At 73.4% G+C, this 49,710-nt stretch carries 39 protein-coding genes; 10 read left to right on the top strand and 29 right to left on the bottom strand.

The genetic code is table 11. From position 1 onward, the window contains the following. Positions 1-202: 202 nt before the first annotated feature. Positions 203-1,798, top strand: coding sequence for a class I SAM-dependent methyltransferase (locus ACOJTC_RS14885; RefSeq protein ID WP_420117318.1), 1,596 nt, complete (start codon positions 203-205; stop codon positions 1,796-1,798). Positions 1,799-1,868: 70 nt separating this feature from the next. On the opposite strand, the gene ACOJTC_RS14880 is transcribed toward ACOJTC_RS14885, so the two are convergent. From ACOJTC_RS14880 to ACOJTC_RS14795, 18 genes are all read right to left on the bottom strand, one after another. Further along, complete coding sequence (locus ACOJTC_RS14880; protein ID WP_420117317.1) at positions 1,869-2,777, bottom strand: hypothetical protein; 909 nt, start codon at positions 2,775-2,777, stop codon at positions 1,869-1,871. A gap of 282 nt (positions 2,778-3,059) precedes the next feature. Beyond that, the gene (locus ACOJTC_RS14875; protein WP_420117316.1) at positions 3,060-3,953 is read right to left on the bottom strand and encodes an HpcH/HpaI aldolase/citrate lyase family protein; all 894 of its coding nucleotides are present in this window, start codon (positions 3,951-3,953) and stop codon (positions 3,060-3,062) included. Between the two features lie 8 nt (positions 3,954-3,961). Then, positions 3,962-5,425, bottom strand: coding sequence for a dihydroorotase (locus tag ACOJTC_RS14870; protein ID WP_420117315.1), 1,464 nt, complete (start codon positions 5,423-5,425; stop codon positions 3,962-3,964). After that, positions 5,422-6,888 carry an MmgE/PrpD family protein gene (locus ACOJTC_RS14865; RefSeq protein WP_420117314.1) on the bottom strand — a complete coding sequence of 489 codons (1,467 nt, stop codon included), beginning with the start codon at positions 6,886-6,888 and terminating at the stop codon, positions 5,422-5,424. Before ACOJTC_RS14865 ends, ACOJTC_RS14870 begins: the two co-directional genes overlap by 4 nt. After that, on the bottom strand, positions 6,881-7,720 hold the full coding sequence (locus ACOJTC_RS14860; RefSeq protein ID WP_420117313.1) for a cyclase family protein: 840 nt from the start codon (positions 7,718-7,720) through the stop codon (positions 6,881-6,883). The genes ACOJTC_RS14865 and ACOJTC_RS14860 overlap by 8 nt, the downstream gene beginning before the upstream one ends. A 35-nt stretch (positions 7,721-7,755) precedes the next feature. Then, on the bottom strand, positions 7,756-9,021 hold the full coding sequence (locus ACOJTC_RS14855) for a CaiB/BaiF CoA transferase family protein (RefSeq protein ID WP_420117312.1): 1,266 nt from the start codon (positions 9,019-9,021) through the stop codon (positions 7,756-7,758). Further along, positions 9,018-9,845, bottom strand: coding sequence for an IclR family transcriptional regulator (locus ACOJTC_RS14850; protein WP_357017171.1), 828 nt, complete (start codon positions 9,843-9,845; stop codon positions 9,018-9,020). The genes ACOJTC_RS14855 and ACOJTC_RS14850 overlap by 4 nt, the downstream gene beginning before the upstream one ends. 46 nt (positions 9,846-9,891) lie before the next feature. Continuing rightward, positions 9,892-10,881, bottom strand: a complete 990-nt coding sequence (locus tag ACOJTC_RS14845) for an EamA family transporter (RefSeq protein ID WP_420117311.1) — start codon at positions 10,879-10,881, stop codon at positions 9,892-9,894. A gap of 63 nt (positions 10,882-10,944) precedes the next feature. Continuing rightward, entirely contained in the window at positions 10,945-11,763 is an 819-nt protein-coding gene (locus tag ACOJTC_RS14840; protein WP_420117310.1) for an alpha/beta fold hydrolase, read from the bottom strand. Further along, positions 11,760-13,124, bottom strand: a complete 1,365-nt coding sequence (locus ACOJTC_RS14835; protein ID WP_420117309.1) for a M20/M25/M40 family metallo-hydrolase — start codon at positions 13,122-13,124, stop codon at positions 11,760-11,762. Before ACOJTC_RS14835 ends, ACOJTC_RS14840 begins: the two co-directional genes overlap by 4 nt. A gap of 50 nt (positions 13,125-13,174) precedes the next feature. Further along, complete coding sequence (locus tag ACOJTC_RS14830; RefSeq protein ID WP_420117308.1) at positions 13,175-13,927, bottom strand: SDR family NAD(P)-dependent oxidoreductase; 753 nt, start codon at positions 13,925-13,927, stop codon at positions 13,175-13,177. After that, positions 13,924-14,775 (bottom strand): ABC transporter permease, encoded by an 852-nt coding sequence (locus ACOJTC_RS14825; protein WP_420117307.1) that lies wholly within the window; start codon positions 14,773-14,775, stop codon positions 13,924-13,926. Before ACOJTC_RS14825 ends, ACOJTC_RS14830 begins: the two co-directional genes overlap by 4 nt. Before the next feature lie 12 nt (positions 14,776-14,787). After that, entirely contained in the window at positions 14,788-15,612 is an 825-nt protein-coding gene (locus ACOJTC_RS14820; RefSeq protein WP_420117306.1) for an ABC transporter ATP-binding protein, read from the bottom strand. A gap of 27 nt (positions 15,613-15,639) precedes the next feature. Continuing rightward, positions 15,640-16,752: an ABC transporter substrate-binding protein gene (locus ACOJTC_RS14815; RefSeq protein WP_420117305.1), complete on the bottom strand. Its 1,113-nt coding sequence runs from the start codon at positions 16,750-16,752 to the stop codon at positions 15,640-15,642. 139 nt (positions 16,753-16,891) lie between these two features. After that, positions 16,892-17,323: a nuclear transport factor 2 family protein gene (locus tag ACOJTC_RS14810; RefSeq protein WP_420117304.1), complete on the bottom strand. Its 432-nt coding sequence runs from the start codon at positions 17,321-17,323 to the stop codon at positions 16,892-16,894. Further along, the gene (locus ACOJTC_RS14805; protein WP_420117303.1) at positions 17,323-17,634 is read right to left on the bottom strand and encodes a hypothetical protein; all 312 of its coding nucleotides are present in this window, start codon (positions 17,632-17,634) and stop codon (positions 17,323-17,325) included. Before ACOJTC_RS14805 ends, ACOJTC_RS14810 begins: the two co-directional genes overlap by 1 nt. Beyond that, complete coding sequence (locus ACOJTC_RS14800) at positions 17,634-18,710, bottom strand: class I SAM-dependent methyltransferase (protein WP_420117302.1); 1,077 nt, start codon at positions 18,708-18,710, stop codon at positions 17,634-17,636. Before ACOJTC_RS14800 ends, ACOJTC_RS14805 begins: the two co-directional genes overlap by 1 nt. A gap of 95 nt (positions 18,711-18,805) precedes the next feature. After that, a complete protein-coding gene (locus ACOJTC_RS14795; protein WP_420117301.1) occupies positions 18,806-20,821 on the bottom strand; it encodes an FAD-dependent oxidoreductase in 2,016 nt (671 codons plus the stop codon). A gap of 422 nt (positions 20,822-21,243) precedes the next feature. On the opposite strand from ACOJTC_RS14795, the gene ACOJTC_RS14790 reads away from it, so the two are divergent. Both ACOJTC_RS14790 and ACOJTC_RS14785 read left to right on the top strand, forming a co-directional pair. Beyond that, on the top strand, positions 21,244-22,713 hold the full coding sequence (locus tag ACOJTC_RS14790; protein ID WP_420117300.1) for an RICIN domain-containing protein: 1,470 nt from the start codon (positions 21,244-21,246) through the stop codon (positions 22,711-22,713). 164 nt (positions 22,714-22,877) lie between these two features. Then, on the top strand, positions 22,878-24,008 hold the full coding sequence (locus ACOJTC_RS14785) for a helix-turn-helix domain-containing protein (RefSeq protein WP_420117299.1): 1,131 nt from the start codon (positions 22,878-22,880) through the stop codon (positions 24,006-24,008). Positions 24,009-24,011: 3 nt separating this feature from the next. Here the strand turns inward: ACOJTC_RS14785 and ACOJTC_RS14780 are convergent, their stop codons facing one another. Beyond that, a complete protein-coding gene (locus tag ACOJTC_RS14780) occupies positions 24,012-26,249 on the bottom strand; it encodes an ATP-binding protein (protein ID WP_420117298.1) in 2,238 nt (745 codons plus the stop codon). A 69-nt stretch (positions 26,250-26,318) separates the two neighbouring features. Beyond that, a complete protein-coding gene (locus tag ACOJTC_RS14775; RefSeq protein ID WP_420117297.1) occupies positions 26,319-26,846 on the bottom strand; it encodes an RICIN domain-containing protein in 528 nt (175 codons plus the stop codon). Positions 26,847-27,284: 438 nt separating this feature from the next. Between ACOJTC_RS14775 and ACOJTC_RS14770 the strand changes: the two genes are divergently transcribed. Continuing rightward, positions 27,285-28,298: a LacI family DNA-binding transcriptional regulator gene (locus ACOJTC_RS14770; RefSeq protein WP_420117296.1), complete on the top strand. Its 1,014-nt coding sequence runs from the start codon at positions 27,285-27,287 to the stop codon at positions 28,296-28,298. A gap of 13 nt (positions 28,299-28,311) precedes the next feature. On the opposite strand, the gene ACOJTC_RS14765 is transcribed toward ACOJTC_RS14770, so the two are convergent. Beyond that, positions 28,312-30,030 carry an amylo-alpha-1,6-glucosidase gene (locus ACOJTC_RS14765; protein WP_420117295.1) on the bottom strand — a complete coding sequence of 573 codons (1,719 nt, stop codon included), beginning with the start codon at positions 30,028-30,030 and terminating at the stop codon, positions 28,312-28,314. Between the two features lie 326 nt (positions 30,031-30,356). Here ACOJTC_RS14765 and ACOJTC_RS14760 point away from each other — a divergent pair, with 326 nt between their 5' ends. Together ACOJTC_RS14760 and ACOJTC_RS14755 are read left to right on the top strand one after the other, a co-directional pair. Beyond that, positions 30,357-32,189 carry an RICIN domain-containing protein gene (locus ACOJTC_RS14760; RefSeq protein WP_420117294.1) on the top strand — a complete coding sequence of 611 codons (1,833 nt, stop codon included), beginning with the start codon at positions 30,357-30,359 and terminating at the stop codon, positions 32,187-32,189. 159 nt (positions 32,190-32,348) lie between these two features. After that, complete coding sequence (locus tag ACOJTC_RS14755) at positions 32,349-33,941, top strand: arabinofuranosidase catalytic domain-containing protein (RefSeq protein WP_420117293.1); 1,593 nt, start codon at positions 32,349-32,351, stop codon at positions 33,939-33,941. Positions 33,942-34,022: 81 nt separating this feature from the next. On the opposite strand, the gene ACOJTC_RS14750 is transcribed toward ACOJTC_RS14755, so the two are convergent. The 5 genes from ACOJTC_RS14750 to ACOJTC_RS14730 all read right to left on the bottom strand — a co-directional run bounded on the left by ACOJTC_RS14750 (position 34,023) and on the right by ACOJTC_RS14730 (position 42,984). Beyond that, positions 34,023-36,239 (bottom strand): ATP-dependent RecD-like DNA helicase, encoded by a 2,217-nt coding sequence (locus ACOJTC_RS14750; protein ID WP_420117292.1) that lies wholly within the window; start codon positions 36,237-36,239, stop codon positions 34,023-34,025. 111 nt (positions 36,240-36,350) lie between these two features. Beyond that, positions 36,351-39,713, bottom strand: coding sequence for a M12 family metallo-peptidase (locus tag ACOJTC_RS14745; protein WP_420117291.1), 3,363 nt, complete (start codon positions 39,711-39,713; stop codon positions 36,351-36,353). 241 nt (positions 39,714-39,954) lie between these two features. Beyond that, on the bottom strand, positions 39,955-40,551 hold the full coding sequence (locus ACOJTC_RS14740) for a GNAT family N-acetyltransferase (protein WP_420117290.1): 597 nt from the start codon (positions 40,549-40,551) through the stop codon (positions 39,955-39,957). 32 nt (positions 40,552-40,583) lie between these two features. After that, positions 40,584-41,687: a winged helix DNA-binding domain-containing protein gene (locus ACOJTC_RS14735; protein WP_420117289.1), complete on the bottom strand. Its 1,104-nt coding sequence runs from the start codon at positions 41,685-41,687 to the stop codon at positions 40,584-40,586. Positions 41,688-41,757: 70 nt separating this feature from the next. After that, the gene (locus ACOJTC_RS14730; protein WP_420117288.1) at positions 41,758-42,984 is read right to left on the bottom strand and encodes a sensor histidine kinase; all 1,227 of its coding nucleotides are present in this window, start codon (positions 42,982-42,984) and stop codon (positions 41,758-41,760) included. Positions 42,985-43,152: 168 nt separating this feature from the next. On the opposite strand from ACOJTC_RS14730, the gene ACOJTC_RS14725 reads away from it, so the two are divergent. Beyond that, on the top strand, positions 43,153-43,371 hold the full coding sequence (locus tag ACOJTC_RS14725) for a hypothetical protein (RefSeq protein ID WP_204924325.1): 219 nt from the start codon (positions 43,153-43,155) through the stop codon (positions 43,369-43,371). Between the two features lie 60 nt (positions 43,372-43,431). Here the strand turns inward: ACOJTC_RS14725 and ACOJTC_RS14720 are convergent, their stop codons facing one another. From ACOJTC_RS14720 to ACOJTC_RS14710, 3 genes are all read right to left on the bottom strand, one after another. Then, complete coding sequence (locus ACOJTC_RS14720) at positions 43,432-44,445, bottom strand: MerR family transcriptional regulator (RefSeq protein WP_420117287.1); 1,014 nt, start codon at positions 44,443-44,445, stop codon at positions 43,432-43,434. Between the two features lie 4 nt (positions 44,446-44,449). Further along, complete coding sequence (locus ACOJTC_RS14715; protein WP_420117286.1) at positions 44,450-45,112, bottom strand: HEAT repeat domain-containing protein; 663 nt, start codon at positions 45,110-45,112, stop codon at positions 44,450-44,452. An 86-nt stretch (positions 45,113-45,198) separates the two neighbouring features. Next, positions 45,199-45,939: a YqjF family protein gene (locus tag ACOJTC_RS14710; protein ID WP_420117285.1), complete on the bottom strand. Its 741-nt coding sequence runs from the start codon at positions 45,937-45,939 to the stop codon at positions 45,199-45,201. A gap of 354 nt (positions 45,940-46,293) precedes the next feature. Here ACOJTC_RS14710 and ACOJTC_RS14705 point away from each other — a divergent pair, with 354 nt between their 5' ends. Genes ACOJTC_RS14705 through ACOJTC_RS14695 form a run of 3 tightly spaced genes read left to right on the top strand, consistent with a single transcriptional unit; the run spans position 46,294 to position 49,550 of the window. Next, positions 46,294-48,309: a phage tail sheath family protein gene (locus tag ACOJTC_RS14705; protein WP_420117284.1), complete on the top strand. Its 2,016-nt coding sequence runs from the start codon at positions 46,294-46,296 to the stop codon at positions 48,307-48,309. Positions 48,310-48,321: 12 nt separating this feature from the next. Continuing rightward, positions 48,322-48,840 carry a phage tail protein gene (locus tag ACOJTC_RS14700; protein WP_420117283.1) on the top strand — a complete coding sequence of 173 codons (519 nt, stop codon included), beginning with the start codon at positions 48,322-48,324 and terminating at the stop codon, positions 48,838-48,840. Beyond that, the gene (locus ACOJTC_RS14695; protein WP_420117282.1) at positions 48,837-49,550 is read left to right on the top strand and encodes a hypothetical protein; all 714 of its coding nucleotides are present in this window, start codon (positions 48,837-48,839) and stop codon (positions 49,548-49,550) included. Before ACOJTC_RS14700 ends, ACOJTC_RS14695 begins: the two co-directional genes overlap by 4 nt. Positions 49,551-49,710: the final 160 nt, after the last annotated feature.

Raw genomic sequence — 49,710 nt, 5'->3', positions numbered from 1 at the left:
GGGCGGGGGGGGGGGGGGGGGGGGGGGGGTTTTTCCCCCGCGGGGGGGGGGGGGGCCCCCCCCCCCGGCCCCCCCCCCCACGCCCGGTCCGGGCACCGCGCCTCCCGGCACCCCCACGCCGCACCGGCAGCACGTGCGCCGCCGCGACTGCCACCCCACCCCCGCGCGGAGCCGGCCATCCGGCGTCGGCTAGGAACGGTGCATGCCCCGCTACCTGCTGTTTCCCGGCCGACATCACCTGCTGACCCGGTTCCAGGCCGACTATCTGCACCGGCTCGCCACCGGCGGTCACCACGACGCTGCCGACGGCGACCACGCCGGTGCCGACGCCGGGCCGGCCGGCACCGGCGGCCGGGTCACCGACGACGAGGCCACCGTGGTCTGGGCGGTCACCTCGGCCAACCACGAGAACACCCGCCGCAACCCGGTCCCCTACCACCGGCGGGAGGCGGCGATCGAACGGTTCAGCGTGCTGGCCGGGCTGCGGTCGGTGGTGGTGCCGGTCTTCGACACCGCCGAGACCGACCGGTTCGCCGAGGTGACCCTCAAGAACGTGGCGGCCACCGCCGGCCTGGAGCTGACCCCGGAGAACACCGTGGTCGCCTGCTCGACGCCGCAGGTCGCCGCCATGTACGCCCGGTTGGGGTTCCCGCTCGCCGGGGTGGAGGCCGACGTCGACCCCACCCCCGCCCGGCCCTGGGACGTGCTGTTGCGGCTGGCCGCCGACGACCCGTCGTGGCGGGAGCTGGCCCACCCCGCCACCCTCGACGTCTACGCCCGCTACCGGCTCGACGACCTGGTCCGTTCGGTCGTCAACGATCCGGTGGTCGGGGACGAGGGCGGGCTGACCGCCACCCGCGACTACCGGACGTACGCCGAGGCGTTCGCCGACGCGGCGCAGCGCAAGTGGGCGGCGGTGCGCGAGCACGTGCGGCCCGGCCGGATCGTCGACGTCGGCTGCGGCGCGGGCGCGGTGCTGGAGCTGGCCGACCGGGAGCCGACGCTGCGGGAGAGCGACCTGATCGGGGTCGAGGTGGCCCGCCACCTGTACGAGGAGTGCGTGCACAAGAAGGCACAGGGCTTCTTCGCCAACCCGAACGTCTTCTTCTACCGCCGCAACGTGCTCGGCGGGGCGGTGTTCGCGCCCCGCTCGGTGGACACCACGATGACCTTCGCGCTGACCCACGAGATCTGGTCGTACGGCGATCGGATGGCGTCGCTGCGCCGGTTCGTGCAGGCCATCTACGACCACACGGTGCCCGGCGGGGTGTGGATCAACAGCGACGTCTGCGGGCCGGACGGCCGGGACCGGACGGTACGGCTGCGGCTGTCGACCACCGACGGGGCGAACCCGGCCCGGCCCCGTGCGGATCTGGCGTCACTGCCGGCCGACCAGGTGGCCGCGCATCTCGCCGGGCTGTCCACGCGGGCCCGGCTGGACCAGTTCGCCGTCGACTACCGGTTCCCGTTCGGATTCCGCCCGGTCGACGACGGCACCGGCGCGGTGGTCGAGCTGCCGCTCGGCGCGGCGATGGACTTCCTCACCCGCAAGGACTACACCGACAACTGGCTGTCCGAGACGCAGGAGGAGTTCTGCGGGCTGGAGTGGGCCGACTGGAAGGCCCTGCTGGCCGACGTGGGCTTCGAGGTCGACCCGGCCAGCGGCCCGTACCGCAACGACTGGATCGTCACCCACCGGCTCGCGCCGACCGCGGCGCTGTCGACGGTGGACGGGGCGACGCTGGACTGGCCGGTGACGCACGTGCTGCTGGTCGCCCGCCGGCCGGTCAACACCTGACCCGGCGGGAGGACGGAAGGCCGGGGACGGGAGGGATCCGCCCGCCCCCGGCACCGCCGTCAGGAGCCGGTCAGGACAGGAACTTGTCCAGCGCCGCCTCGATGGTGCCGCTGTCCGGGGCCGCGTACGCCTTCATCGTCGTCTTGTTGTACGAGATGAAGCTCGGGCACCGGGTCGCCGGGGCGTTGACGACCCCGCCGTCGCCGATCTTCTCCGCGGTCTTCGCGGCGTAGAAGGTCAGCTGGTAGCGCGAGGAGATGTACGAGACGCTGACGTTCTTGCCGTCGCTGGCCTTGTAGTCGCACTTCTTGGGCGCGCCCTCGCTGCCCGGGACCATCGACATGCAGCCGACCACCGACACGCTGGTGAAGTCCGCCGACTTGGCGTAGTACCGCTTGTCGGAGCCGACGATCTTCGACGACCAGAACGACGGCCGCTCCGGGTTGTTCGAGAAGACGTACGCCTTGGCGGTGGCCGGGCCGCTGTAGGTGGCCGCGTTGAGGATCGGGCTGCCGTCGCAGACCGACGACAGGTCGCTGGAGTAGCGGGCCGTCACGGCGTTGTTGTTGTTGTTCGGCTGCTCCGTGGGCGGGTCGGACGCCTGCGGAGTGGACGAGGGTTCCGTGCCGGAGCCCTGGTTGGCGGTCGCGCTCGGCGTCGGGGTCGGGTCGGGCTCGTCGTCGTTGCCGACCAGGGCGAGCCCGATGCCGGCGCCGCAGAGCGCGAGGATGAGGACCACCGCGCCGATGATGAGGCCGATGACCAGGCCCCGGTTCGACTTCTGCGGCGGCACGGGAACACCGAACTGCGGGGCCTGGCCGAACTGCGGGGCCTGACCGTACTGCGGGGCCTGGCCGTACTGCGGGGCCTGGCCAGGCTGGCCGTACGCCGGGTAGCCGGCGGGCGGTGCCGGCGGCCCGCTCCACGGGGTGACGTTCGGATCCGGCTGTTCTCCGTACGGAGGGTGACTGTTGCTCATCTGAAGCCCTTATCGCTGTCGACGGTACCCAGGCACTGGATCATCGGTCAGGGTAGTGAGCGGCACAAACCGAGGCGCTGGTTGTCGGGTGACAACCAACGTCGGTCGACCACACGGGGTGAGGCGGAGTGACGCTGTGTATCTGTCACTGTTCCGTCGGCAGGAACGTCAGCACCAAAACGAGAGCTCCGGACGCCGAATGTGGGGCACGGAAAAGGGATTCGGCCCGGAACGTGCCTTCCGTGCCCGCCACTGCGAGAACGGTTCACAATGTGACGTAGATCATTGCCGCACATCCCGATGATCGGCAACCGTCGGCGGCCCGGCCGGCTCCTCCCCCCGGCGCAGCACCTCCGCGGCGGTCCGGACCACGGCCCGGTCCAGCAGCCGGCCGGCTGCGTCCGTGGCCACCCCCGACCCGTCCCGACCAGCCCGTTCCCACGCGTCGAGCACCGCTCTGGCCGCGGCAACCTCAGCCGCCGTCGGGGTGAACATCGCGTTGATCGTCGCGAGCTGACCCGGGTGGACGGCGCTGCGGGCCCGGAACCCCTGCCGCAGCAGGATGCCGGTGGTGCGTTCCAGCAGCTGCGGATCACGCAGCGCCGTCTCCACCGGGCCGACCGGCGCGACGATCCCCACCGCCGCCGAGGCCACCACCACCTGCGACCGGATCGGCGCGAACTCGGCCCGGTCCGGCCCCGGTTGCAGGCCCAGTTCCCCGGCCAGGTCCGCCTCGCCGAGCCCCAGCCGCAGCACCCGGGGCGCGGCCGCGACCTGCGCGACGGTCAGCACGCCACGGGCGGTCTCGACCAGGGCCACCACACCGAAGGTGCGCTCGGCCAGCCCGAGTCGACGTTCCGCCGCGCCGAGCGCCCGGTCCACCTCGTGCAGCAGCTCCGGCTCCGCTTTGGGCACCCACACGCCGGCCGCCGCCGCCGACAGCACCGCCACGTCCGCCTCGACCTGGTCGCTGTTGATCCGGACCCACCGCTGCCCGGGGTCGGTCACGTCGGCGAGCGCGTCGGCCACCGTGCGGCGGGCCTGTTCCTTGTGGGCAGGGGTGACGGCGTCCTCCAGGTCCAGCACGAGGGCGTCCGCCCCCCGACCCGGGGCCTTGCCGATGAGGTCCGCCCGGTCACCCGGGACGTACAGGTAGCTACGCGCGACAGGCTGCACCACGCCTCCTACCGCGCGGTCCGGGCCACGTAGCGGCCCTGCGGGTCACCGGTTACCTTGCCGTCGACCAGGACGTGCGCGCCCCGCACGAAGGTGTCGGTGACCCGGGCGGTCAGGTCGAACCCCTCGAACGGGGTGTACTCCTGGGTGGACTCGGAGTCCTCGGCGCGGACCGTCCAGGCGCTGTCCGGATCGACCAGGCACAGGTCGGCGTCGTACCCCTCGGCGATCGCGCCCTTGCCGGCCAGGCCGAACCGTCGGGCCGGGTTCCACGAGGTCAGCGCCGCCACCCGGGACAGCGGCAGGCCGCGCCGCCGGCCCTCGGTCACCAGACCCGGCAGCAGGTACTCGGCCCCACCGAAGCCCGACTTGGCCAGGAAGATGTCGTCGCGCGGCTGGCCGAACTTGACCTCGTCCTTGCAGCAGGCGTGGTCGCTGACCACCCAGTCGACCCGACCGGCGAGCAGGTGTGCCCAGAGCGCCTCGACGTCCTCGCGGGGACGCAGCGGCGGGTTCACCTTGCCGCCGAGGCCGTGCGCGGTGGTGATGTCGGCCAGCAGGTGCCCGATGGTGACCTCCCGGCGGAAGTCGATGTGCGGGAACGCCTCGGCCATCCGCAACGCGGCGTCGAGCGCCTTGGCCGAGGACAGGTGCAGCAGGTTGACGTTCGGCAGCCCGGTCTCGTGGGCCAGGTACGAGGCGATCGAGACCGCCAGCCCCTCGGAGTGCGGCGGCCGGGAGGCGTGGTACGCCTCCAGCCCGGTCAGCCGGCCCTCCTGCTCCACCTGCCGGGTGTAGGCGCTCATGATCTCGGCGGTCTCGCAGTGCAACGACAGCGAGATCTGCGCCGCCAGGTCGGGGAAGCGTTCCCGGGCGGCCTGCACGCCGCGCATCACGAACTCGAAGTGCGCGTAGTCGTACCGCTCGTCGTCGGGGATCATCAGGAAGGAGTTCTGGTCGGCCGAGCGACCGTGCAGGCCGTGCCCGCCGTAGAACATGAAGATCTTGAAGGAGGTCACCCCGAACCGCTCGACCAACTCCGGGATCTCCCCGATGTGCTCGCGCATCATCGGGGCGAGATGGAAGCCGTAGTCGATGTGCGACCGGCCCTCGCAGGCGGCCAGCACCTCCGGGAAGAAGTCCGCGTACCGGCCACCACGGTTGAGGTAGTACTGCCCGGTGCGCATGTACGTCAGCGCCGTGGTGACGCCACCCTGGGCCGATGCCCGGCTCTCCGAGGCGGTGTCCTCCCCCAGCGGATTGTAGATGCCCCAGTGCTGGTGGGCGTCGACGACACCGGGAAAGGCCAGCCGGCCCTGCCCGTCGAGCACGGTGGCGGCCTCCCGCGCCTCGATCCCCGGGGCGACCCGGCTGATCCGGCCGTCGGTGATCGCCACGTCCACCGGCTCGGCGTCGGGCCGGTCGTGCCGGACCACCCGGACGTCGCGCAGCACCAGGTCGTAGGTGCTCATGCTCTCACGCCTCGGGGTGTGTCGTGGGTGGCCACCGCGGTGGCCGCTGCCGGTCCGGCCGCCGCGAGCAGCCCGGTCAGCCGCCGGACGTCCGGGGCCCGGTCCAACCGGCCGATCTCCTGTTCGACCGCCGCGGCGACCTCCTCGGGCAGCCGGCCGGCGACGTTGTGCCGGAACTTCACCGCCAGCTCCGCGCGGGTCAGGGGGCGTTGCGGCCCGCCCCGGTTGGTCAGCACCTCCTCGGTCCACTCCCGCCCGTCGCGGGTGACCACCCGCAGGACGGCCGGGAACTGGTACGGGAAGATCCGGTCGCAGCGCGCGTCGGGCACCACCTCCACCCGGTCCATCACCGCCCGGCGGGACTCCTCGACCGCGAGGGCGTCGGTGAAGTCGTCCGGGCCGACGCCCAGCACGCCACCGCCGTGCAGCCCCGCAGCCACCGCGTACGGGCCGCTGAACTGCGCCTCGTAGCCGGTGGCGGGACGACGCTTGCGGTCGATGGGCTGACCGATCGTGCGGATCACCGGGGTGGGCACCCCGAGGGTCACCTGCGCCACGTCCTGCGGGGTCACCCCCCGCGCCCGCAGGGCCAGGGCGGCGTCGATGGCCGCGTGGGTGAAGTGGTTCGCCGGGTACGGCTTGAAGAAGATGTCCGGCACCGCCCAGTCGACGCCCAACCCACGGACGATCTCCGCCGGGTCGTACTCGCCGCGCAGGAACGCCTCGAAGAAGCCGAAGCGCCCCTCCAGCACCGTCGGTGGGCCGGTGATTCCGTGCCGGGCCAGGCTGGCGGCGGTGACCGCCGAGTGGGCGGCCCACCCGCAGTGGATCCGCTTGACCGTGCCGCCGGTGCGGTTGGCCTCGATCAGGCCGGCGGCCATCGAGGCGGCCACCCCGAGCGCGTCGAGGGTCCGGTCGCCGTCCAGCCCGAACAGCCGGGCGGCGGCCACCGCGCCACCGAGGGTGCCGCAGATCGAGGTGGCGTGCTGACCGTGTTCGAAGAAGACCGAGTTGCCGGCGTCCCGGTCGTAACCGGCCATCCCGAGCCGGACGCAGACCTCCAGGCCGACGGCGATGGCGGCGACCGTCTCCGCGCCGGAGGCGCCGGTGAGTTCGGCGGCGGCCAGCGCGGCGGGCACCACCGACGCGCTCGGGTGCAGCACCGACGGCAGGTGGGTGTCGTCGTAGTCGAGGGAGTGCGCCAGCACCCCGTTGGCGAAGGCGGCCAGCGGGGCCGGCACCGGGGTGGGCAGTCCGATCGCCGTCGCCCGGCCCAGGCCGCCCTGCTCCCGGACGTACTCCAGGGCGGCCCGGCTGGTCGGCAGGTCGACCGCGGCCACGCAGAGGCCGACGACGTCGAGCACCCGGTTGCGGACGCTGTCGACCACCTCGGCGGGGAGGGCGGCGGCGGGGGTTCCGGCGGCGAAGACGGCTAGCTGCCGCCCGAGGGTCGACTCAGGCACGGCCGACCACCGCCAGCGGCCGGACCGGGGAGCCGGTGGCGCCGTAGAGGGCGAGCGGGGCCATCATGAAGGTGAACTCGTGGACCCCGTCGCGGGCGATCTCCTCCAGCGCCATCGTCTCGATCAGATAGATGCCGTGCTCGACCAGCAGCACCCGGTGCGCCGGCAGTGCGCTGTGCCCCTGGCCGGGGCGCAGGCACTCGAAGGCGATGGTGTCCGCGCCGGCGGCGTGCACCCCCGCGGCGGCCAGCCACTGCGCGCCCGCCGTGCTGATGCCCGGTACGCCCGACTCCCGGCCGACGTACCGGCCGGGGTCCTCGTCGTCGAAGTGCCGACCCCAGCCGCTGCGGATCAGCACCACGTCGCCCGCCTGCACCGGGGTTCCCTGGCGGCGTACGGCGGCGTCGAGGTCGGCCGGGGTGATCTCGTAGCCGGGCGGGCAGTCCGGCAGGTCGAGCGCGGCGGGGACGTCGAGCAGGACACCCCGGCGCACCATCGGCGCGACCGTGTGCACACCCAGCTCGGTGAACCGCCCACCGGCCTGGGCGGCGGCGGCGTCCGCGCCGCCGTGCAGCCGGCCGTCGTGGGAGACGTGGGCCAGCGCGTCGACGTGGGTGCCGACGTGGGTCCCCATCACCAGCAGGTCGTTGGCGGCGGACCCACCGTCGGCGCGGACCATGTCACCGTGCCGGCGGGGCATGCTGAGCCAGAACGGCGGATGGTTCGGCGACTGCGGCATGCCGATCGAGAGCTGCCGGCCGAGGTCGTAGATCGCTACGCCGGCGCGGACGGCGTCGAGCAGCCGGTCGGCGTGTCGGGCGGTGGTCGTCACGGTTCCTCACGTTTCAGCGGGTTACGGCCACACCGTCAGGCGACGATGTGGCGGGCTCGGAGGTCGGCGAGTTCGGCCGGATCGCAGCCGCACTCGTCGACCAGCAGGGAGTCGGTGTCCGCGCCGAGGGCGCGGCCGGTGAAGCGGACCCGTCCCGGGGTGCCGGACATCCGCCACATCACGTTGTGCATCCGCATCGGCCCGAGGTCGGGATCGTCCACGGTGGTCAGCATCTCGGTGGCTCGAACGTGCGGGTCCTCGACGATGTCCCGGGCGTCGTAGACCGGGGCGACGGCGGCGCCGGCCTCGGTGAACGCCCGGGTGACCTGGGCGCGGGTCCGCGCAGCGATCCACCCGCCGACGTGGGCGTCGAGTTCGTCGGCGTGCCCGGCCCGGCCGGCCCCGGTGCGGAACCACGGTTCGTCGATCACCTCGGGGTGCCCGACCAGCCGCAGCACCCGTTCGGCGATCGCCTGGGCGCTCGTCGACACGGCCACCCACGCGCCGTCACTGGTGCGGTACGTGTTGCGGGGCGCGTTGTTGACCGACCGGTTGCCGTTGCGCTGCTCGACGATCCCGAGCTGGTCGTAGACGGTGGGGCCGGGGCCGACGGCGGTCATGATGGGCTCCAGCAGGCTCATGTCGATCACCTGCCCCGCGCCGCCGGTGCGGTCCCGGTGCCACAGCGCCATCATCACCGCCGAGGAGGCGGCGATCCCGCAGATGCTGTCGGCCAGCCCGAATGCCGGCAGCGAGGGTGGGCCGTCGGCGGCGCCGGTGAGGTGGGCGAAACCGCTCATCGCCTCGGCGAGGGTGCCGAAACCGGCCCGCCCGGCGTACGGGCCGATCTGCCCGAACCCGGTGATCCGGGCGATCACCAGGCCCGGGTTGACCCGGTGCAGCTCCTGCGGGCCGACCCCCCAGCGTTCCAACGTGCCGGGGCGGAAGTTCTCCACCAGCACGTCCGCCCGGGCGGCCAGCCGCAGCAGCAGGGCGGCACCCTCCGGGGCGGACAGGCTCAACCCGACGGTGCGCTTGTTGCGGGAGATCTCCTTCCACCACAGCGGATGGCCGTCGCGGGACTTGCCGTGCCCGCGCATGCTGTCACCGGCGGTCGGATGCTCGATCTTGATCACCTCGGCACCGAAGTCACCGAGGATCTGGCAGCACAGCGGACCGGCCAGGATCGTCGACACGTCCAGCACCCGCAGGCCGGTCAGCGGCCCGTCACCGGGTGGGGCCGCACCGGGCCGGTCGGCGGCGGACCGGGTCGGGTCGGGTCGGTCGTCGGTCGTCGTCATGACGTCCCCTCTCCCCCGCCGGAGCGCGGCATCGGCGGCCGGAAGCCGAGTTCGGCGGAGATCTCACCGGCGGCGGCGGCCACGAGCGCACCGTGCGCGGCGCAGACCTGCGGGGTGAACCGGTCCTGCGGCCCGCACAGCGAGATGGAGCCGAAGACCTGACCGGTGCCGTACCGGACGGCGGCGGCGACACTGCCGGCCCCGTTCTGCCGCTCGCCCAGGCTCACCGCGTACCCCTGCCGGCGGATCCGGGCGAGTTCGGCCCGCAGCAGGTCCGGGTCGGTGATCGTCGACGGGGTGACCCGGTCCAGCGGCTGCCCGAGGTACTCGTCCAACTCGACCGCCGGCAGCGCGGCCAGGATCGCCTTCGACGACGACCCCGAGTGCAGCGGGTGGCTGGTGCCGAGGGAGACCGACATGCGCACCTCGTGCGGGGAGAGCACCTGGTCGATGTAGACCCTGATCCAGCCCTGCCGCACCGACAGGGTGGCGGTCTCCCCGGTGCCCCGGACCAGCCGGACCAGGTACCGCCGGGCGATCTCCGGCACGTCCAGCGCCCGCAGCGCCGCCAGGCCCACCGCGAGCGCCCCGGTGCCCAGCCGGTAGCGCTTCGTCTCCTCGTTGAAGCTGAGGAAGTCGTCGGCCACCAGCTCCTTGAGGATGCGGTACGCGACCGCCTTCGGCAGCCCCAGCTCCCGGGCGATGGTCGACACGCCGAGGGTCTCCGGCGCCCGGCCGGCGATGATGTTGATGACGTCGAGCGCCCGCCCGAGACCGGAGCGGACCGGTCTGTCGTCCCGGGCGATGACGGGGGTGGTGGTCATGTCAGTCCTCACTGTCGACGTACGCGGGGTGGGCAGGGACCGCCGCTCACGGTGGCGTCACGGGGGTGCCCGGCGGCAATCCTCGCAACTGTCGATGTCGTTCCACCGCCACCACGAGCGCCACCGAGGCGAGCACGACGACGCCGGCGAGCGCCTGCCGGCCGGTCAGCCGCTCGTCGAGCACCACCATGCCGAGCAGGACCGCGATCACCGGGTTCACGTAGGCGTACGTGGCGACCAGTTGCAGCGGGGCACGGCGCAGCAGCCAGGTGTAGACGGTGAAACCGACGACGGTGCAGACCAGCATCAGGTACAGCCAGGCCAGCCAGGACCGGGTGGTCACCTCGGCGGGGCGCAGGTCGTGCCACTCGCCGGCGAACAGGCCGGCGACCGCCACGCAGGCGCCGCCGACCAGCATCTGCCACCCGGTGCCGACCAGGTGGTCGGCCGGCACGGCCAGCCGCTGGGTCAGCGTGGAGCCGAGCGCCCACACCACGGTCGACGCCACGATCGTCGCCATACCCGCCAGGTGCAACCCCTGGCCGGGGGCGGCGACCAGCAGCAACGCCAGCCCGGCCAGTCCACCCAGGACCCCGGCCACCGCCGCCGGCCGGGGGCGTTGACCGGAGCCGAGCCGGATCAGCAGCACCCACAGCGGCATGGCGGCGACCAGCAGGGAGGACAGTCCGGAGGCGACGTACTGCTGACCGACGGCAAGCAGGGCACTGCCCGCGCCGACCATCAGGACTCCCCCGGCGGCGACCCCCGGCCACTGGGCCCGGGGCAGCCGCAGCCGGCCCGGCCCACGCCGGACCGCCACCACCGTGCACACCAGCACCCCGGCGGCCAGGAACCGGCCGGCGGTGGACACCATTGGCGACAGGCTCTCCAGGGTGATCCGGTTGCCGAGGTAGGTGGAGCCCCACAGCAGGTAGACCGCGCCCAGACCGGCAGCCGTGGCGGCGGGCTCACCCGGACGGCCGGGTGCCGCCGGTGGCCGGGCGGCCACGACGGTCGCCCGGTCAGCGCCGGCCATCGGCCCGGACCCCCGTCCGTGGGTCGGCCCACGGGGTGTAGGTGCACACGGGCCGCCGGCCGGTCACGGGGTCGCCACCTCGACGTCGAGCTGCCCGGCGACCGCGTCGGCGAACGCCTCGGGCTGCTCGTCGGCGACGAAGTCGGTGCCACCGGGGATCGTGACCAGCGGCGCGTGCGGCAGGGCGGCGCGCACCACCGGGGTCATCCGGTCGACCAGGTCGTCGGCCCCGTGCAGGAGCACGGTGGGCACCGCCGCCAGGGCGGCGGTGTCGAGGGTGTGGTCGAAGACCGCCCGGTAGGCGGTGGCGTAGTCCGGCCCGGTCATCAGGTACTCGGCGACCTGCCGGTCCGCCTCGTCGGGCGTGAGCCGGGGATAGAGGCCGTACACCCGGTCCCAGATCACCCGCAGGTGCGACCCGTCCCGGTGCGGCTGGTAGCCGGGGGCGTAGGTCGCCTTCTTCTCGGCCCGCTCGGCCGGATCGTAGAGCGGCAGGCCCTGCAGGATCAGCCGACCGACCCGGTGCGGGGCCCGCAACGCCGCCTCGGCACCGATGGTCGCCCCGGTGTGCTGTCCGAGCAGGTGCACCCGGTCCAGCCCGAGGGAGTCGGCGGTCTGCCACAGCGCGGTGGCGTACTCGGGGATCGACCACGGGTGCGGTGGCGGGTCGGACATCCCGAAGCCGGGGGTGTCCACCGCGACGACGTGCAGGCCACGGGCGGCCAGTGGGGCCAGGGCCGCGTCGTAGGTGGCCGACGACAGCGGCGACTGGTGCACGATCAGCAGGGTCGGCCGGGCGGGCGGGCCGGCCTCGCGGTAGTGGACCTGACCCCAGGGCAGGTCGACGTAGCCCCGACGGGCGGTGCCACGGACCCGGCTCACCGGGTCACCGCCAGGGCGGCCATGACCTCGACGACGTGCTTGATGCCGGCCCGGTAGTCGTCGAGCCGGATGTTCTCGTTTGGCCCGTCCACCCCGGAGTCGGCCCGGGACACGCCGACGCCGACGATGGGCCGACCGGCCAGGGTGCCCTGGTTGCCGATCCACTGGGTGTACGGCTCGATCACCGGTTCGGTCCGGTAGACCCGCCGGGCCGCGTCGGCCACCAGGGCGACGAACGGGTCCCGGTGGTCGGTCATGTTCGGCCGGCTGGTCGCCATCACCTCGACGTCCAGATCCCCGAAACCGGTCGCCTCCAGGTGGTCGCAGACCGCGGCCAGCACCCGCTGCGGGTCCTGACCGGGGACCAGCCGGATCTCCACCTTCGCCGTGGCGGTCGACGGGATGCCCAGGGTGACGTCGTCACGCATGTCACCGCCGGAGATCCCGGCCACCGTGAGCGTGGGGACGGTACGGATCGCCACCGCCGCCTGCCGGTCGTCGAGGCCACCGGCGAAGCTGGTGACCCCGGCCCGGCGGCGCAGGTAGTCCCCGTCGAACTCCACCTCGGCGAGCAGTTCCCGCTCCCGGTCGGTCAGCGGGCGGACGTCGTCGGCGAAGCCGGGGACGGTGACCGTGCCGTCGGGGCGTTGCAACCGGGCCAGGGCGGCGGCCAGCCGGGCGGTGGCCGCCGGCAGTAGCGCGGTGTTCTGGCTGGTCAGGTCGCGGGGCAGGGTGCGGGCGGTGAGCCGCAGGTAGAGCACGCCCTTCTCGGCCAGTTTGAGCAGCGGGCGGTCCTGCCCGTCCACCCAGGAGTTCTCCCACAGCGCGCCGTCGCTGGTCAGCCGGTCGGCGTGGGCGTCGACGAACGAGCCGAGGCCGGGGCTGTGCAGCCACTTCTTGCCCTCAAAGATGAACCGGCTGGTGACCGGGGCGGGCAGGCCGGCCAGCCGCCAGGCGGCCACCGCGTGGATGCGGGACATCAGGGCGCCCTTGTCGTCGGCCACCCCCCGGGCGTACAGCCGGCCGTCGTGGATCTCGGCGGCGTACGGCGGGCTGATCCAGTCGGCGTCGTCACCGGCCGGCTCCACCTCGACGTCGTAGTGGGTGAAGTGCAGCAGCGCCCGCTCCCCGCCGCCGGGCATCTCGGCCAGTACGTACGGGTAGGAGTGCTCCCAGTCGACGAGGTCGGCGTGGCCGCCCCAGCGGCGTACCGAGTCGGCGATGAACTCCGCCGTGGCGAGCATCTGGTCCGGTTCCTGTCGACGGCTGCGGATCCGGCAGAGCTGCTGGAGTTCGGCCACGAACTCGTCGAAGTGGGCGTCCACCGCCGCGAGCGCGGCTGCGGTGTCGGGGTGTGCCATGAGGGGTTCCTCCCACGGGGTGGTCCGGTCGGCGGTGCGGCTGCCGACCGTCAGTGGATGGTGACGCCGCCGTCGACGAAGAGCGTCTGGCCGGTGACCATGGCGGCGGCGTCACTGAGCAGGTAGGCGACCGCGTTGGCGACGTCGGCGGGCTCCGCCATCCGGCCCAGCGGGATGGTCGCCAGCTTGTCGGCGAGATAGCCGGCGTCGCCGCGTACGTCGGCGGTCATGTCGGTGGGCACGATGGTGGGGCCGACCGCGTTGACCCGGATCCGGTCGGGCGCCCACTCCAGTGCCAGCACCCGGGTCAGGTGCAGCACGCCGGCCTTGCTGACGCAGTAGCCGACGGTGTCGAGCACCGCGATGTGGCCGTTGGTGGAGCCGATGTTCACCACCGACCCGTGGGTGTCCCTCAGCGCCGGGTACGCGGCCTGGCAGACCCGGAACGTGCCGGTGAGGTTCACGTCGAGCACGGTGCTGAAGTCCTGCTCGCTCATCGTCGCGGCCGGCCCCCGCCGGACCACCCCGGCGTTGTTGACCAGCAGGTCGAGCCGGCCGTGCCGGTCGAGGACGTCGGCCACCAGGTCGACGCAGGACCGGCCCGACCGGACGTCCACCCGGTGCCGGCTGTGCGGCCCGTCGGGGGTGGGGGTGTCCCAGGTGTCGGCGACGTCGGCGTGCGCCACGGTCGCCCCCCGGGCGGCCAGGGTGGCGGCGATCCGCGCGCCGATGCCCCGGGCCGCCCCGGTGACCAGCGCCACCCGGCCGTCGAACCGGTTCGGGTCGTCCGTCGGGACGCTCATGCCCCGATCACCTTGGTGTCCTCGGCCCAGAACGCGAGCCGTCGTTGCAGCAGCCGGATGACGAAGTGCGCGACCAGGCCCATCAGCGACAGCACCACCAGCACGGCGAACATGCCGGCGATGTCGAAGTTGTAGTTGGTCTGCAACAGCAGGTAGCCCAGCCCCTCCTTGGCGCCGATGAACTCACCGACGACCGCGCCGAGGATGGCGAAGACGATGCCGATGTCGAGCCCGGCGAAGATGAACGGCAGCGCGCTCGGCAGCCGGACCATCCGGAAGATCTGCGACCGGCTCGCGCCGAACACGGTGAGCATCTGGATCCGGTCGGCGTCGGCGGCCCGCAGCCCCTCGATGACGTTGACCAGCATCGGGAAGAACGAGATGACCGCCGCCATCACCACCTTGCTCGTCAGGCCGAAGCCGAACCAGAGCACGAACAGCGGGGCGAGGGCGACCTTCGGCACGGTCTGGAACGCCACGATGTACGGCATCAGGGTGGCCTCGACGACCTTGATCTGGGAGATAAAGGTGCCGAGCAGGACCGCCGCGCCGACGCCGATGGCGAAGCCGAGCAGCGACTCCTGGGTGGTCACCCAGAAGTGCCCCCAGAACTGGTCGTCGGTGAGCTGCCGGTGCAGCGCCTCGGCGATCTGGGAGGGGTGGGGCAGCACGTACTCGTCGACGTCGAGCAGTTGGGTGCCGTACTCCCAGGCGAGCACAACCACGACGAAGACCGTCGGGACGAGCCACAGCTGGGGACGGTCCCGCAGGTCGAACCGCCGCCGGGCCGGCTGCTGGCCCGGCGGTGCGCCGGGGGACGGCTTGTCGCGCACATCTGTCGTTGCCATGGCGGCACCTCGTCAGTCGATCACGCCGGCGGCGTGGAAGTGGCGGCGGATCCGGTCCACGTAGACCCCGGCCCGGTCGGAGGACATCACGCCCAGGTCGCGCGGGCGGTCCAGGTCGATGGGCAGCACCTCGGCGATGCGCCCCGGGCGGGAACTGAGCACGACGACCCGGTCGGAGAGGAAGACCGCCTCGGGGATCGAGTGCGTCACCAACACCACCGTCTGGTTGCTCTCCCGCCAGATGCGTAGCAGCTCGACGTTCATGTACTCGCGGGTCATCGCGTCGAGCGCGCCGAACGGCTCGTCCATCAGCAGCACGGCCGGGTCGTGCACCAACGCCCGGCAGATGCCGGCCCGCTGCTGCATGCCGCCGCTGAGCTCGTGCGGGTACTTCCCCTCGAACCCGGTCAGGCCCACCATCTCCAGCAGTTCCTGGGCGCGTTGCCGGTGCCGGGCGGGATCCAGCTTCTGGATCTCCGCCGGCACCATGACGTTGTCGAAGATGGTGCGCCAGGGCAGCAGGGTGGGCGCCTGGAACACCATCCCGACCTCGCGGAGGGGTCTGACCACCTCGGTGCCGGCGATCCGTACCGTGCCGCCGGTCTTCGGGCTCAACCCGGCCAGGATCTTGAGCAGGGTGGTCTTGCCGCAACCCGACGGGCCGACGACCGAGATGAACTCGCCGCGCCGGACGGTCAGGTTGATGTCGCGCAGTGCCTGGGTGGGTGCCGACCGGCGGGGCTGGTACTGCTTGTCCAGGCCGGCCACCTCGATCCAGGAGTCCTCAGACACCGTGGCCGGCTGCTGCTCCCGGCGTCCCATCGCCTTGATGGCCATCGCGTTCCCTTCCGCGTCCGCCGCGCGCTACTGGGCGGGGTAGTTGGCGGCCTTGTCGAGCACCGCGGCCTTGTCGAACTGGTTTGCGCCGGAGAGCAGACCCGGCTCCCACACGTCGCCGAGGGGAACGTCACCGGTGATCTGGCCGGCCTCCTTGGTGTACGACTGGGTCTTGGTCCACTCCTGGTCGCTGATCGCGCCCCAGTCGCCGAACTGATCCGGGCTGCCGGACGCCGGGGTGGCGGTCTTCAGCCAGGCGGTGAGGCTCCTGGTGTCGGCGGGTAGCTGCGCCGCCGCGTCCTTACCGGCGAGGATCTGCGGGAACACCTTGTAGCCGATCCGCATGGCGGCCTCCGGGTTCTTCGCGGAGAAGAGCATCGCCTTGTAGGCCGCCCGCAGGAACCGGGTGTAGACGTCCCTGTTGTCGTCGAGCTTGCGGGCGCCGACGGCGAAGCTCAGCGACCGGATCCCGTCGAAGGCGTCGGGGTTGTCGAGGTACTTCAGCGTGGTGCCGGAGTTCTCGATCACCGCGTACGCCTGGGTGTAGAGCGCCAGCACGTCGACCTTGCCGTCCTTGAGCGCCGCGGCGGCCTGCGCACCGACCCCGACGGGCAGCAGCTCGACGTCCTTGGCCGGGTCGAGGCCGGCCGCCGCGACGTAGGCCCGGGCGTACGGGGCGGACCCGGACGCCAGGCTGATCACCCCGATCTTCTTGCCCTTGAGGTCGGCGCCGCCGGTGAGGGTGCTGTCCGGCTTGACCGCCATCACCCAGGGCCAGTTCTGCACCAGGCCGCCGATGGCCTTGACCGGGACGTTCTTCTGCACCGCGCCGAGGATGGAACCGGTGTCGGCGGCGGTGAGGTCACCACTTCCCGAGGCGACCGCCTGGAGCGCGGCGACCGAGCCGTCCGTGTTGATCGTCTCGACGGTCAGCTTCTCCTCGTCGAAGTAGCCCAGTTCCTTGGCCACCGCGTACACGGCGACCTCCTCCTTCGGGCCGATCACCGCCGAGGCGATGGCGAAGGTCAACTTCGCCGGTGCCCCCGCCTCGGTGCCCGACTCGTCACCGGAGCCCCCGCATCCGGCCAGCGTCACCGCGGCGACCAGCGCCGCCGGCAGCAAACCCCACTTGTGCTTCATGTCGATACCTCGTCCTCGTTCAGGGAAAGGGCTGGTCAGCCGCGCACAGCGGCGGCGGCCGGGACGGATCGGTGCTGGTGTGGGTGGGTCGCCCCGACGCCGCCACGGCGGGCGGGAGGCGGGGACCCGGGTCGGTGGATCAGCGGGACGGGTCCCGCCGCGCCACGGTGTCGGCGAGGTCGTTGTAGACGTGCTGCTCGACGATCAGCCCGTCGCGCAGCACGAACACGTCGGCGTAACGGATGTCGTCGAAGCCGGCGCCGTCGGGCCACTGCCCGTACAGCCGACCCAGGGAGACCACCGAGACGGCGTCGCCGTCGGTGCCCACCAGGTAGCGGTCGCGGTGCTTGCGCACCCACCGGTAGGTGCCGGTCGCGCCGGCCACCAGTTCGTCGAGGTTGCGGTAGACCCGGCCGCCGGGAAAGACGATGCGGACCTCCGGTGCGAGCAGGCGACCGGCCCGGTCCAGCTCGCGGTCCTCGCACAGTTGCAGGTAGTGGTCGACCAGCCGGGCCGGTTCGCCGGCGCAGGTGCCCTCGGGGAGGTCCCCGGGCGGTCGCCCGCCGTCCATCAGCCGGCCCTGCCGTTCAGCGCCGCCTCCCACTGGTCGCGCAGCGGGTGCTCCGCGGGGCCCTGCTCGGTGAGGATGCGCATCAGCCGGTGCAGCAACTGGTCGCGGTCGCGGGCCAGGGCGAGCTGTTCGGCGTCGTCGGCGGTGAAGCCGTCGACGTCCCCGGCGTCGATCACGTCCCGGCGGACCAGTAGCTGCTCCAGCACCCGCAGCCGCTGCCGGCTGACGTGCAGCTCGGTGGAGAGTTGCAGCACCAGGTCGAGCAGCTTGCCGAGCCGGGGGTCGCCGAAGTAGTCGAACTCGGTGCTCATCACGCCTCCGGTTTGGTCGCGGACAGTACGGCCCAGGGGAAGTGCCACTCGGACCGGTCGCCCCAGCCCTCGGGCTGCATGCCGTTGCGGCGTTCGTCGAACGGTGTCCAGCCGGCGTCGGTGAGGCCGGCCTCGGCGCAGATCGCGAGCAGGTCGGAGCCGAACAGGGCGTGGAAGAACGGCTCGTTGTTCCGCTCGGCGTGCTCGTAGACGGTGGCGTCGCGCAGCGGGTCACCGGTGAGATGGAACTCCAGGAAACGCAGCGCGCCGCCCGGCTTGAGCAGGCGGGCGGCCTCCTCGATCGTCTCCCGGATGGCCGTGGCCGGCATCTCGTGTAGCACCATCGTGCCGGTGACCACGTCGCAGGAGGCGTCGGCGAGGTCGGTGGCCCGGCCGTCGGCCTGCCGGTAGTCGATGGCCAGGTCGGCGGCCTCCGCCTCGGCGTGCGCCAGGCGCAGTCCGGGGGCGGCCAGGTCGAGTCCGATGACCTGTGCGGTCGGGTAGCGGCCCACCAGCGGCCGGGTGCTCTTGCCGAAGCCGCAGCCGATGTCGACGACCCTGGTCGCGGCGGGCAGGTCGGGCAGCGCGGTCCGGGTGAACAGCTGGTGGAACTTGTAGCCGTCGTTGTCGCGCAGCATGACGATCCGCGCGCCGAACTCGTAGACGTAGGCGGACATGTCGTCGGAGAAGAAGCCGCCCGGCTGGATGTGGATGTCGTAGTCGGTGTACCAGTCCGGCAGGGGCAGGTCGGGGTCGAGGGTGAGCGAGCCGGCCGGCTGCGCCGGGACGGCGGTCAGTTGCCGGGTCAGCTCCGCACGCCGGTCCAGTACGGCGTCGCCGGCCGCCTTCCACAGCATTTTCTGCTGCACCCGCTCCAGGTGGCTGAACCAGGGGTAGAGCGGCAGTTCGCGCAGGGTCCGGCCGGCCTCGTCGATGCTGGTGGCCGGCGCACCGGTGGCGGCGTACTCCCTGGTGAGTGCTGGGTACACGGTGTCGGCCCAGCGCTTGCGCAGGCCGAGGACGAAGTCCACGGCGGATCGTTCGTCCAGGGTCAGGCGGTCCTCGACGTCGAACATGGCTGATCTCCTTTGTCGTGTCCGGTTCCACGCAGGGCGGCGCCGGATCGGGAGGGGTGCTCGGGGCGGAGGCGACCGGGGTCGCCGCCGCCGGATCAGTAGGCGAGCGCCACCTGGGCGGCGGCGGGGGTGTCGTGGCGGCCGAGGAAGGCGCCGGCGAACCGGCCCTCGTAGACCGCTTCCAGGGTGGTGCGGGGGGCGTTTGCGTCGCCGACGAGATGGACCCGGGGTCCGTCGGGCGACGCGTCGAGCTGGCGGTAGAGGGAGTCGTCGGCGACCGACGGGCCGGCGTCGACGACCGCGGTGACGTCGTGAATCTCGAGGTCGGGGCCGGTGAGCGGCCCGGTCAGGGCCACCGTGGTCGGACCTGCGGCGCGGACGGTCCGCAGTGGATGGGCCACGACGCCCAGGTCCGCGAAGCGGCTGAACAGGGCCAGTCGTGAGTAGGTGGTGATCCGGGCGGCGATGCTGGCGGTCGGGGAGACCAGGTGCACCCGGCCGCCCCTTCGGGCCAGGGCCTCGGCGACGGAGGCGGCGGCCCAGCTCCCGTCCTCGTCGATCACCACGTAGCTGCCGGTGACGGGTGCGTCGAGGGCGGCGACCGCCTGCCAGAGGTCGAGCACCGGCGGCCCGCCCGGCAGCGGCCGGGGGCGGGGGCGGGACCCGGTGGCCAGCACCACGTCGTGGTAGGCGCCGGCCCGCACCTGCGCGGCGGTGATCCGCCTGCCGAGCAGCACCTCGACCCCGGTGGCGTACGCCTCGGCGGCGAGGTCCCGGGTGAGCAGGCCGAGCCGTTCCCGGCCGGGCACCCGGGCGGCGAGGCCGACCTGGCCGCCGAGCGCGTCACCCGCCTCGGCCAGGGTGACCCGGTGGCCGGCCCGTCGTGCGGCGGTGGCCGCGGCCAGGCCGGCCGGACCACCGCCGACGACGAGCACCCGGCGCGGCGGTGCCGGCCGCTGCGGGCGTCGCCAGGCCGCCGCCCACTCCCGCTCCGCCCCGACCTCGGGGTTGACCACACAGGTGATCGGCAGGCTGGCCTCGACCCGGGCGATGCAGCCCTGGTTGCAGGCCAGGCAGGCCCGGGTCTCGTGGTGTCGGCCCTGGGCCGCCTTGCGGACCAGGTGCGGGTCGGCGATGTGCGGACGGGCCAGACCGACCAGGTCCGCCTCCCCCGCCGCGACCAGTTCGGCCGCCTCGGGCAGGCTGTCGAGCCGACAGACCGCCAGCACGGGCAGGTCCGGGAAGGCCCGCTTGAAGGTGGCCGCGTGGTGTCGGAACGGCGCGTGCCCGAAGCTCATGTCGGCCATCTGGGTGGCCAGGGTGTAGCTGCCGTGGTAGGCGGAGTGGCTCACGTGGACGTAGGCCAGCGGGAACTCCTGCCGCAGCCGGGCGACGATCTCCACCATCGCGTCGGGATCCAGGCCGCCGGGAAGGAACTCGTCGGCGCTGACCCGCAACCCGACCGGCAGGTCGGTGGCGGCCAGCACGGCGGTCAGCACCTCGCGGGTGAGCCGCAGCCGGTGGTCCAGGCTGCCGCCGTAGGCGTCGGTGCGCCGGTTGGTGTGCGGCGACAGGAACTGTTGGAGCAGGTGCCCGTGGCCGGCGTGCAGTTCCAGGCCGTCGAAACCGGCCCGCCGCATCCGCCCGGCGGCGGCGGCGAACGCGGCGACCACCACGGCGATGTCGTGGCGACCCATGGCGTGCGGGACGTGCGCGCCGGTGGCCCAGGCCACCGGGGAGGACGACCAGGCGGCGGTGCGGGTGGCGTCGCCGTTGGCCTGCCGGCCGGCGTGCATGAGCTGGGCGAAGATGCGCGTGCCGTGCCGGTGCACGGCCTCGGTGACCGCCCGGTAGGCGGGGATGCCGGCGTCGGTGAAGCTGCCCAGGCTGATGCTGCGTCCGGCGCTGGTCGGGTGCACCCGGATGGCCTCGGTGACGATCAGGCCGACGCCGCCGGCCGCCCGCTCGGCGTGATAGGCGGCGAGTCGGGGGGTGGGCTCGTTGTGCAGGCCGAAGTTGGTGGTGTGGCCCGGGACGAAGACCCGGTTGCGCAGCGGGACGGAGGCGAGGCGGACTGGCGTGAAGAGGGTGTGCACCGTCCCGTCGGCCATGCTCGGGCCTCCCGTCTGGACGTACCACCACCGGACCGAAGACCGTTCGGGTGGACCGTACGCCGTTCGAATGGAGGGAACGCTAGAGCCGCCTCACGTTGACCGTCAATGACCTACCAGTCAGTAACTTGCTGGTTAACATAGCTTTGACCTGCTGTTTCTCTCAGGCGAACGGTCGACGGTCCGCCAATCCACCCTCCTGCCGCCAATCGGACACGTGCGGGGCGGCGGCGAATCGACCCCGACAACCGCGACCGCCACGAACGGGCCGACCACCGGCCACACCCACGCCCGCGAACGCCCGGCCGCAAACAAAATCGATACATGTACATAGATCGGTTCCACCGCATATCGTGAGGGTCGAGAAAAGGGCCCGCGCGTCCCCGCGGGCACCTCGCGCCCACCGCCATAGGAGGCGGCCCATGCCTGCCGCGCCCCACCCCACCACCCTCCGCCGGATCGTCCTCGCCCTCGCCGCCTGCGCGGCCGTGCTCGTCCCGCTGACCCTCACCGCCCCCGCCGCGCGGGCCGCGCCCGTCACCGTGGTCAACGGCACGCAGTTCACCGACACCAACGGCGCCGGCGTGCACGCCCACGGCGGCGGCATGATCAAGGTGGGCGACTACTACTACTGGTTCGGCGAGAACCGCAACGACAACAACACCTTCCGGTACGTGTCGGTCTACCGCTCCACCGACCTGCGCACCTGGGAGTTCCGCAACAACGTGCTCACCCAGTCCTCGGCGGGCGAGCTGGCGACGGCGAACATCGAACGCCCCAAGGTGATCTACAACGCCAGCACCGGCCAGTACGTGCTCTGGATGCACTGGGAGAACGGCGTCGACTACAACCAGGCCCGGGTCGCGGTGGCCACCTCCAGCACGGTCGACGGCAACTACCGCTACCTGGGCAGCTTCCGCCCGCTGGGCCACGACTCCCGGGACCAGACCGTGTTCCGCGACGACGACGGCACCGCGTACCTGATCTCGGCCACCCGCAACAACGCCGACCTGAACATCTACCGCCTCACCGCCGACTACACCGGGGTCGCGTCGCTGGTGCGGACGCTGTGGCCGGACAACTACCGGGAGGCCCCGGCGATGTTCAAACGCAACGGGGTCTACTTCCTGGTCACCTCGGGGGCCACCGGCTGGTCGCCCAACCAGGCCCGGTACGCCACTGCCAGCAGCGTCGGTGGCACCTGGACCAACCCGACGAACTTCGCCGACGGCACCACCTACGACTCCCAGTCGGCGTACGTGCTGCCGGTGCAGGGCAGCGCCGCCACCTCGTACCTCTATCTCGGCGACCGCTGGGCCGGCGCGACGGGCGGCCCGGTCAACCAGTCCCGGTACGTCTGGCTGCCGCTGAACTTCCCCACCGCCACCTCGCTGACCATGAACTGGTTCCCGCAGCTCACCATCGACACCGCCACCGGCGCGGTCTCCGGGGTCGACGGCGGCTACACCTTCGACACGCTGCGCGCCCGGCACAGCGGCAAGTGCCTGGACGTGCTCGACCGGTCCACCGCCGACGCCGCCGCCGTGGCCCAGTACGGCTGCAACACCGGCACCAACCAGCAGTGGCAGCTACGCGACGCCGGCTCCGGCTACGTCCAGATCGTCGCCCGGCACAGCGACAAGTGCCTCACCGTGGCCGGCGGATCCACCGCCGACAGCGCCGCGGTGCAGCAGTTCGGTTGCCAGTCGGGGCGTACCGACCAGCAGTGGCAGGTACGCGACGCGGGCTCCGGGTACGTCCAGCTCGTGGCCCGGCACAGCGGCAGGTGCCTCGACGTCAGCGGCTACTCCACCGCCGACGGCGCCCGGGTGATCCAGTACACCTGCGGCACCGGCGCCAACCAGCAGTGGCAGCGGGTTCGCGTGGCCTGACCGCACCCCGTCCGCCGTCCCGCCTCCCGCAGGCCGGGACGGCGGACGACGACCGCCCCGTGCCCCACCAGCACCGAAACCCGGTGTGACGATTCCCTCACCCCACGTGTCCCCGCGCCGACGTCTACTGGACCGGACAGCAGACGTCCTCGCGGGGGTACGGGGTGCGGGACAGCACGCAGGAACAGCTCCACCGGCTCCGGTCACTGCGGACCGCCGCCGGACTGACCATCGAGGAACTCGCCGCCCGGTCCGGGGTGAGCGCCCGCACCATCGGCGGGATCGAGCGGCACACGATCCGCCGCCCGCACCCCGGCACCCTGCTGGCGCTGGGCACGGCCCTGGGGCTGCACGGGTCCGACGCCGGCCGGCTCGGCACCGCCGACGAGCAGGTCGGCGGGGTCACCGGGCTGCCCGGTGTGACACCCCACTTCACCGGCCGCCACGCCGACCTCGCCTGGCTGACCGCCCGGCTGGGCCACCGCCACGCGGTACAGCTGATCGGCCTGCCCGGGGTGGGCAAGACCGCGCTGGCCGTCCAGGCCGCCACCCGACTGGCTGACCGGTTCCCCGACGGGGTGCGCTTCCTCGGCCCGGTCGGGGACGCCACCGCCGCCACGATCGCGCGACGGCTGCTGCCGGCCGCCACGACGGCGTCGACCGGGTCGGACCCGCAGGCCGTCGGGGCGTACCGCGACCTGGTGCGCGCCCGGCGGATGCTGGTGGTGCTGGACGGCGTCCGGGACACCCGCCAGGTCGGGCCGTTGCTCCCCGCGGACGCCGCCGCCGTCACCCTGGTCACCGGCGGGCAGCCGCTGGCGGGGCTGCCGGAGGCCGACCGGTGGCTGGTGCCGCCGCTACCGGCCGCCGACGCGCGGGCGGCGCTGACCGCGATGGTGCACGGCAGCGGCACTCCCGCCCCGGCCGTGGCCGAGCTGGCCGCCTGCTGCGCCGGTCTGCCGCTGGCCCTGCGGGTGACCGCGAACCGGCTGCTGACCCGGCCGCAGTGGAGCGCGCAGTGGCTGATCGACCGGTTGACCCGACCGGACCGGGTGCTCGGCGCGCTGGTCGCCGGGGACCTGTCGGTCCGCGACGCCTTCGAGCGGGCGTACGCCGGGCTGCCGTCGCCGGCCCGGCGCGCCCTGCGGCTGCTACCCCGGCTGGTCGGGCCCGCGCCCGCCGAGGCGGGTTTCCTCGATCTGGCCGAACGGGGCTGGCTCACCGCCGGCCGGGACCACCGCTACCAGCCCCACCCGCTGGTCTGTGCCTTCGCCCGGGTGGCACCCGGCACCTGACGCTCAGCCGGTCCCGGACAGCTCGGCGAGCAGGTCCCCGGCCCGGCGGGCCAGGTCCGGGTCGTCACAGTCGTCGGCCAGCGCGATCGCCCGCGCCAGGTACGCCGGGGCCGACCGGGTCTCCCCGGTGCGACGCAGCGCCTCGACCAGCTCCACCAGGGCCAGCGCCTCGATCGCCGGCATCGCGGTCGCGCGCAACCCGGACACCGCCTCCCGCCGGACCGCGACGCACTCCGACCACCGGCCGAGAGCGGCGAGGTCGTCGCCGATGCGCCGGCAGGTCAACGCGTCGGTGGAGGCCCGGGCGAAAGCCGCGATCGGGTGGTCCGGATCGCGCAGCAGTCGACGCGTCCGCTCGTGCACCCGCAGCGCCTCGGCGGGTCTGCCCAGCGCCAGCAGGGAGGAACCGAGCGAGGCCATCGCCTGCGGCAGCCCCTCCGGGTCGGCCGCGCGGCGCAGCATCACCCAGGCCCGCTGCCGGTGCCGCAGCGCCGCCGCGTGCTCACCCAGCCCGGTGTGGCCGCTGGCGGCGTAGAGCAGCGCCCAACCCTGCTGGGCCGGGTCGCCCGCGCGGACGGCCCGGTCCAGCGCCCGGGTGGCGGTGGCGACACTGCGCGCGTACTCGCGTTGGCAGATCGCCTGCGCCCAGGACAGGTAGTTGAGGTGGACCGCCTCGGTGCGGGGGTCGCCCAGCCGGGCGGCGGAGCCGGCGGACAACCGGAAGACCTCCGGCCAGACGTCGAGGTGCACCCGGCTGTCGGAGAACCAGTGCAGCGCGTCGACGGTGTCGACCACCTGCTCGTGCAGGCCGTCGGTGGCGGCGGACCGCAGCGCCGCGAACCAGTTGCCCCGCTCGGCGTCGAGCCAGCCGGCCGCCGCCGTCCGGTCCGGGAACTCCGTCAGCGACGCCGGGCCGCCCGGCTCGAAGTGCTGCCCGGCGGCCGTGGTGCGGGCCAGCCACCACCGCAACAGGGTGGTCCGCAACGCACCGGTCGTCGCCGGCTCCTCGGCGGTCATCCGGTCGCCGGCGAACTCCCGGACCAGGTCGTGCAGCCCGTACCGGTCCGCCGGCACGGCGGCCACCAGCCCGCTCTCGACCAGGGCCTCCAGCCGTCGCTCGGCCTCCTCGACGTCGGCGTCGCCGACCACGGCGACCGGCTCCGGGCCGAAGTCCGGGCCGGGCACCAGGGACAGCCGCCGGAAGGTGCGCCGCAGGTCCACCCCGAGCCGCCGGTACGACAGGCTCAGCGCGGTGTGGATGCCGGCGGCCCCGGCGTCGATCACGGTGAGCCGGGCCTGCTCTCCGCTGAACCGCCGGTTCAGCTCCCCCACCGACAGCCCCGGCTCGTCCGACAGCCGTTGCCCGGTGACGCGCAGGGCCAACGGCATGTGCCCGCAGTGCCGGGCCAGCTCCGCCCACCCGGTCGGGTCGGCGTCGGCGTCGGGCGTGGCGATGGCCCGCAGCATCGCGGTCGACTCCTCGGCCGGCAACGGCTCCAGGGACAGCCACCGGGCGACGTCCAGGCCGCTGAGCCGTCGCCGGCTGGTGACCAGCACGAGACCGGGCCCGGCCCCGGGTAGCAGCGGCCTCGCCTGGGCCTCGTCGGCGGCGTTGTCCCACACCACCAGGGCCCGGCGCTGGCAGAACACCGACCGGTACGCCGTGGCCCGCTCGTCGAGCCCGGCGGGAATCCGCCGCTCCGGCACACCGAGGGCGCGCAGCAGCAGGTGCAGCGCCTCGCCGGGCGGGGTGGGGACGTCGTCCATGCCGCGCAGGTCGACGAAGAAGCAGCCGTCGGGGAACTCCGGGGCCAGGTCGGTCGCGGCCCGTGCCACGAGGCCGGTCTTGCCCACCCCGGCCGGCCCGGTGACGACGACCACGGTGGCCTGCTGCCGGTCGCCCGGCGGCCGGCGCGCGACGTCGGCGAGGGTACGCAGCGCCGCCGCCCGCCCGGTGAAGTGGCACGGTGGGGCGGGTGGCTCGCAGCCGGCGGGCCGGTCGGAGGTGACCTCGTCCAGCCGGCGGCGCGCGTCGTCCGGCACGTCGAGGACGTCACACAGGACGGTCAGGGTACGCCGCTGTGGGCGACGGACCCGGTCGCGTTCGATGTCGCTGATCGCCCGGACACTGACCCCGCAACGCTCGGCGAGCCCCTCGATCGACAGGCCCGCCGCCAGCCGGTGGGCCCGCAGCACGGCGCCCAGCGACGGCCGTTCGGGTGTGCTCGGTATCGGGTTCACCGGGCACACCCTCACAGATCACCGACCTGCGGTGCCACACATAGACCAGTGACTTACCGCATGGTCGGATCACCGACCATTCAGCCGCCACGTCTGGTATCCGCCGTAGTTGCACGCCCGGGCGTACGCCTCCCCGCTGCCGTGGGTGTCGACGCAGATGTAGCGGGTGTCGAAGTAGTTGAGCCGCAGGGACACCTGGTTCCAGTTCGGACCGTAGCCCTCGATCTGCTGCTTCAGGCTGCCGGTGCACTCGTAGGCGTGCTGTTGCGGGCCGCCGTACTCCCACATCTCGATACACCGGCCGGTCTGCCGGTTGCGGATGGTCACCCGGTCGTATCCGGACGGGGCCTTGCCCGCCGAGGTGACGGTCCACGTCTGCCAGTTGTTGCCGGCCTGGCACGGCAGGGTGTAGATCGATCCGACACTGTTGCTGTCCAGGCACATCCCGGTGGCGAAGTTCTGGAACTGGCCGGTGAACTCGTAGCCCGCCGCCGCCGGGGAGGCGGACGCCACCGCCGCCCCCGCGACCAGCATCATCGTCGCGGTCAGTCGCGCGAGAACCCCGCGCCACGTCGTGTTGCCCCTCCTGACCGTCACCATGGCTCCTCCTGTCGTCGGTCCGGACCACTGCCGCCCGGCTGTCCCGATTACACCGACGTCTGCCGATGGAGGCCATGCAGAACGGCAGGCAAGAAGCGGCGTCCTCAGCGGTCCGCCCACCGGTGCGGTCGCCCTTTCGTGACGTCACCGGGCCCGGCCGGGAACTGCCGCCGAGTGCGGACGATTTGTCGGCCGCCGCCGGTGCGACGTCAGACGTCAGACCATTAACGTCAGTTTTTCGCGCCGGATATTACGCCGCCTTTCGCCCGGCGCGGGCCGGCTGACCTCGGCGGCCACGACCATCGGTATCGCCGGATTGGCCACGGCACGTGTCGGAACTGTTGCTGTGCCGGCGTCGAATTGCGGAACCGTTATGCTCCTCGCAAGCACGGCGCATTCCCGCGCCGCTGCCGGAATTCGGCGTTGAGGGCGGAAATGAACATCGGGGAGATCGCCCGGCGGGCCGGAGTGTCCCGCAGCACCGTGTCCTACGTGTTGAGTGGGAAGCGGGCGGTGTCGGCGACGACCCGGCAACGGATCCAGGCGGTCATCGACGAGCTGGGCTACCGGCCGAACGCCAGCGCCCGCGCGTTGAAGGAGGGGCGTACCCGCACCCTCGGGCTGGTCATCCCGCCGGCCAGCCAGCGCCTGACCGACATGCAGCTGGGCTTCGTCGCCAGCGTCGTCGAAGCGGCCGCCCGGCACGACCTGGACGTGCTGCTGTCCCCCTCCGGCGGCGACCACGACCGGTCGTTCGAACGGATCGTCACCGGACGGCGGGTGGACGGGGTGGTGCTGATGGAGATCCGGCTGACCGACCACCGGGTGACCCGGCTGGCGACGGCGGGCGTGCCGTTCGTGACGATCGGCCGGACGGCTGAACCGCACGGGATGAGCTGGATCGACGTCGACTACGCGACGTTGATCTCCCGCTGCGTGCACCACCTGGCCGACCTGGGACACCGCCAGGTGGCCCTGGTGAACCGGTCCGCCGAGCTGGTAGCGGCGGGTTACGGCCCGAGCCACCGCGCCCTGGCCGGGTTCCGGGCGGCCGTCGCCGAGCGGGGCCTGACCGGTGTCGACGTCTGCTGCGGCGACGACACCCCCTCGGGCGAGGCGTGCGTGGCGCAACTGCTCGCGGACCACCCGCAGGTCACGGCGGTGGCCACCCTCAACGAGGCCGCGCTGCCCGGGATGCGGCGGGCGTTGGACGCCGCCGGTCTGTCGGTGCCGGGCGACTTCTCCGTCACCGGGGTCGCCGCCCGGCACTGGGCCGAGGACTTCCACCCGCCGCTGACCGCAGCGGACGTGCCGATGCGCCAGATGGGGGCCGAGGCGGTGGCGCTGCTGCTGGAGCTGATCGCCGCGCCCGGCGGCACGCCCCGGCACCGGCTCTACGCCCCGCCCATCTCGCTGCGGTCCAGCACCGGCCCGGCCCGGTCCCACTGACCCGGGCCGGCGGTCACGACCCGGTGACCGGTGGGTTCCGGCGTTCCTGCCGGGCTGCGGCGAGCACGAGATAGCTGCTGGCCGTCCAGGTGTACGCCCGGTCGCGCAGTCCCTTACCGGTCTCGGCGTCGAAGTTCTCGGCGAACCCGGACCTCTCGCACAGGGCGAGGAACCGCCTGCCGATCTCGTCGGCCAGCGCGGTGTGCCCGGCCCGGCGCAGCCCGTCCTCGACCAGCACGGTGGAGGGGGCCCAGATGGGGCCCCGCCAGTAGCCGTCGGCGAGGTAGTGCGGCGAGTCGGTCGGTTCGGTGGCCAGCCCGTGGGTCGTCAGGTGGGCCGCGACGCCCCGGGCCAGCGCACCGGTGACCGGGGCGGGCAGGTCGTCGCCGAGGATGACGGGCATCAGGTCGAGCAGGCTGCGGCTGGCCCGGCGTCGCCCGGTGTGCGGGCTGCGGGCGGTGAAGCGTTCGCCGTCCCACAGGTCGCGCAGCAGGGCGGTACGGACCCGGTCCGCCTCGGCCGACCAGCCGGCGGCGGGCCCGCCCAGCTCGGTGGCGAGGTCGGCCAGGCAGCGCAGTTGGCTGACCAGGAGGGCGGCCAGGTCGGCGGTCTCCAGGACCCGGCCGTCGTCGAAGGTGGTGGCGTTGTCCCAGCCGCTGTCGTTGCCGTGCTGGTAGTGGGGCAGGTCGCTGCCGGGGGCGCGGCGCGCGTCCAGCCAGAACCGGGTCCACCGGGCCAGCCGGTCGTACGTCTGGGCCAGCACCGCCCGGTCCGGCGGGGTGGGCAGGCGGCGGCGCAGTTGGCCCAGGGCCCAACCGTGCACGGGCGGCTTGACGAAGTTGTTCAGCACCTCGGAGTGGGTGACCGAGTCGGGCAGTGCGCCGCCGGCGTCCTGGTGGTCGAACGGCAGGTGGAACTGGTGCCAGGCCAGGTCCGGTTCGCCGGCGGCCAGGGCGATCGCGTTGAAGCAGTGGTCCCAGCTCCACACCTTGTCCATCCAGTGCTTGGACATCAGCACGGCCGGTCGGGTGACGAAACCGCCCGGCTCGACGGTGGCCGACCACAGCACGTACGCGGCCAGTTCGGCGGCGGGGGTGTCGACGTCGCGCCAGGGGGCGACCGCGTCGACGAAGGCGGCGAACTCGGCGCTGCGCTCGCGGTACAGCTCGTCGAAGGTGCCGGTCGGCCGGTAGGGGGGCCGGGCGGTGGCGTACTCCTCGATGGCGATCTCCCAGGGCCGGTCGGCGGGGAGGTCCAGCCACCGGTCGGCGACGCCGAGCGCCTCGACGCCCACGACGTTGTGCAGCGGCGCGGACAGCCCGGTGACCCGGTAGCGGCGGCCCGTCTCGTAGGAGGTGAACACGGCCGAGCCGTCGACCGGGTCGCGGTAGAGGTAGGTCCCGCTGAACGGGGTGAGGGTGCCCGCCGCGGCGGCGATCCGCAGGCCGAGCCCCCGGCCCCGCAGCCGGAGGGTGTCCGGCCCCTGGTAGCCGACGTCGATCCGGCCGTCGCCGTCGCGCCAGGTGAGCAGCGCGGGGGTGGCGACGACCGTGGCGTCGGCGTGCGGGGCCAGGCGCAGCACCGGGTGCATGCCGGTCTGGTGGGAGACCAGGTGCAGGTCGTCGGCGTACGTCTTCTCGGCCACCACCGGGGAGATGTCGAACCAGGAACCGCGGTAGCTGAACGGGACGTCCTGGAGGGAGAACTCCGGGCCGGACGGTGCGACGGTCATGTCGGGTGACGCCCTTTCGTGGTTCGGGTGGTCAGCCTTCGACGGTGCCACGTCGGGCCACCGGCGGCGGACGACGGAACCGAAGCCTCGAATCGATTCGAACGAAGATAGGTCCGCCCGCGCCCGGTGGTCAAGGACGACCCCTGCCGGTCCGGGCCAGCAGGTGCTCCTGGCTGGCCGGCAGGCAGATCATCTGCGGAAACATACCCTTCACCGCACCGTCATTACATTGACATCCTTCATCATCCCGCTCTACGATCCCTTGCGAATCGATTCGCATGCGAAGCCCTCCCGGAGAGCGTCCCCACGCCCCACAAGGAGCCGCCGTGAACATCCCGTCCCACCGCCGGCCCGGACGAGCCCGCGCGATCACCACCCGCATCGCCGTCGGCCTGCTCGCCGTCGCCGCCACCGCCGTCGCCGCCACCCCGGCCCGGGCCGCCGACGAGTCGATCAGCGTCAACTTCGCCAGCGCCGACGGCACGCCGACCTACCGCGCCTCCGGCTGGATCTACGGCATGACCGAGAACGCCAGCGGCCCGGCCGACCACTTCTACCGGGACGTCAGGTTCCAGTACATGCGGGCCGGGGGCGCACAGCTGCCGGGCAGCGGTTGGGTCGGCGGAAACTACGACCGCCGGTGGAACTCCACCCTCGCCCAGGCCCGCCGGACCGCCGCCCTGGGCGGTCAGTTCATCATCCTGCCGCACGACCTGTGGGGCGCCGACGGCGCGGGGATCTCCCGCTTCCCCGGCGACAACGGCAACTGGACCGACTACGACAACTTCCTCACCCGGCTCATCGGCGACGTCCGGGCTGCCGGGCTGCGGGTGCAGTGGGACATCTGGAACGAACCCAACATCACCATCTTCTGGAACCGCCCGATCTCCCAGTACCTCGAACTGTGGCGACGCACCTACCAACGGCTGCGGGCGGAGTTCCCCGACCAGCTCATCGTCGGGCCGAGCTGCGCCTGCGTGCCGTCGACCAACCACGCGTTCTGGAACCAGTACCTGGACTTCGTCCGCTCCACCAACACGGTGCCGGACATCGTCAGCTGGCACTCGCTGCCCGGCGACCCGGTCGCCAACGTCGCCGCGGCCAACGCCACCCTCGACGCGCGCGGCATCCCCCACCCGCGGCCGTACCAGATCAACGAGTACGGCGCGTCCAACGAGCAGAACCCGGCGGACGGCGCCTGGTACGTCGCCCGGCTGGAGCGGGCCCGCGCGGACGGCCTGCGGGCGAACTGGGCCAGCGCCGGCAACCTGCACAACGACCTGGGCAACCTGCTGGTCCGCAACGCCGCCGGCCAGCACCAGCCCAAGGGCGAGTGGTGGGTCTACCGCTACTACGCCGCGCAGACCGGGCAGATCGTCGCGGTGACCCCCAGCCCGTCCTACGACGCCTTCGCCACCAGGACGACCGGGACGGCGAGGGTGCTGGTCGGCGGCGGTCGGACCACCGGCAACCTGACGGTCAACCTGCAACGGCTGGACGCCACCAGCGGCATCGTGCAGAACAACCAGGTGCGGGTGCTCACCCAGCGCATCCCGTACAACAACGGCGGTGCGGTGCAGGGGCCGGTCACGGTGTCGAACACCGTGGTCACGCTGACCAACAACGCCGCCTCGGTGACCCTGCCGTACGGCAACCAGAACGACACGTACACCGTCACCGTGCTGCCGCCCACGGAGACCGGCTTCACGTCGGTGGCGGTGGCCCAGCACTCCCAGCAGTGCCTGGACAACACCGGCTCGGGCACCACCGACGGCAATCCCCAGCAGCAGTTCCCCTGCGAGGGTGGTGACCAGCAGGTGTGGAACTTCCGGCCGGTCGCCGGGGTGGCCGACACGTACACGGTGGTCAACCAGCAGAGCGGCAGGTGCCTGGACGTCAGCGGGGCGTCCACCGCCGACGGCGCGGCCGTCGACCAGTGGACCTGCCAGAACGGCCCCAACCAGCAGTTCACCCTGCGCCGGGTGACCTACGGGGGCAACGATCCGCACGACTACCAGCTCGTCGCCCGGCACAGCAACAAGTGCGTCGACGTCAACGGGGTCTCCACCGCCGCCCAGGCGCGGATCCTGCAGTGGACCTGCACGCCGGTCAGCCAGAGCAGCCCGCTGAACCAGACCTGGCGGCTCTGGGGCCGGTGACACCGCCGCCCCGCGCGACCGGGGCCGGACACACCCCCTCCAAATTGATTTACGTCACTGTATTGGGTGATCCTGGGAGGGCTGGCGAACCGATTCGCCGCCACCACCCGAGGGCGGGTCCACCCGGCCCACCCCGTCGACGCACCAAGGAGCCGCCCCGTGCGCACCCCGTCCCCGAACGGACCGGTCCCCGGTCCCGTCCCCCGGTCCCGCCGCCGACACCGGCTGACCCTGTTGGTCGGCGCGCTGGCCGGCCTCCTCGTCATCGCCGGGGCCACGCCCGGCCTCACCTCGCCGGCCGCCGAGGCCGCCGCCGCGGCGATGGCCGCCATCGAGCCGGGACAGAGCACCCGGATCGTCGGCACCGCCTCCGGGCGCTGCCTCGAGGTCCCCAACTCCAGCACCACCAACGGCACCCAGACGCAACTGTGGGACTGCCAGGGTGGGGCCAACCAGACCTGGACCTGGACGGCCAGCCGCCAGCTCACCGTGTACGGCAACAAGTGCCTGGACGCCAACGGCCGGGGCACCACCGCCGGCACGGCGGCGATCATCTGGGACTGCAACGGCCAGACCAACCAGCAGTGGAACGTCAACGCCAACGGCACCATCGTCGGCGTGCAGTCCGGCCTGTGCCTGGACGCCAACGGCAACGGCACCGCCAACGGCACCAAGATCCTGCTGTGGACCTGCAACGGTCAGGCCAACCAGCAGTGGACCTCGCCGAGCACCCCGCCCACCACCGCCCCGCCGACCACGCCGCCGCCGACCACTCCCCCGCCCGCCGGCGCCCTGCCGTGCGACATCTACGCCGCCGGCGGCACCCCGTGCGTGGCCGCGCACAGCACCACCCGGGCGCTCTACGCCGCCTACACCGGCAACCTCTACCAGGTACGCCGCTCCTCGGACAACACGACCCGCAACATCGGGCTGACCGGCACCGGCGGCACCGCCAACGCCGCCACGCAGGACTCGTTCTGCACCGGCACCACCTGCGTGGTGACCGTCGTGTTCGACCAGTCCGGTCGCGGCAACGACCTGTGGTACCAGGGCTCCAGCGTGGTGCCCGGGTCGCCGCAGAGCCGGCCGGCGGTGGCGACCTCGGAGTCGCTCACGGTGGGCGGTGCCAAGGCGTACTCGCTCTACATCAACCCGGGCAACAGCTACTGGCGCGACGGTCACCTGACCGGGGTGCCGACCGGCGCCGCGCCCGAGGGCATGTACATGGTCACCAGCGGCACCCACGTCAACAACGGCTGCTGCTTCGACTACGGCAACAGCGAGACCACCCGTAAGGCCGACGCCGCCGGCGCGATGGACGCGATCAACTTCAGCAAGCAGTGCTGGTTCGGCGGCTGCTCCGGCTCCGGCCCGTGGGTGCAGGCCGACCTGGAGTGGGGCCTGTTCCCCGGCGGCAGCAGCTCCTGGAACCCGAACCAGCGGGCCTTCACCAGCAAGTTCGTCACCGCCACCCTGAAGAACAACGGCACCTCGCGCTTCGCCATCAAGGGCAGCGACGCCCAGTCCGGCAGCCTCTACACCGTCTACGACGGCTCGCTGCCGCCGGGCTACAGCCCGATGAAGAAGCAGGGCGCGATCATCCTGGGCAGCGGCGGGGACTGCTGCAAGCCCGACGGCGGCGCGAACCTCAGCGCCGGCACCTTCTACGAGGGGGCGATGGTCGCCGGCTACCCCTCGGACGCCACCGAGAACGCGGTGCAGGCCAACATCACCGCCGCCGGCTACCGCTGATCGACCACACGTCGTCGTCGCGCCGGTCACCGTCCACGGCGGCCGGCGCGGCGGCCGTCGACGTCGGACGCCCGTCCGGCGCTACCCGGCCGGCGCGCCGAGGCGGTGGTCCAGGGCGGTGTGCCGGCGGCCCGCGCCGACGGTACGCACGGCGGCGGACAGCGCCCGGCGAGAACCGACCAGAACGACGAGTTGCCGGGCCCGGGTGACGGCGGTGTAGAGCAGGTTGCGTTGCAGCATCATCCAGGCGCTGGTGGTCAGGGGTACGACCACCGCCGGGTACTCCGAGCCCTGCGAGCGGTGGATGGTCATCGCGTAGGCGTGGGCCAACTCGTCCAGCTCGTCGAACTCGTAGTCGAGGTTCTCGTCCTCGTCGGTGCGGACGGTGAGGGTCTGTTCCTCGGGGGTGATGGCGGTGACGATGCCGAGGGTGCCGTTGAAGACGCCAGCCTGGCCCTTGTCGTAGTTGTTGCGGATCTGGGTGACCTTGTCGCCGATGCGGAACACCCGCCCGCCCATCCGCCGCTCGGGTTGCCCCTCGCGGTGCGGGGTGAGCCGCTGCTGCAGCAGGGTGTTCAGGGCGGCGGCACCGGCCGGTCCCCGGTGCATGGGGGCGAGGACCTGCACGTCGCGGCGCGGGTCGAGACCGAACCGGGTGGGGATCCGGGTGCAGGCGACGTCGACGGTCAGCGCGGCGGTGGCCTCGGTGTCCTCGCAGGCGAACAGGAAGAAGTCCGGCAGGCCGTCGAGCAGGGGTGGCCGGCCGGCGTTGATCCGGTGCGCGTTGGTGATCACGCCCGACTGGGCGGCCTGACGGAACACCCGGGTCAGCCGCACCCGGGGGATGGCCGGCGCGGTGAGCAGGTCACGCAGCACCTCCCCGGCACCGACGCTGGGCAACTGGTCGACGTCGCCCACCAGGAGCAGGTGCGCCCCCGGCGGCACCGCCTTGACAAGCTTGTTGGCCAGGATCAGGTCGAGCATGGACGCCTCGTCGACGACGAGCAGGTCGACGTCGAGGGGATTGTCCCGGTCGTGCACGGCCTCCCCGCCGGGACGCAGTTGCAGCAGCCGGTGCACGGTGGCGGCGGGGTGCCCGGTCAGCTCCGACAGCCGTTTCGCGGCCCGCCCGGTCGGCGCGACCAGGGTGATCCGGGCCTTCTTCGCGGCGGCCAGCGCGACGATGGACCGTACGGTGAAGCTCTTGCCGCAGCCCGGCCCGCCGGTGAGCACCGCCACCTTCGCCGTCAACGCCAGCCGGACGGCGTGCTCCTGCTCGGGGGCGAGGTCGTTGCCGGTGACCGCCCGCAGCCAGGCCAGCGCCCGGGGCCAGTCGACGTCGGTGAAGTGGGGCAACCGGTCGGCCCGGTCGTGCAGCAACCGCAGCAGGGAGCCGGCCAGCGACTGCTCGGCACGGTGGAACGGCACCAGGTAGACCGCCGGCACCGGCTCGCCGTCGTCGCCGGGCAGGAACTCCCGGACCACGCCCTCCTCGGCGATCAGGTCGTCCAGGCAGCGGGTGACGAGATCACCGGGGACGTCGAGGATCTTCGTGGCGTCGGCGACGAGCGCCGGGGCGGGCAGATAGCAGTGGCCCGAGTCGGTGGCCTCGGACAGGGTGTACCGCAGGCCCGCCATCACCCGCTGCGGGCTGTCGTGCGGGATGCCCACCGCCTGGGCGATGGTGTCGGCGGTCTTGAAGCCGATGCCCCACACGTCGGCCGCCAGCCGGTACGGCTCCTTCGTCACCACCTCGATCGAGGCGTCGGCGTACTGCTTGAAGATGCGCACCGCGAGCGACGTGGACACCCCGACGCCCTGCAGGAAGACCATCACCTCCTTGATGGCCTTCTGCTCCTCCCACGCGGCGGTGATCTTCGCGGTGCGTTTCGGCCCGAGCCCGGCGACCTCGACCAGCCGGGCGGGTTCCTCCTCGATGATCCGCAGGGTGTCCAGGCCGAAGTGCGCCACGATCCGCTCGGCGAACACCGGCCCGATGCCCTTGACCAGGCCGGAGCCGAGATAGCGGCGGATGCCCTGGATGGTCGCCGGCAGCACGGTGGTGTACGAGTCGACCTCGAACTGCCGGCCGTACTTCGGGTGCGACGACCAGCGTCCCGACAGCCGCAGACTCTCCCCGGGCTGCGCGCCCAGCAGCGCGCCGACCACGGTCAGCAGGTCGGAGCCCCGGTCGGTGGCGACCCGGGCGACGGTGTAGCCGGTCTCCTCGTTGACGTAGGTGAGCCGTTCGAGGACCGCGTCCAGGGTGGCGAACGGCGGGCGGGCGGGGGCGGTCACCCTCTCATCGTGCCGGGTGCCCGGCGCGCCCCGTCCACCGCCCGGACGCAGACCGGCGTCCTCCCCCGCCGGATGGGCGGGGAAGGACGCCGGGTGTCGCGGTGTGCCTGGTCAGCCGATGGTGAGGTTGCCGCCGGAGGCGGTCAGGGTGCTCTCCCGGGTCGACGCGCCGGTCCAGTCCGAGGAGAAGACCAACCGGTCACCGTCCCAGACGGTGATGCCGATCCCGTCGCGCCGGCCCGGCTCGCCCCGGTCGGTGGCGGTCACCCGCATGGTCAGTCCGGTGGCCACCGGGACCGGGTTCTGCGCGGTGGAGATGTCGTACAGGGTGACCTGGTAGCGCAGGTCGGCGACCGCTTCCCCGGCCACCGCGACACCGAACGACTCCAGCGCGGTGCTCTGGAACTTGTACCGCTTGCCGCCCGACTTGTAGCCGACCTTCGCGCTGCCGGCCAGCTTCTTGCCGTTGTTGATCCGGCCGTCCAGGGTCACCTCGATGCGCCGGTCGTCGTCGAGCGGGTAACCACCGGCGGTGGCCCCGCCCTTCAGGTAGCCCGAGCCGGCGACCGTCCGGCCGTACCCGCCGGCCACCGTGACGGTGGCCGTCGCACTGCCGGTGTACGCCCCCGACACCGTGGCGGTGACCGGGTGCGCGCCGTGCGGCAGTACGGCGCGGCAGCTGGCCGAGCCGTCGTCCGCCGCCGCGCCGAACGGCGTCGCGACCGCCGTGCAGAGGGTCTCGTCGCCCTCGGTGAAGGTCACCGTCGCGTTGCGGACGTCACCGCCGCCACCGAGGACGGTGGCCCGCAGCAGCACGCCGGTCGTGTCGGCGTCGTCCACCGGGGAGGCCAGGGTGTCACCGGTGTAGGTGACCGTGGCCGCGCGGACCTGGGTGATGGTGAGGTCGGCGTCGCTGAGGTCGAAGAAGACGTTGCCGACCGCCTCGATCTTCAGCCGGCCCCGGGCGGTGTCCACGTTCGGCAGGGTCACCGTCGCCGCCCCGGTGTTCGGCACGCTCTCGGCCAGCACGTGCGGGAAGGTCGCCCCGCCGTCGGTGGACAGCGAGATCTTCACCTCGCCCACGTTGACCGGCGCGGTGTCCGTACCGGCCACGTCCCAGGTGACGGGCATGGTGCCGCCGCCCAGGTGGGTCGCCGACGTCGCCTGCGAGGTGACCAGGAACGGGCCGGCCGTCGGGGCGAGGGTCAACGCCACGTCGGCGCTGCCGATGCCGCCGCCGCCCGGGTGGTGGTCCCGGCCGGTGAGCCGGAAGTGCAGGGTCCGGTCGTTGGTCACGCCGACCCAGTCGGCGGTGGGCAGGAACTCCGAGTAGCAGTCCACCGTCGCGGCGGGCACGTTGCTCGCCCCGCCGGTGGCCGGTGGGGCCGGCGCGGCCGGGCAGGCCCCGGTGGCCGCGTTGGTGTTGTTCGCCGCGATCTGGGCCAGGTCGGGGAAGTGCCGGGTCGGGTCGGTGGTCACCGCGTTCTCCCCCGGCGAGTGGTACTCCAGGGTGTCGGTCGGGCTGACCGCCGCCGCCTCGCCGAACTGGCGGAACAGCGGCCCGTTGGTCTTGGTGTTGTTGACCAGCGCGGTGCCGGTGCTGCCGCCCCGGTCGTTCTGCTCCCACAGGTAGCTGACGGTGTCCCCGTCGGCGTCGGTGGCGCTACCGGTCAGCGCGAACGGGGTCCGCGCCGGGATGGTGTGCGCCGCCGCCGGCACGGTGACCACGGGGGCCCGGTTGCCGGTCTGCGCGGTCTGGAAACCGTTGTTGCCGGCCGCGCCGCCCCGGGCGGTCTCACCGACGAAACCGGACGCGCCCACGACGCCTGTCAGTTCGAGCGCCGGCACGTCGACCCCGGCCAGCGACCCACCGTTGAAGGTGACCTGGAAGCCGGTGTCGTTCGGTGCGCCGAGCCCGCCGAAGGCCGTCACGCTGACGGTGGCCCCGGCCGGCCAACCGGCGATCGCCTCGATCGCCGCCCTGATCCCGGCCGCGGTGTAGTTGCCGCCGCGCACCACCGGCACGGACGACTGCCCCGCGTAGCTGATGCTGAACGCGTCACCGTCGGTGTCGAAGCCGGACAGCGAGACGGTCTGCACCTCGTTGAGCGCCGGGCGGGTGCCGGAGACGAACGTGCTGATCTCGGTGTAGCTGCGCTGCGACCAGTACGGGTCGCTGTGCGGCTGGAGGTTGTCCTGCTGGCAGATGCCCGCGTACGCCATGATCGACGAGCCGCTGCCCGGCTCGTAGGAGTTGGCGGCGCTGCGGTTGCTGCCGGAGCAGTTGTACTGGGTGCCGTTGAAGGTGTGGTTGCCGGCGAACTGGTGGCCGATCTCGTGCGCCACGTAGTCCACTGCGTAAAAGTCACCGACCGGGGTGGGCAGGCCCGTGCAGCCGCGCGCCTTGCCGTCCAGGCCGACCACGCCGAGGCCGGCGACGCCGCCACCGGGCAGGCCCAGGCCGATGTGCCCGACGTCGTAGTTGCCCGCGCCGACGAGCTGGCCGAGCACGATCCGGTTGCGGTTGAGCAGCGAGCTGGTGCACGACGAGATCTGTGTCGGGGTGTAGCAGGCCGCCGCGCCGCACGGCCCGTTCGCCTCGGTGGCCTGGGCGGCGGTGTTCAGGTTGGTCTTGTCGGTGTCGTTGACCAGCACCAACCGGATCGCCGTCTCGTCCTCGTAGATCTGGGTGACCCGGTTGATCAGGGTCACCTTCGCCGCGGTGACGTTCTCCGCACCGAAGAAGGTGGCGTACGACGGGTCGGTGACCAGGGCCAGCAGGTAGGTGCGCAGGGTGACCGGCGCGCCCGCCGGGTCGTCCGCGGCCACCTCCGGCGACAGCGCCCCGGCCGCCGCCGCGACGTCCTCCCGCTCCACCATCGCCGGGTCGGTGTCGATCAGGTCACGGGCGTAGTAGCTGGCGTAGACGCTCTGGTCGCCGTGGTAGTACGGGTCGAGGTACCAACTGCCGCCGGTCGACCGGACCGAGGCGTGGAAGCCCAGCGGGGTCAGGTCAGCGCGGATGGTCGCCGTCGGGTCGTCCAGGCCCCGGCCGACGTACGTGCTGATCTCGGGGTGCCGGGCGGCGAGCCCCGGCTCCATCACCGGCGAGTCGACCAGGCTGAACCGCTGGAAGCCCCCGGTGGGGGTGGGCAGCGCGACGGTCAGCGCGGGCTGCGACCGTCGGGCCGTGCCGGCCCGCTCGGCCGGGGCGTCGGCCAGGGTGTCGGCCAACGCGGCCCGGTCGAGGGTGTACGCGGCGAACCGCTCGGCGCGGATGTCGGGGGTACGCCCGTCGCGGGCGTTCACCGACGGCTCGCTCGGCAGCTGCCGCCAGGGGCCGGAGTCGGCCGGCGCAGCGACCGCCGCGGTGCCGCCGGTCAGCGGCAGCACGGTGGCGACCAGCACCGCGGCGCACAGCCCGGCCAGTCGGCGGCGGCCGCGACCAGCGGGATCGGGGGGTGGAACCGTCATCGAGTGGGCCTCACTTCACCAGGTATGGGGAACGGGCCGGATGGCGTGGCGTTCGTGGGCCACGCCGGGCTGTCCCGGGAAGCCCACGCTATGACGGGTCCCCTGTCGACAGACATCATCCGTAAAGTCGACGCGGTGGCACGGCGCGGCGGTGTAAATGCTCCCCAGTGGACCGTGTGGCACACGCCGGGCAGGCCCGAACGGGCCGCCGGATGGGGCGGTCGCGGACCAGGTGCCGGGGTCAGCCGGCTGGTCGATCGCCCCGGATGCGGGCGTGCAGGTGCATGTCGTGCCGACCGTCGGCGTGCACGGCGTCGCTGCGCTTGGTGCCCTCCAGCCGGAACCCGGCGCGCAGCGCGGTCCGGCAGGAGGCGACGTTGCGGGTCGAGTGGTCCAGGTGCAGCCGGTGGAAGCCTGCCTCGTCCAACGCCCACCCGCCCAGCGCCGTCAACGCCCGGGAGGCCACCCCCGCCCGGCGGGCGGCGGGAAGCACCCAGTACGCGCACCCGGCGACGCCGTCATCGAGATCCATGCCGGTCAGGGCGATCCGGCCGAGCACCTCGACGCCGTCGCGGGTCACCGCCCAACTGGCACCGGTCTCCCGCGCCCAGGCCTGCTGGTACTCCACGAACCACTCCCGGACCTGACTCTCGGAGGCCGGATGACGGGTGTGCCAGTGCCGGATCTCCGGATCCCGGTAGGCGGCCAGGAACACCCGGGCGTCGGCCGGCTCCCACGCACGCAGGACCAGACCCCCCGGCGCGGCGAGGGTCGGCTGCGCACCGGCGGCGAGGGCCCCGGCAGGGATGGCCGGTGGCGTGGAGAGAGGGACCCGCACGCCTCATCCTCCCCCGGTGCCGTGGGCCGGTGTCAAACTCCGCTCGGGTCGACGTCGACGTCGACCCGGGCGAGGCCCCGGTGGGCGGCGAGGCGTTCCGCCTGCGCGACGATGCCGTCGTGGACGGCGGCGGACAGCTTCCGCCACGGCTGGACGGCGAGCGTCAACGCCCGGCCGGCCTTACGGGGCCGCCAGGTGCCGACGATCTCACCGCCGGCCAGGACGGCCCCGGGGCGGCCCAGCACCGGCCACAATTGCTTGGCGTGAGCCGCGTCCGGCACCAGGGTCGCCCGGTCCCGCGCCTGCAGGAACAGGTCGAACGGGCCGAGCAGGCGCACGGCCGTGGTGTCGGCGGCGCCGGTGAGCGCCGGCTCGTCGGCGGCGAGCAGCGAACGGGCCTCCCCGTCGACCCGTACCTCGACCACGTCCTGCGGCCAGCGGGCCCGCACCTCCCTGACCGGGGCGTCGAGGTAGTCGGCGACCTGCTTGGGGGTGGCCGGGCCGAGCAGCCGCAGGTAGGCGCGGACCAGGTCGAACCGGTCGCCGGGCGGCGCGGCCCGGGTGAACCCGGGGATGCGGTGCAGGACCGGTGGCGAGGTGCCGGGGCGCAGCTCCAGCCCGGCCCGCACGGCCGCCAGCCGGAACGGCATCTCGTAGAGGTGGGTGGCGGCGCACGGACGGCAGAACCGCAGGTAGGGCTCGGGCAGCAGCTCGGCCAGCCGCCCCGAGACGTCGCCCTTGACCGTCGGAATGGTGACCACCGCCCGCATCCGCGCCGCCACCTCGTCGAGGGCGGCCAGGTTGCCGATGCCGGCGGCCTTCAGCGGCCGGGCCGCGTCGTAGATGCGTTTACCCGCGTCCGCGTCGGAGTACGGCGCGACCGCCCCCGCCACCTCGGCCACGTCGGCGCGACGGTAGAGATGCGGCGCGCCGCGAACGGTCCAGAGCAGGATCAGGTCGTCCGCGACCGGTGTCGGCACCTCGACCCCGCGCAGCGCCAGGGCCCACCGGCCGCCGTCGGGGCCGGTGTCCTGCACCCCGATGTCGAGTACGGCGGTGTCCGCCGGGGTGCCCTCGACCCGGTCGAGCTGCTGCGCCCCGACCCGGAACTGCATCACCTGACGGCGGTCGATCATCCGACCAGCCTAGGTGCCACCCCCGACAACGCCTGTCCGGAGCTTCGACCGGGAACATCGTTCTTGGTGATCACGATCCGCACGGCAGCTCCACCTCCAGTCTCGTCGGTCCGCCCGGTGGGCTGGTCAGCGTCATCCGGCCGTCGTACGCCCCGACCCGCCGACGGATGCCGGTCAGCCCCGAGCCGCCGCCCTCGTCGGCGTCGCCGCGCCCGTCGTCGGTGACGGTCACCAGCAGCCGGTCCTGCTCGCGGCGGACGGTCACGTCGACCCGGCCGGCGCCGCTGTGCCGGACCACGTTGGTCAACGCCTCCGCCACCACGAAGTAGGCGGTCGCCTCCACCGAGACGGCGCAGCGTACCGGCACGTCGACGGTGAGCTGGCAGGGCACCGCGCAGCCGCCGGCCAGGCCGGCCAGGGCACCGGTGAGGCCCCGGTCGTCCAGCACGGGCGGCAGGATGCCCCGCACCACCGTACGCAGTTCGCCGAGCGCCTGTTCCGCCGCGTCCTGCGCCTGCCCGAGGATCTCGTCGGCCCGGGCCGGGTCCCGCCGCACCGCCCGGCGGGCCGCCCCCAGCAGCACGCTGACCGCGACCAGCCGGTTCTGGGTGCCGTCGTGCAGGGAGCGTTCGATGCGGCGCAGTTCGACCGCGTGGGCGTCGAGCGCCGCGGCCCGGGTGGCGGTCAGCTCGGCGACCCGCAGCGACAGGTCGAAGCCCGGCGGCGGGGGCAGCAGCCACCGGCCCGGCCGGGCCTGGAGGCGGGCCAGCGCCGGACCGAACGCGACCGTGGCGGCCAGCCAGCCGAGACCGAGCAGTCCGACCAGCAGCGCCTCGGTCAGCCCGTCGACGCGCCACCAGACGATCCCCGGCGCGCCGGCCCCGGGCGGCAGCAGCCGGTACCACAGCGGGAACGTGAGGTCCTGCACGGCGTAGAGCGGCAGGGCCAGGCCGAGCAGTCCGCCGATCAGGCCGGTGACCGCGTGCAGGGCGACCCAGCCGAGTTCCCGGCGGACGAACGGGTCGCGCACCGCCACCCGCAGCTCGGCCGGCACCGGGCCCGGGGCGGGGATCGTCGCGCCCCAGCGGGACAGCCTGGCCCGCTCCCGGTCGGCCACGGCGCGTACCGCCCGCAGCGCGCCGGGTGCCGCCGGCAGCCCCACCCAGACCAGGCAGGCCGCCGCGACGAACACCGCCCAGAGCAGCGCGGCCAACGCCACCAGTGCGGTGCCGAGGCCACCGACCAGGTGTTCGAGGGCGTCGACCGAGGCGCGGACCCGGTCCCGCAGGTGTGTCATCGCAAGACCTCCCGCGCCAACATAGGCCACCGGGCGGCCGGCCCGGCACCGTCGGTGCGGAAAGTAGCGCCTGCTGTACCAGCGCCGGTCGTGCTGGCGGGATCGTGTCCGACCCACCGTCGCGCCTAGCGTCGAACTGGTCGAACACCCGCCACCGAGGAGGCAGCCATGACCGATCCGTACCGCGTCGCCGACGCCCCGGCCGACCCGACGCACCCGGCGACCGACCGGCTCCGCCCACTGCTGTGGGTGGTGCTGGTCGTCAGCCTCGCCGCCAACGCGGCGCTGACCACCGTGCTGGACAACCAGTGGGCCGGCTCCGCCTGCGGCCTGCTGGCGGTGCTCTGCGCCGGGACGCTGGTCGCCCGGCACCGCCGCGCCCGGTGACCGACGCCCGGGACGCGGGGCCGGCGGTGGGCCGGGCCGGAGCCCGCCCCCGGCCGGCGTTCAGCGGCCGTCGGGGGCGGTACGCAGGGTAAGCAGGTAGCGCGCGGTGAGCGCGACGGCCCGGTCCTCGTCCCCGGTCAGCCCGGCCAGGGCCCGGGACGTCGTGTCCCCCGGGATGCCCGCGAGCGCCTGGGTCAGCCGGCCGCGCGCCGACGCCCCGGTGTCGCCCCCGGTGAGCAGCTCGATCAGGCCGGCGGCGATCCGGTCAGCCGTGGCGGGATCGGTCGCCAGCACGCTGAGCGCGTCGGCGGCGTCGACGTCGTTCACCTCGGCGACGATCATGTCGATGAGCGTCGGCACGGCGGCGGGCTCGCCACGACTGCCGAGCGCCAGCGCCGCGCACCTGCCGACCACGGGGTCCGGATGGCGCAGAGCGTCGCGGAGCAGCGCGGTGGCGTCCCCACCCGGGATCTCGACGACGGCCCGGACGGCACGTTCCCGCACCTCGGCCGCGGATGCGTCGAGCCCCTTTGCCAGCAGGGGCAGGGCGTCGACGCCCGCGTGGGCGAGCGCCCAACGCAGCGCCCCGGCGACGTTCGGGTCGGCCTCGTCCAGCGCCGCCGCGACCAGCGCCTCCACCGGCACCGGCACCTCACCGACCGAGGCCAGCGCCGCGCGCTGACGCTGGTCCGCGCGGGGTGAGGCCAGGTCCCGCAGGAGCGCGACCACCTGCAGCACGTCCTGCCAGTCGGCGGGCCCCGCGGCGTCGATCCGCCGGAGGCGGGTGAGCAGCTCCCGCTCCGCGGCGATCCGCGCCCGCGTCTGCCGGATGAGGTCGTCGACGAGTTCCGCAGGGGTGAAGGCGGGGTCGTCGAGCGCCCGTCCCACCGCCCGCAGCGACAACCCCAGCGACCGCAGGCTCTCGATGTGGAAGATCCGTCGAAGGTCCGCGTCGGAGTAGTCGCGGTAGCCGACGCCGGTACGACCGGTCGGTCGGAGCAGTCCGAGCGACTCGTAGTGTCTGAGCATCCGGACGCTGACACCGCAGCGCCGTGACACGTCACCGATCAGCACCGCCTCACCCCGGCCCGCCCGTCCCGCCGAGAGCCACGATGCGCGTCGCCTCCCTGAGGGAGAACTCGAACCCGGCGTCCGGGTCGCGCACCAGCCGCTGCGTGGCGGCGGCGTGCGCGCGTACCCGGGGGTCCGGGTGCGTCCCGGCGGTGTGCAGGACCGTCGTGCCGGCCTCGCCGAGGGTGGCCAACGCCCGGCTGAGGCTCAGCCACGTCGCCCGGTCACCCCGCCCGAGCTGGGTGGCCAGCACCTCGGCCAGTCCGGACTCCGCGCCGTCGGGCACCAGGGCGACCGCCGCCCGCCAGGCGCTGCGCGCCACCTCGTCGTCGGAATCGGTCAGCAGGGCCCGGGTGACCGCCGGCCAGGCCCGCCGGTCCCCGATCTTGGATAGCGTGTGCAACGCCTGGCTGCGGGCCTGTGCCCGGGTCGACCCCAGGGCGGCGACGAGCCGGGGCACCGTCGCCTCCGGCGGGTGACGGGTGAGCGCCCAGGTCAGCATCTCGCGGACGGCGAAGTCCGGTTCGGTCGCGCAGCGGGCCACGAGCGGGTCGACGAACGCCGGGTCGGGGCTGGTGCCGATCGCCAGCGCCGCCCGCAGCCGCACCGACGGGTCCCCACCCGCCAGCCCCCGCAGCGCCCGCGTCGTGTCCGCTTCCGCCCTGGTCATCCGGACCACCTCCCCGACGCAGTGTCGACCCTGACACCGTGTCAGGGTCAACCGGCGGCCCGCCGCGTCCGCCCGCCCCGGTGGGGTCACCGGGGGCGCAGGACGGCCGGTGCACCGAACCGGACCGGCACGCCGGGTGAGTACAGCACGCTGACCGGCGGGCCGGTCGGCGTCGGCAGCCCGGCGGCGGTGACCAGTTCGTCGTCCAGGTGCAGCAACTCGGCCCGGTGCAACGGCCACTGCGGATGCCAGTTCGGCACGTGCCGGGTGCGCCCGTACGCCCGGGTGTGCAGGCCCCACCGGGCGGTGAGGAAGTGCTCCACCGGGGTCGGCCGGCGGATCGGCGCACCCACCCGGACCACCATCCGGCTGGTCGTCCCGACCGGCCCCGGCCAGCGCCGACGACACCGGTAGCTGCGCAGGTCACCGTCGTGGTCCACCCGCATCGCCGACCACAGGTACGGCAGCCCCAGGGTGAGCCGGGCGACCAGCACCGGGATCAGCCGGGACGCGTCGAGGGAGCGGAACACCACGGCCCGCCGACCGGTGTGGTCGACCGAGTAGAGCCGCACGTTGGTCTCCCAGAACGTCCCCAGGTACGGCAGGGCCGGGCCCCGGCCGAAACCGAGGCCGACCATCCGGAAGCCGATCAGTCCGACGTAGGTGGTTCCGTCGAGGGTGTCCGGACGGGTGCCGGCCGGCAGCAGCGGCGCGACGAGTTCCGGGGCGACCGCCCAGTGCAGGAAGGTCAGGTCCGCCCAACGCTGGCGCAGCAGCGTACGGCGGAACGTCGGGGCGGGCGCGGGGGCGACGGGCTCGATCGGCACGTACCCATCCTGCTGCGCCGCCGCCAGCCGGTCAGGCGGTCGGCCTGTCGGGCCGTTCCCCCGGCGGTGAGGGACGCCGGATCCACCCGTCCAGGACAAGAGGGATCCTCCTGTCCAGGAAAAATGGCTTGCCCCATCGGCGGATGACACCAGCGGACGCCGCAGGCACCTCACCGCATGTTCACCCGCGACAGCCTGGGCATCGGACCGGTCCGGCGCGTCGATGTCCGACGGGGAACGGGCGGTCGGGGATGTCGGGTAGTTGACGCGGCGTAGTCGGGTGCCCGCTAGAGGCGGGTGCGGGGTGAGCGGAGGGTGACATCAGCCGACCCGCCACTGCGAGACGAGGTAGTCATGCCCGTCACCCCGACCTATCCCGGCGTGTACATCGAGGAAGTCGCGAGTTCCGTCCGCCCCGTGATCGGCGTGGCGACCGGGGTGACCGCCTTCGTCGGGTACGTGCGGACCGGACCGGAGCACCGTGCCGTCCGGGTCAACACCTTCGGCGAGTTCGAACGCCGGTTCGGCGGGGTCGACCGGGACTCCGAACTCAGCCTGGCCGTGCAACAGTTCTTCCGCAACGGCGGGGCCGCCGCCCTGGTGGTGCGGGTGCCCCGCGCCGACGCCCGGGCCGCCTCGGTGACCCTGCTGGACAAGGTCGGCGCCGGGGCGAAGTCCGCGCTGCTGCTGGACGCGACGAGCACCGGCGCGTGGGGCAGCGGACTGCTCGTCGACGTCGACCACGACGGCGTCACCGACGCCAAGTCGTTCAACCTCACCGTCACCGACACCGCCACCGGCGACACCGAACGGTTCACCGGGCTGTCCGCCGACCCGGCCGCCGCCGCGTACGCGGTGGCCCTGCTCAACGACCCGGACCGGGGTTCGGCGCTGGTCCGGGCGCGCGCCGGGGCCTCCGGGGCGGGCCGGCCGGTGCCCAGCGGCACGGTCGGCACCGCTCTCGGCACCCCCACCGTGGACGCCGCGAAGAACTACCGGCTCACCGTGCAGCCCGACCGGCCCACCAAGCCGGACCCGAACGACCCGGCCAAGACCGTGCCGGCGGTCGCCCCGGTGACCGTGACCGTGCTGGACAAGGGCGAGCGGTTACCGTCCTCCCCCGCCGGGGTGGCCGCGCTGCTGCAACGGAAGGTCAACACCGCGTTGGGCGCCGCCGACGGCGCGGCCGGCCTGCGGGTACGGGTGGTCCCCACCGCCGCCGGCGGGTTGCGCGTCCTCGGTGACGTCGACGCGGTGGTCGCCCCGGCGGCCCTCGACGCGGCCTTCACCGTCGCGGGCGTCTCCCCCTCCGGTGACGTCGCCGACGGCGCGGCCCTGCTGGGCCTGGCCGGGACGACCGCCAACGTCGGCCGGTTCAGCCCGCTCGGCGTCAAGCGGCTCGGTCAGGGCGACCTGGTCACCGGCTCCGACGGCACCACCCTGCCCGGCACCGGCGCGTTGGTCGGCAGCGAGGCCGCCTACACCGGCATCTACGCACTGCTCAAGACCGACCTGTTCAACCTGCTCTGCATCCCCGACGCCACCCGCGCCCGGCACGGCGACCCCGCCGCCATCGACAACGGGCTGGACCCGGAGGCCGTCTGGTCGGCCGCCTACGACCTCTGCGAGCGCCGCCGGGCGGTCCTGCTGGTCGACCCGCCGCCCGGGGTGGACGACCCGGACCGCGCCCTGGACTGGATCAACCAGCTCGGGGTCAAGGGCCCCAACGCGGTGGCCCACTTCCCCCGGCTGCGTATCCCCGACCCCACCGACGGCTTCCAGCCCCGCACCGTCGCCCCCGGCGGCACCCTCGCCGGCCTGTACGCCCGGCAGGACACCGAGCGGGGCGTGTGGAAGGCGCCGGCCGGCACCGAGGCGCAGCTGCGCGGGGTGACCAACCTGGTCTATCCGCTGACCGACGCCGAGAACGGGGTGCTCAACCCGTTGGGGCTCAACTGCCTGCGCACCTTCCCGGTTACCGGCACGGTCAACTGGGGGGCCCGCACCACAGCCGGCGCGGACGCGCTGGCCAGCCAGTGGAAGTACACGCCGGTGCGCCGGCTCGCCCTGTTCATCGAGGAGAGCGTCTACCGGGGCACCCAGTGGGCGGTCTTCGAGCCCAACGACGAACCGCTCTGGTCGCAGCTGCGGCTGAACCTGACGTCGTTCATGCAGGACCTGTTCCGCAAGGGCGCGTTCGCCGGGCGGACGCCCCGGGAGGCGTACCTGGTGCGGTGCGACGCGGAGACCACCACCGGCGACGACCGGGACCGCGGCGTGGTCAACGTGGTCGTCGGGTTCGCCCCGCTCAAACCCGCCGAGTTCGTCATCGTGCGGATCCAGCAGCTCGCCGGCCAGAGCCCGTCCTGAGAGGTGTGAGTCATGGTGCAGTTCGCGGTCAACCCGACGCGCTTCGACCCGTCCAAGAACTTCAAGTTCCGGGTGAAGTGGGACGGCCGCTACGTGGCCGGGGTCAGCAAGGTCAGCGCGTTGAAGCGGACCACCGAGGTGGTCAAGCACCGCGACGGCGGCAACCCGTCGACCAGTCACAAGTCGCCGGGGCGGACCGAGTTCGAGGCGGTCACCCTGGAACGGGGGCTGACCCACGACGCCGAGTTCGCCCAGTGGGCGGGCCGGATCTGGGCGCTGCACGCCGGGGCCGGCGCGGAGGTGTCCCTGGCCGACTTCCGCCGGGACATCACCATCGAGCTGCTCAACGAGGCCGGGCAGGTCGCCCAGTCGTACCGGCTGTTCCGCTGCTGGGTGTCGGAGTACCAGGCCCTGCCGGAGCTGGACGCCAACGCCAACGCGGTGGCGATCGAGCACCTCAAGCTGGAGAACGAGGGCTGGGAGCGAGACGAGGCGGTCACCGAACCGGCCGAGCCCCGGCTCGGGTCGTGACCGTCGCGGGCCCGCCGTCGACCGAGGTGGCGCTGGTCCACGCCTGGGACGACGCGCTCGGTCAGCCCGCGCCGCGCCGGGGGTTGCTGCTGCTCGGCCGGCCCGACGCCGACCGGCTGCCGGTGGGCGAGGTGACGGCGCTGCTGCTCACCACGGCCGGCGGCTGGACGGGCGGCCGGGTGGCGACCACGGTGGACTGTCCGGCCTGCCCCGAACAGCTGGAGGTGACCCTCACCGTCGCCGACCTGCTGGCCGCCGCGCCACAGCGGGCCGACCGGACCGCCGGCCCGTTCACCCTGCACTGGCGGGGGCACCGGCTCACCCTGCGGCTGCCCACCCCCGCCGACCTGGCCGGAGCGGCACGGGCCGGCGACGCGGCGGCGGCCGAGCGGTCGCTGCTCGACGCCTGCCTGCTCGACGCCGACCCAACGCTGACCGACCCGTCCGCCGCGCTGCCGGCGGTGTCCGCCGCGATGGCCGAACGTGACCCGCTCGGCGTCGTCGCGGTAGCCCTGACCTGTCCGGGCTGCGGCGGCGACACCGAGGCGCTGCTGGACGTGCCGGCCTGGGCGTGGCACGCCGCCGACGTCCGGGTGCGTCGGCTGCTCGACGAGGTGCACCGGCTGGCCCGTGCGTACGGCTGGTCCGAGGCGGAGGTGCTGGCGCTGGGTCCGCACCGCCGGGCGGCGTACCTGGAGCGGGTCCCGTGAGCGGCTACCTGGCCGCGCTGGCCGCCCTGGCCGTCGGGACCGCGCCCCGGCTGCGCCCCCGCCCCCTCGGCCGGTTCGAGCCACAGGAGCCGGAACCGGACGGCTTCCCGGCCGACGAGGCACAGTGGCCGGCCACCCCGCCGCCCGCCCGGCCGGCCGA

The organism is Micromonospora sp. (assembly GCF_048594385.1).
Lineage (GTDB): Bacteria > Actinomycetota > Actinomycetes > Mycobacteriales > Micromonosporaceae > Micromonospora > Micromonospora wenchangensis.
The sequence above is the reverse complement of the archived record's forward strand: the minus strand, read 5'-3'. Positions and strand labels throughout refer to the sequence as shown.

Excerpts from the sequence above, each read along its gene's own strand:
- ACOJTC_RS14885 (WP_420117318.1), top strand. The coding sequence starts at position 203 with ATGCCCCGCTACCTGCTGTTTCCCGGCCGACATCACCTGCTGACCCGG.
- ACOJTC_RS14880 (WP_420117317.1), bottom strand. The coding sequence starts at position 2,777 with ATGAGCAACAGTCACCCTCCGTACGGAGAACAGCCGGATCCGAACGTC.
- ACOJTC_RS14870 (WP_420117315.1), bottom strand. The coding sequence starts at position 5,425 with ATGAGCACCTACGACCTGGTGCTGCGCGACGTCCGGGTGGTCCGGCAC.
- ACOJTC_RS14855 (WP_420117312.1), bottom strand. The coding sequence starts at position 9,021 with ATGACGACGACCGACGACCGACCCGACCCGACCCGGTCCGCCGCCGAC.
- ACOJTC_RS14850 (WP_357017171.1), bottom strand. The coding sequence starts at position 9,845 with ATGACCACCACCCCCGTCATCGCCCGGGACGACAGACCGGTCCGCTCC.
- ACOJTC_RS14845 (WP_420117311.1), bottom strand. The coding sequence starts at position 10,881 with ATGGCCGGCGCTGACCGGGCGACCGTCGTGGCCGCCCGGCCACCGGCG.
- ACOJTC_RS14835 (WP_420117309.1), bottom strand. The coding sequence starts at position 13,124 with ATGGCACACCCCGACACCGCAGCCGCGCTCGCGGCGGTGGACGCCCAC.
- ACOJTC_RS14830 (WP_420117308.1), bottom strand. The coding sequence starts at position 13,927 with ATGAGCGTCCCGACGGACGACCCGAACCGGTTCGACGGCCGGGTGGCG.
- ACOJTC_RS14825 (WP_420117307.1), bottom strand. The coding sequence starts at position 14,775 with ATGGCAACGACAGATGTGCGCGACAAGCCGTCCCCCGGCGCACCGCCG.
- ACOJTC_RS14820 (WP_420117306.1), bottom strand. The coding sequence starts at position 15,612 with ATGGCCATCAAGGCGATGGGACGCCGGGAGCAGCAGCCGGCCACGGTG.
- ACOJTC_RS14815 (WP_420117305.1), bottom strand. The coding sequence starts at position 16,752 with ATGAAGCACAAGTGGGGTTTGCTGCCGGCGGCGCTGGTCGCCGCGGTG.
- ACOJTC_RS14810 (WP_420117304.1), bottom strand. The coding sequence starts at position 17,323 with ATGGACGGCGGGCGACCGCCCGGGGACCTCCCCGAGGGCACCTGCGCC.
- ACOJTC_RS14805 (WP_420117303.1), bottom strand. The coding sequence starts at position 17,634 with ATGAGCACCGAGTTCGACTACTTCGGCGACCCCCGGCTCGGCAAGCTG.
- ACOJTC_RS14800 (WP_420117302.1), bottom strand. The coding sequence starts at position 18,710 with ATGTTCGACGTCGAGGACCGCCTGACCCTGGACGAACGATCCGCCGTG.
- ACOJTC_RS14795 (WP_420117301.1), bottom strand. The coding sequence starts at position 20,821 with ATGGCCGACGGGACGGTGCACACCCTCTTCACGCCAGTCCGCCTCGCC.
- ACOJTC_RS14790 (WP_420117300.1), top strand. The coding sequence starts at position 21,244 with ATGCCTGCCGCGCCCCACCCCACCACCCTCCGCCGGATCGTCCTCGCC.
- ACOJTC_RS14770 (WP_420117296.1), top strand. The coding sequence starts at position 27,285 with ATGAACATCGGGGAGATCGCCCGGCGGGCCGGAGTGTCCCGCAGCACC.
- ACOJTC_RS14765 (WP_420117295.1), bottom strand. The coding sequence starts at position 30,030 with ATGACCGTCGCACCGTCCGGCCCGGAGTTCTCCCTCCAGGACGTCCCG.
- ACOJTC_RS14745 (WP_420117291.1), bottom strand. The coding sequence starts at position 39,713 with ATGACGGTTCCACCCCCCGATCCCGCTGGTCGCGGCCGCCGCCGACTG.
- ACOJTC_RS14735 (WP_420117289.1), bottom strand. The coding sequence starts at position 41,687 with ATGATCGACCGCCGTCAGGTGATGCAGTTCCGGGTCGGGGCGCAGCAG.
- ACOJTC_RS14730 (WP_420117288.1), bottom strand. The coding sequence starts at position 42,984 with ATGACACACCTGCGGGACCGGGTCCGCGCCTCGGTCGACGCCCTCGAA.
- ACOJTC_RS14725 (WP_204924325.1), top strand. The coding sequence starts at position 43,153 with ATGACCGATCCGTACCGCGTCGCCGACGCCCCGGCCGACCCGACGCAC.
- ACOJTC_RS14715 (WP_420117286.1), bottom strand. The coding sequence starts at position 45,112 with ATGACCAGGGCGGAAGCGGACACGACGCGGGCGCTGCGGGGGCTGGCG.
- ACOJTC_RS14705 (WP_420117284.1), top strand. The coding sequence starts at position 46,294 with ATGCCCGTCACCCCGACCTATCCCGGCGTGTACATCGAGGAAGTCGCG.
- ACOJTC_RS14700 (WP_420117283.1), top strand. The coding sequence starts at position 48,322 with ATGGTGCAGTTCGCGGTCAACCCGACGCGCTTCGACCCGTCCAAGAAC.